General features: G+C 62.1%; 49 protein-coding genes (1 of these 49 running past the window's edge). 20 read left to right on the forward strand and 29 right to left on the reverse strand.

Going from position 1 to position 57671, the window contains the following annotated elements:
* Positions 1-231: 231 nt before the first annotated feature.
* On the reverse strand, positions 232-1131 hold the full coding sequence (locus ORL50_RS24725; protein ID WP_266018883.1) for a LysR family transcriptional regulator: 900 nt from the start codon (positions 1129-1131) through the stop codon (positions 232-234).
* A gap of 202 nt (positions 1132-1333) precedes the next feature.
* On the opposite strand from ORL50_RS24725, the gene ORL50_RS24730 reads away from it, so the two are divergent.
* Together ORL50_RS24730 and ORL50_RS24735 are read left to right on the forward strand one after the other, a co-directional pair.
* Positions 1334-2353, forward strand: coding sequence for an alpha/beta hydrolase (locus ORL50_RS24730; RefSeq protein ID WP_266018884.1), 1020 nt, complete (start codon positions 1334-1336; stop codon positions 2351-2353).
* Positions 2354-2591: 238 nt separating this feature from the next.
* A complete protein-coding gene (locus ORL50_RS24735; RefSeq protein ID WP_266018885.1) occupies positions 2592-4025 on the forward strand; it encodes a mechanosensitive ion channel family protein in 1434 nt (477 codons plus the stop codon).
* A 124-nt stretch (positions 4026-4149) separates the two neighbouring features.
* On the opposite strand, the gene ycaC is transcribed toward ORL50_RS24735, so the two are convergent.
* From ycaC to ORL50_RS24755, 4 genes are all read right to left on the reverse strand, one after another.
* A complete protein-coding gene (gene ycaC / locus ORL50_RS24740) occupies positions 4150-4776 on the reverse strand; it encodes an isochorismate family cysteine hydrolase YcaC (RefSeq protein WP_266018887.1) in 627 nt (208 codons plus the stop codon).
* 67 nt (positions 4777-4843) lie between these two features.
* Positions 4844-6682 carry an amidohydrolase gene (locus ORL50_RS24745; protein ID WP_266018888.1) on the reverse strand — a complete coding sequence of 613 codons (1839 nt, stop codon included), beginning with the start codon at positions 6680-6682 and terminating at the stop codon, positions 4844-4846.
* Positions 6679-7302 carry an antibiotic biosynthesis monooxygenase gene (locus ORL50_RS24750; RefSeq protein WP_266018889.1) on the reverse strand — a complete coding sequence of 208 codons (624 nt, stop codon included), beginning with the start codon at positions 7300-7302 and terminating at the stop codon, positions 6679-6681. The genes ORL50_RS24745 and ORL50_RS24750 overlap by 4 nt, the downstream gene beginning before the upstream one ends.
* Positions 7303-7567: 265 nt before the next feature.
* Complete coding sequence (locus tag ORL50_RS24755; RefSeq protein WP_266018890.1) at positions 7568-8488, reverse strand: LysR substrate-binding domain-containing protein; 921 nt, start codon at positions 8486-8488, stop codon at positions 7568-7570.
* A 145-nt stretch (positions 8489-8633) separates the two neighbouring features.
* Between ORL50_RS24755 and ORL50_RS24760 the strand changes: the two genes are divergently transcribed.
* Both ORL50_RS24760 and ORL50_RS24765 read left to right on the forward strand, forming a co-directional pair.
* Entirely contained in the window at positions 8634-9065 is a 432-nt protein-coding gene (locus tag ORL50_RS24760; RefSeq protein WP_266018891.1) for a helix-turn-helix domain-containing protein, read from the forward strand.
* A gap of 424 nt (positions 9066-9489) precedes the next feature.
* Positions 9490-12288 carry an ATP-binding protein gene (locus ORL50_RS24765; protein WP_266018892.1) on the forward strand — a complete coding sequence of 933 codons (2799 nt, stop codon included), beginning with the start codon at positions 9490-9492 and terminating at the stop codon, positions 12286-12288.
* Here the strand turns inward: ORL50_RS24765 and ORL50_RS24770 are convergent.
* Together ORL50_RS24770 and ORL50_RS24775 are read right to left on the reverse strand one after the other, a co-directional pair.
* Positions 12262-13737, reverse strand: coding sequence for an ATP-binding protein (locus ORL50_RS24770; RefSeq protein ID WP_266018893.1), 1476 nt, complete (start codon positions 13735-13737; stop codon positions 12262-12264). The two genes, ORL50_RS24765 and ORL50_RS24770, sit on opposite strands and share 27 nt — an antisense overlap.
* Positions 13738-13883: 146 nt before the next feature.
* Positions 13884-14834, reverse strand: a complete 951-nt coding sequence (locus ORL50_RS24775; RefSeq protein WP_266018894.1) for a GlxA family transcriptional regulator — start codon at positions 14832-14834, stop codon at positions 13884-13886.
* Positions 14835-15033: 199 nt separating this feature from the next.
* Between ORL50_RS24775 and ORL50_RS24780 the strand changes: the two genes are divergently transcribed.
* Positions 15034-15756 carry a pirin family protein gene (locus ORL50_RS24780; protein WP_266018895.1) on the forward strand — a complete coding sequence of 241 codons (723 nt, stop codon included), beginning with the start codon at positions 15034-15036 and terminating at the stop codon, positions 15754-15756.
* 186 nt (positions 15757-15942) lie between these two features.
* Here ORL50_RS24780 and ORL50_RS24785 read toward each other — a convergent pair whose 3' ends face one another.
* Positions 15943-16818: a LysR family transcriptional regulator gene (locus ORL50_RS24785; RefSeq protein WP_266018896.1), complete on the reverse strand. Its 876-nt coding sequence runs from the start codon at positions 16816-16818 to the stop codon at positions 15943-15945.
* A gap of 115 nt (positions 16819-16933) precedes the next feature.
* On the opposite strand from ORL50_RS24785, the gene ORL50_RS24790 reads away from it, so the two are divergent.
* From ORL50_RS24790 to ORL50_RS24800, 3 genes are all read left to right on the forward strand, one after another.
* Positions 16934-18316 (forward strand): YbfB/YjiJ family MFS transporter, encoded by a 1383-nt coding sequence (locus ORL50_RS24790; protein ID WP_266018897.1) that lies wholly within the window; start codon positions 16934-16936, stop codon positions 18314-18316.
* Between the two features lie 711 nt (positions 18317-19027).
* Positions 19028-20026 carry an NAD(P)H-quinone oxidoreductase gene (locus ORL50_RS24795; RefSeq protein WP_266018899.1) on the forward strand — a complete coding sequence of 333 codons (999 nt, stop codon included), beginning with the start codon at positions 19028-19030 and terminating at the stop codon, positions 20024-20026.
* Between the two features lie 387 nt (positions 20027-20413).
* On the forward strand, positions 20414-21370 hold the full coding sequence (locus tag ORL50_RS24800) for an alpha/beta hydrolase (RefSeq protein ID WP_266018900.1): 957 nt from the start codon (positions 20414-20416) through the stop codon (positions 21368-21370).
* Positions 21371-21373: 3 nt separating this feature from the next.
* On the opposite strand, the gene ORL50_RS24805 is transcribed toward ORL50_RS24800, so the two are convergent.
* The 3 genes from ORL50_RS24805 to ORL50_RS24815 are packed head-to-tail and all read right to left on the reverse strand — an operon-like array spanning position 21374 to position 25478.
* A complete protein-coding gene (locus tag ORL50_RS24805; RefSeq protein WP_266018902.1) occupies positions 21374-23188 on the reverse strand; it encodes an ABC transporter ATP-binding protein in 1815 nt (604 codons plus the stop codon).
* A 47-nt stretch (positions 23189-23235) separates the two neighbouring features.
* Positions 23236-24381: a hypothetical protein gene (locus tag ORL50_RS24810; RefSeq protein ID WP_266018904.1), complete on the reverse strand. Its 1146-nt coding sequence runs from the start codon at positions 24379-24381 to the stop codon at positions 23236-23238.
* A 56-nt stretch (positions 24382-24437) separates the two neighbouring features.
* The gene (locus ORL50_RS24815; RefSeq protein ID WP_266018905.1) at positions 24438-25478 is read right to left on the reverse strand and encodes an AraC family transcriptional regulator; all 1041 of its coding nucleotides are present in this window, start codon (positions 25476-25478) and stop codon (positions 24438-24440) included.
* 167 nt (positions 25479-25645) lie between these two features.
* On the opposite strand from ORL50_RS24815, the gene ORL50_RS24820 reads away from it, so the two are divergent.
* The 3 genes from ORL50_RS24820 to ORL50_RS24830 are packed head-to-tail and all read left to right on the forward strand — an operon-like array spanning position 25646 to position 27603.
* A complete protein-coding gene (locus tag ORL50_RS24820) occupies positions 25646-26497 on the forward strand; it encodes a 3-hydroxybutyryl-CoA dehydrogenase (RefSeq protein ID WP_266018906.1) in 852 nt (283 codons plus the stop codon).
* Positions 26484-27143, forward strand: a complete 660-nt coding sequence (locus ORL50_RS24825) for a TetR/AcrR family transcriptional regulator (protein WP_266018907.1) — start codon at positions 26484-26486, stop codon at positions 27141-27143. The genes ORL50_RS24820 and ORL50_RS24825 overlap by 14 nt, the downstream gene beginning before the upstream one ends.
* Before the next feature lie 46 nt (positions 27144-27189).
* Positions 27190-27603, forward strand: a complete 414-nt coding sequence (locus tag ORL50_RS24830) for a VOC family protein (protein ID WP_266018908.1) — start codon at positions 27190-27192, stop codon at positions 27601-27603.
* Positions 27604-27819: 216 nt separating this feature from the next.
* Here the strand turns inward: ORL50_RS24830 and ORL50_RS24835 are convergent, their stop codons facing one another.
* The 6 genes from ORL50_RS24835 to ORL50_RS24860 all read right to left on the reverse strand — a co-directional run bounded on the left by ORL50_RS24835 (position 27820) and on the right by ORL50_RS24860 (position 34729).
* Positions 27820-28035, reverse strand: coding sequence for a TOBE domain-containing protein (locus ORL50_RS24835; RefSeq protein WP_045061257.1), 216 nt, complete (start codon positions 28033-28035; stop codon positions 27820-27822).
* Positions 28036-28160: 125 nt separating this feature from the next.
* A complete protein-coding gene (locus tag ORL50_RS24840) occupies positions 28161-28973 on the reverse strand; it encodes an energy transducer TonB (protein WP_266018909.1) in 813 nt (270 codons plus the stop codon).
* Positions 28970-29416 carry a protein TolR gene (gene tolR / locus ORL50_RS24845; protein WP_266018910.1) on the reverse strand — a complete coding sequence of 149 codons (447 nt, stop codon included), beginning with the start codon at positions 29414-29416 and terminating at the stop codon, positions 28970-28972. Before tolR ends, ORL50_RS24840 begins: the two co-directional genes overlap by 4 nt.
* A gap of 13 nt (positions 29417-29429) precedes the next feature.
* Entirely contained in the window at positions 29430-30140 is a 711-nt protein-coding gene (gene tolQ, locus ORL50_RS24850; RefSeq protein ID WP_266018911.1) for a protein TolQ, read from the reverse strand.
* Positions 30141-30231: 91 nt separating this feature from the next.
* Positions 30232-32139, reverse strand: a complete 1908-nt coding sequence (locus tag ORL50_RS24855) for a phytase (RefSeq protein WP_266018912.1) — start codon at positions 32137-32139, stop codon at positions 30232-30234.
* Between the two features lie 61 nt (positions 32140-32200).
* Complete coding sequence (locus tag ORL50_RS24860; RefSeq protein ID WP_266018913.1) at positions 32201-34729, reverse strand: TonB-dependent receptor; 2529 nt, start codon at positions 34727-34729, stop codon at positions 32201-32203.
* Positions 34730-35043: 314 nt separating this feature from the next.
* Here ORL50_RS24860 and ORL50_RS24865 point away from each other — a divergent pair, with 314 nt between their 5' ends.
* Together ORL50_RS24865 and ORL50_RS24870 are read left to right on the forward strand one after the other, a co-directional pair.
* Complete coding sequence (locus ORL50_RS24865) at positions 35044-35958, forward strand: GGDEF domain-containing protein (protein WP_266018915.1); 915 nt, start codon at positions 35044-35046, stop codon at positions 35956-35958.
* A gap of 9 nt (positions 35959-35967) precedes the next feature.
* On the forward strand, positions 35968-37011 hold the full coding sequence (locus tag ORL50_RS24870; protein ID WP_266018916.1) for an AraC family transcriptional regulator: 1044 nt from the start codon (positions 35968-35970) through the stop codon (positions 37009-37011).
* A gap of 192 nt (positions 37012-37203) precedes the next feature.
* Here the strand turns inward: ORL50_RS24870 and ORL50_RS24875 are convergent, their stop codons facing one another.
* Complete coding sequence (locus tag ORL50_RS24875; protein ID WP_266018989.1) at positions 37204-37803, reverse strand: S1 family serine peptidase; 600 nt, start codon at positions 37801-37803, stop codon at positions 37204-37206.
* A gap of 549 nt (positions 37804-38352) precedes the next feature.
* Here ORL50_RS24875 and ORL50_RS24880 point away from each other — a divergent pair.
* Positions 38353-38556 (forward strand): hypothetical protein, encoded by a 204-nt coding sequence (locus ORL50_RS24880; RefSeq protein ID WP_266018917.1) that lies wholly within the window; start codon positions 38353-38355, stop codon positions 38554-38556.
* Positions 38557-38572: 16 nt separating this feature from the next.
* On the opposite strand, the gene ORL50_RS24885 is transcribed toward ORL50_RS24880, so the two are convergent.
* From ORL50_RS24885 to ORL50_RS24910, 6 genes are all read right to left on the reverse strand, one after another.
* A complete protein-coding gene (locus ORL50_RS24885; RefSeq protein WP_266018918.1) occupies positions 38573-39358 on the reverse strand; it encodes a sulfoquinovose 1-dehydrogenase in 786 nt (261 codons plus the stop codon).
* 29 nt (positions 39359-39387) lie between these two features.
* On the reverse strand, positions 39388-40263 hold the full coding sequence (locus tag ORL50_RS24890; protein ID WP_266018919.1) for a 6-deoxy-6-sulfogluconolactonase: 876 nt from the start codon (positions 40261-40263) through the stop codon (positions 39388-39390).
* The gene (locus tag ORL50_RS24895; protein WP_266018920.1) at positions 40260-41228 is read right to left on the reverse strand and encodes an aldose 1-epimerase; all 969 of its coding nucleotides are present in this window, start codon (positions 41226-41228) and stop codon (positions 40260-40262) included. The genes ORL50_RS24890 and ORL50_RS24895 overlap by 4 nt, the downstream gene beginning before the upstream one ends.
* The gene (locus ORL50_RS24900) at positions 41192-42304 is read right to left on the reverse strand and encodes a porin (protein WP_266018921.1); all 1113 of its coding nucleotides are present in this window, start codon (positions 42302-42304) and stop codon (positions 41192-41194) included. The genes ORL50_RS24895 and ORL50_RS24900 overlap by 37 nt, the downstream gene beginning before the upstream one ends.
* Before the next feature lie 105 nt (positions 42305-42409).
* A complete protein-coding gene (locus ORL50_RS24905) occupies positions 42410-44455 on the reverse strand; it encodes an alpha-glucosidase (RefSeq protein ID WP_266018923.1) in 2046 nt (681 codons plus the stop codon).
* Positions 44455-46212 carry a solute:sodium symporter family transporter gene (locus tag ORL50_RS24910; protein ID WP_266018924.1) on the reverse strand — a complete coding sequence of 586 codons (1758 nt, stop codon included), beginning with the start codon at positions 46210-46212 and terminating at the stop codon, positions 44455-44457. The genes ORL50_RS24905 and ORL50_RS24910 overlap by 1 nt, the downstream gene beginning before the upstream one ends.
* Positions 46213-46442: 230 nt before the next feature.
* Between ORL50_RS24910 and ORL50_RS24915 the strand changes: the two genes are divergently transcribed.
* Complete coding sequence (locus ORL50_RS24915) at positions 46443-47507, forward strand: LacI family DNA-binding transcriptional regulator (protein ID WP_266018925.1); 1065 nt, start codon at positions 46443-46445, stop codon at positions 47505-47507.
* 45 nt (positions 47508-47552) lie between these two features.
* On the opposite strand, the gene ORL50_RS24920 is transcribed toward ORL50_RS24915, so the two are convergent.
* From ORL50_RS24920 to ORL50_RS24935, 4 genes are all read right to left on the reverse strand, one after another.
* Positions 47553-49013 (reverse strand): 3-sulfolactaldehyde dehydrogenase, encoded by a 1461-nt coding sequence (locus ORL50_RS24920; protein ID WP_266018927.1) that lies wholly within the window; start codon positions 49011-49013, stop codon positions 47553-47555.
* Positions 49014-49049: 36 nt separating this feature from the next.
* Positions 49050-50789 (reverse strand): 6-deoxy-6-sulfo-D-gluconate dehydratase, encoded by a 1740-nt coding sequence (locus tag ORL50_RS24925; protein WP_266018928.1) that lies wholly within the window; start codon positions 50787-50789, stop codon positions 49050-49052.
* Between the two features lie 27 nt (positions 50790-50816).
* Positions 50817-51578 carry a sulfite exporter TauE/SafE family protein gene (locus tag ORL50_RS24930; protein WP_266018929.1) on the reverse strand — a complete coding sequence of 254 codons (762 nt, stop codon included), beginning with the start codon at positions 51576-51578 and terminating at the stop codon, positions 50817-50819.
* Between the two features lie 91 nt (positions 51579-51669).
* Positions 51670-52473 carry an HpcH/HpaI aldolase family protein gene (locus ORL50_RS24935; RefSeq protein WP_266018931.1) on the reverse strand — a complete coding sequence of 268 codons (804 nt, stop codon included), beginning with the start codon at positions 52471-52473 and terminating at the stop codon, positions 51670-51672.
* 237 nt (positions 52474-52710) lie between these two features.
* On the opposite strand from ORL50_RS24935, the gene ORL50_RS24940 reads away from it, so the two are divergent.
* Positions 52711-52845: a hypothetical protein gene (locus ORL50_RS24940; protein ID WP_266018932.1), complete on the forward strand. Its 135-nt coding sequence runs from the start codon at positions 52711-52713 to the stop codon at positions 52843-52845.
* Between the two features lie 184 nt (positions 52846-53029).
* Here ORL50_RS24940 and ORL50_RS24945 read toward each other — a convergent pair whose 3' ends face one another.
* The gene (locus ORL50_RS24945) at positions 53030-53227 is read right to left on the reverse strand and encodes a hypothetical protein (protein WP_266018933.1); all 198 of its coding nucleotides are present in this window, start codon (positions 53225-53227) and stop codon (positions 53030-53032) included.
* A gap of 1276 nt (positions 53228-54503) precedes the next feature.
* On the opposite strand from ORL50_RS24945, the gene ORL50_RS24950 reads away from it, so the two are divergent.
* The 4 genes in view from ORL50_RS24950 to ORL50_RS24965 are tightly spaced (at most 50 nt apart) and all read left to right on the forward strand, a layout consistent with a single transcriptional unit that may run on beyond the window.
* The gene (locus tag ORL50_RS24950; RefSeq protein WP_266018935.1) at positions 54504-55448 is read left to right on the forward strand and encodes a PDR/VanB family oxidoreductase; all 945 of its coding nucleotides are present in this window, start codon (positions 54504-54506) and stop codon (positions 55446-55448) included.
* 50 nt (positions 55449-55498) lie between these two features.
* Complete coding sequence (locus ORL50_RS24955; protein WP_266018936.1) at positions 55499-56830, forward strand: aromatic ring-hydroxylating dioxygenase subunit alpha; 1332 nt, start codon at positions 55499-55501, stop codon at positions 56828-56830.
* Positions 56820-57353 (forward strand): aromatic-ring-hydroxylating dioxygenase subunit beta, encoded by a 534-nt coding sequence (locus ORL50_RS24960; protein ID WP_266018937.1) that lies wholly within the window; start codon positions 56820-56822, stop codon positions 57351-57353. The genes ORL50_RS24955 and ORL50_RS24960 overlap by 11 nt, the downstream gene beginning before the upstream one ends.
* Positions 57353-57671 carry the 5' portion of a cysteine hydrolase family protein gene (locus ORL50_RS24965; RefSeq protein WP_266018938.1) on the forward strand. The gene runs 275 nt beyond the window's last position, so the window shows 319 of its 594 coding nt (coding positions 1-319); the start codon lies at positions 57353-57355; its stop codon lies beyond the right edge, outside the window. The genes ORL50_RS24960 and ORL50_RS24965 overlap by 1 nt, the downstream gene beginning before the upstream one ends.

Here is a 57671-nt window from a genome sequence, read left to right on the forward strand (position 1 = left end):
GCGTTCATCGCTCAGGCGAAGTCGGTGACGATCACGGCGTGCACGTCGGCGGCGAACCAGGTGATGACAAAAGGTCCTGACTAGCAACTACCCTGTAGGAGCCTGGCTTGCCAGCGATGCCGCCCGCAAGATCGCCATCGCCGGCAAGCCGGGCTCCTACGGATTTGTGGCAAACCCCAATCCCCCATACACCCCGACCATTTTGGGGGCGCTTCCTCAGCATCGTGGATCTCAGGCCGGCGGCCCTTCAGCCCCCTCCAACCGCTCGCGCAAAAACTCGATCAACGCCTGCACCGGCCTCGAACCCTGGCGATGCTGCGGGTACACCGCCGACAACAGCAACGGCTCAGGCCGGAACTCATCCAGCACCGGCACCAGCCTGCCCTCTTTTAATGCCGCTCCCACGATGAAAGTCGGTAGATAGGTGATGCCCATCCCGGCAACCGCCGCATCCCTGAGCAACTCGCCGTTGTTGACCCGCATGCGCCCGGTAACCTGGACGGCCAAAGGCTTGCCCACACCCTCGAAGCGCCATTGCACCTGGCGGCCGTGGCCGTATGGCAGGCAATCATGCACATGCAGGTCTTCCGGTTTGCGCGGCGTGCCGCGCTCGGCCAGGTACTCAGGGCTGGCGCAATACACGCGCTGGATTGCGGCGATGCGCCGGGCGATCAGCGTCGAGTCTTCCAGGATCCCGATGCGCAACGCCAGGTCGTAACCCTCGCTGAGCAAGTCCACCGGCCGGTCGCTCAGGTCCACCTCCACCGTGACGTCCCGGTAGCGCTGCAGGAATAGCGGCAGCAAGCACCCCAGGTGTGCCAGGGCGAAAGACAACGGCGCACTCACGCGGATGGTGCCGCGCGGCTCCGTGGTCTGGCCGGCGATGCCCTGCTCCACCTGTTCGACTTCACCGAGCAGGCGCAGGGCCGACTCGTAGTAACTCTGCCCCAGGGGCGTGACGTCCAGGCGCCGGGTCGAGCGGTTGAGCAGCCGTACGCCCAGGCGCTCTTCCAGTTGCATCAACCGACGGCTGACGAACTGCTTGGACAGCCCCAACTGATCGGCCGCAGCAGTGAAGCTGCCGGAGTCCATGACCTGGCAGAAAATCCGCATATCTTCAAAAGGGTTCATTGTCACTTCCTGGTTGACAGTCAAACACTTTATAGCCGCTTTTTCCCTTCCTGACACCCTATTAATCTATGTTCACACCAGACATGTAGGAGCTGCTGGCGGCTGCGATCTTTTGACTCAAGGTCGTGCAACACCAGATCAAAAGATCGCAGCCTTCGGCAGCTCCTACGGACCGCATCTCCCAACGAAAAGGAATTATTTGATGAACATCGTCACCAAGACCCTGACCGCTTCTCTCCTCGCCCTCGCTGTCGGTAACGCCTTCGCGGCGGGCAGCCCAGGTGTTGAGCACAACACCCAGGCATTTCTCGAAGCCCTCGCGGCAGGTGGTGGCAAACCGCTTGAGCAGTTGAGCCCCAAGGATGCACGGGCGGTCCTGACCGGAGCGCAGAACTCGGTGAAGGTCGACTTGTCGGGCGTCGCGGTCAGCGACCGGGCCATCAAGGTCGATGGGCAGACCATCAACCTGAAGATCGTGCGTCCGGCCAAGGTTAAAGGTGAGTTGCCGGTGTTCATGTTCTTCCACGGTGGCGGTTGGGTCCTGGGGGATTATCCGACTCACCAGCGACTGATCCGTGACCTGGTGGTGGGCTCCGGCGCCGTTGCGGTGTATGTCGACTACACGCCGTCCCCGGAAGCGCACTACCCGACTGCGATCAATCAGGCCTACGCTGCGACCCGTTGGGTCGCCGAGCACGGCAAGGAGATCGGCGTCGATGGCAAGCGCCTCGCCGTGGCGGGCAACAGCGTCGGCGGCAACATGGCGGCGGTCGTCGCCTTGATGGCCAAGGAACAGCAAACCCCGGCCCTGCGCTTCCAGTTGCTGATGTGGCCGGTGACCAACGCCGCCTTCGACAGCGGTTCATACCAGCAATTTGCCGAGGGCCACTTCCTGACCAAGGGCATGATGAACTGGTTCTGGGACAGCTACACCACCAACCCCACCGAGCGCGCGCAGATCCACGCCTCGCCATTGCAGGCCAGCGCCGAACAGCTCAAGGGTTTGCCCGCCGCACTGGTCCAGACCGCCGAGTTCGACGTGCTGCGCGACGAAGGTGAAGCCTACGCCCGTCACCTGGACGCGGCCGGGGTGCCGGTCACGGCGGTGCGCTACAACGGGATGATCCATGACTTCGGGCTGCTGAACCCGCTCAGCCAGATTCCGGAGGTACAGGCGGCAGTACGGCAGGCGGCGCTGGAATTGAAGACTCATTTGAATTGAGGATGCGCCACCTGCGCTTTTCGTAGGAGTCCGGCTTGCCGGCGATAGCGGTCTGGAATACGCCATCGCCGGCAAGCCGGGCTCCTACGGATTTGTGGCAATCCCTATCCCGCATACACCCCAATCCCTGTAGGAGCCTGGCTTGCCAGCGATGACGTCCTAGAAATCGCCATCGCCGGCAAGCCGGGCTCCTACGAAAGCGGTTTTGCGTTATCAGTCCAGCCATCCGGAGTTCTCCATGTCTTTTGTCCTCGCCCACCTGCTGTCGTTGAGCGCCTTGCTGCTGGTGATCGACACCCTGCTCTGGCACCTCGCGCCGTTCCAGCATCGCGTGGTTCGTGTCGCTGTGCGCCTGGGGTTGTTCCTGGGGTTCAGCGCGCTGATCATCAACGCTGGCGTCAGCCCGTTGCAGGCGCCGCAGTTTGCCGACGATCGCGTGACGCAGTTGGGCGCGACGGCGCTGGGGATTCTCTGGTGGCTGTATGCGGCGCGAGTACTCACCGAGGTTATTGGCCTGGTCCTGGTGCGGCGCATCGGGCACAGCGGCCGGTTGCTGCAGGACGTGATTGGCGCCCTGGTGTTCCTGATCGCCATCGTCGCTGCGGCGGGCTACGTGCTGGAGCTGCCGGTCAAAGGTTTGCTGGCGACCTCCGGGGTGGTGGCGATCGTCGTCGGCCTGGCGTTGCAAAGCACGTTGAGCGACGTGTTCTCCGGGATCGTGCTCAACACCACCAAGCCTTATCAGGTGGATGACTGGATCATGATCGACGGAGTCGAAGGCAAGGTCCTCGACATCGACTGGCGCGCCACGCATATGTTGACCAGTGCCGGCAGTACGGCGGTGGTGCCGAACTCGGTGGCGGCCAAGGCAAAAATCGTCAACCTGAGTCGGCCGAGCAACATGCACGGTGTATCGATCAGCATCCAGGTGCCCAATCACATCCGTCCGCGCCGCGTGCTGGATGCCCTGGATCGCACCCTGCAAGGCAGCTGCAGCCTGCTGCTCAATCCGGCGCCGAAAGCCGTGCTCAAGGAAGCCGGGGAAACCATGTCGGAGTACGTGGCCAGCGGCTTCATTGCCGAGCTGGGCAAGAAGAGTGAAGTGCGCAACCAGTTGTTTGACCTGGCGCATCGGCACCTGGAAGCGGCCGGGATTTCCCGCCACCCCGACGGCGTCATCGAACCCACCACCCGCGCCCGTGCATTGCTGGATGAAGTCAAAGTATTCCGCTCCCTGAGTGAAGAGGAACGCGACGCAATGGCTCGCTCGATGGTTGCGCAGCAATACGCTGCAGGCCAGGTGGTGCTGGAATTGGGCGATGTGCCGGATAGCCTGATGGTGATCGCCACCGGAGTGGTCAGCGCCAGCGTGCCTGATGGTGCCGGGCAAACCGAAGCTGGGCGCATGGGCCCGAGCGAGGTGATGGGCGAGCAGAGCATTCTCACGGATACACCGTCCCAGGCCACGTTTACCACGTTGACCTCGTGCATCATTTACCGCATCGACAAGTCCCTGGCCCGCCAGTGCATGGAGGAGCGTGTGGAAGTGGGTCGGGCGTTGAATAAACTGCAGGCGGTGCGGCAGCAGAACAGTCGATTGGCGCTGATGGCCAAGCCGCTGCCGATGAAGAAAGGTGGGTTTTTGGGCTGGCTGCAAAAACGTCAAAGCTGAAGCAAGACATTGTGGGAGCGGGCTTGCTCGCGAAGGCGCCGGCACAGACACTTCATGAGTGACTGATCCAGCGCTTTCGCGAGCAAGCCCGCTCCCACAGGTTATGGGTGTTGGCCGGAAAGGCTTATTTCGAGCTCAGCACCGAGTAGCTGTTCATCAGGTTGCGATAGTTTGGAATACGCGGCGACAGCAGGTTGGCCAGGCCTTCCATGTCGTTGCGCCAGTCGCCCTGCAGCTCGCAGGCCACCGAGAACCAGTTGACCAGCTGCGCGCCAGCCGCAGCCATGCGCGCCCAGGCGGCTTGTTGCACGGTTTCGTTGAAGGTGCCGGATGCATCGGTCACCACAAACACTTCGAAGCCTTCAGCCAGCGCCGAGAGCGTCGGGAAGGTCACGCAGACGTCGGTCACGACGCCGGCGATGATCAGTTGCTTGCGCCCGGTGGCCTTGACCGCCTTGACGAAATCTTCGTTGTCCCAGGCGTTGATCTGGCCAGGGCGAGGAATGTACGGCGCGTCCGGGAACTGCTCCTTGAGCTCCGGAACCATCGGGCCGTTAGGACCGTTTTCGAAGCTGGTGGTGAGGATGGTCGGCAGTTTGAAGAACTTGGCCACGTCGCCCAGGGCCAGCACGTTGTTCTTGAATTCGTTCGGCGAGAAATCCTGGACCAGCGAGATCAGGCCGGTCTGGTGGTCGACCAGCAGCACCACGGCTTCATCTTTGTTCAGGCGCTTGTACGGAACATTGCTCATGTGAAACTCCTCGTTGGATGGGTATTACGTGCCGCGCCGACCTGGGGCCGGCGCGATCGGAAAGTGCTCAGAAAGCGAAACACGAGCAGCCAAAGGCGCCCCAGAAACCGGCAAAATCACTGACCGGCGCGTTCGACAAGCGCGCTCGATCGTGGCTGTGGGCATGCACGCCGCAAGGCCCGCTGCAATGATGGACCTGGGCCTGGACCGTTGAAGTCGGGCGCCAGTGGCCGGGGACTTTCACCACCGGTGACCAGTCCGGCAGTACCGGCACGCTGGCCGGCCCGAGTTTTTCGAAGTCACCGGCGGCATACACCACCTTGCCACCGACCACGGTCAACACCGACTCGATCCACTTGATGGCTTCTTCATCGACGTTGAAAAAATCTGCGCTCAGGGCGGCCAGGTCGGCTTGCTGACCGACCTTGATCATGCCTTTCTTGCCCTGTTCGGAGGAGAACCAGGCGCTGCCGTGGGTGAACAGTTCCAGCGCGGTCTGCCGCGAGAGCCCTTCGCTGTGCAGCTCCAGGCCACCGACGGTGCGACCGCTGACCATCCAGTACAGGGAAGTCCACGGGTTGTAGCTGGACACCCGCGTGGCATCGGTGCCAGCGCCGACCGGCACGCCTTCGGCCAGCATGCGCTTGATCGGCGGCGTGGCCTCGGCCGCCTTGGCGCCGTAACGCTCGACGAAATACTCGCCCTGGAACGCCATGCGATCCTGGATCGCGATACCACCGCCCAGCGCCCTCACCCGCTCGATGTTGTGCGGGGTGATCGTTTCAGCGTGATCGAAGAACCACGGCAAGCCGTTGAACGGGATGTCGCGGTTGACCTTCTCGAACACGTCGAGCATGCGGCTGATGGATTCGTTGTAGGTGGCGTGCAGGCGGAACGGCCAGCGTTGCTCGACGAGGTGGCGCACCACCGGTTCGAGTTCATCTTCCATGGTCTGCGGCAGGTCCGGACGCGGTTCGAGGAAGTCTTCGAAATCCGCCGCCGAGAACACCAGCATCTCCCCGGCGCCGTTGTGCCGCAGGAAGTCGTCGCCCTGGTGCAGGGTCACGCTGCTGGTCCAGTTCTTGAAGTCGCTGAGCTCTTCCTTGGGCTTCTGGGTGAACAGGTTGTAGGCGATGCGAATGGTCAACTGCTGGTCCTTGGCCAGCTGCTCGATCACTTCATAGTCGTCCGGGTAATTCTGGAAACCGCCACCGGCATCGATCGCGCTGGTCAGGCCCAGGCGATTGAGCTCGCGCATGAACTGGCGGGTCGAGTTGACCTGATACTCCAGCGGCAACTTCGGCCCCTTGGCCAGGGTCGAGTACAGAATCATCGCGTTGGGACGTGCCACCAGCATGCCGGTCGGCTCGCCGTTGGCATCCCGGACAATCTCGCCGCCTGGCGGGTTCGGGGTGTTACGGGTGTAGCCCGCCACTCGCAGGGCGGCACGGTTGAGCAAGGCGCGGTCGTACAGGTGCAGCACGAACACCGGGGTATCCGGCGCGGCCTGGTTGAGTTCTTCCAGGGTCGGCATGCGCTTCTCGGCGAACTGGAATTCGTTCCAGCCACCCACCACCCGCACCCATTGCGGGGTCGGCGTACGGTCGGCCTGTTCCTTGAGCATGCGCAGGGCATCGGCCACCGACGGCACGCCCTCCCAGCGCAGCTCGAGGTTGTAGTTCAGGCCGCCACGGATCAGGTGCAGGTGCGAGTCGTTGAGCCCCGGTATGACGCAGCGGCCCTTGAGGTCGATGACCTGGGTATGCGCACCGCGCAGGGCCATGGCCTGGGCATCGGTGCCGACGGCGATGAAACGGCCTTCGCTGACGGCCACCGCACTGGCGCGCGGGTTCTCCCGGTCGACGGTATGAAATTGGCCGTTGAACAGAATCAGATCGGCGTTCATTGGTTTTCCTTGGGCTCAGAAGTGTGAGACAGCCAGGGCGCGAACAGGCGCGTCGCCATCGGCATGAACAGGTACACCACCGAAACCACGATGGTGAGGGTGATCAGGAACGTTGCCACCACGTAATTGGAGAGCAAGGCGTTGAGCTGCAGCAGCGGCCCCCAGAGCAATGGCACCAGCAAGGTGTGCGGCAGAATCACCAGCAACGTCACTACAGCCTGCTTCCAGCGCGGTGGAGGCGCCGCTTCAGCTTGCGGTGCAAACCAGAATTCGTTGACCGGATTGACTTCGGTCTGGTCGCCGTCGGCGAGCATCGGCGTGGCTTCGTTGACCAGCGCCAGCCGTTGCGGCGAATCGAGCCAGCGCTGCATGGCGTCCGTGGAGCAGAACCGCAGCACGCAGGTGTACAGGTCGAGGCCGGCGTTTTTGCCGCGTATCACATCCACGCCCAAGTGCCCATCCTGCTGCCCGGCGATGCTGACGATGTTGCGCAACCAGGCTTCATAGGGCGCTTCGAAACCGGCCTTGACCCGGTGCTTGATCACCAGGGTCACGACCTCTTCGAAGCCGCGCGCGGGAGTGTGGGATGGGGTGGGTTGTGCCTGGCGCGGATCGTTCATGGACTACCTGCAGGTGGGGAAAACTGCCGGCAGCGCAGTGCCGGGACCTGAAGGTAATAGTGCCGGGAGAATTGGCGAGGGAATTGGATGTATGTGCTGTTCTGGTTTCCTGGGCTTGGCTGGAGATTGCTATCGCGAGCAGGCTCACTCCTACAGGGGATTTGTGGCGGGCGCGGGATATCTGCACCACCCAGGTCAACTGTAGGAGTGAGCCTGCTCGCGATAGCGGTGGGTCAGGCTGCCTTCGCTCCCACAGAGAGAGTGTTTATGCCTCGATGGGCAGTGGCCGCCCCATGAAGTCGCTGATCCGCGAGCGCAACCAGCGTTCTGCCGGGTCGTTGTCGTGCACCCCGCTCCAGGCCATGGAAAGCTGCGCCGCCTCGATCGGGAATGGCGGGTCTTCAGCGCGCAGGGCGCAGCCTTCGACCAGTGCGCAGGCCGCGTAATCCGGCACGGTCGCAATCATCTCGGTGCCGGCCAGCAAGGCGCGCAGGCCACTGAACTGGGGCACGCCCAGGACCACCCGACGATTGCGCCCGATCTTCGCCAGGTCGAGGTCGATGTTGCCACTCAGGTCACCGGAAAACGAGACCATGGCATGGGGCCTTTCGCAGTATTCATCCAGGGTCAGCGTGCCTGGGCGCTTGTCGCCGCGCAGCACCTTGCAGGGAATGTCGCGCAGGGTCTTGCGCTTGGCATTGGCGGGCAGGTCCGTGGTGTAGCTGACCCCGACCGAGATTTCGCCGGAGGCCAGCAGCGCCGGCATCAACAGGTAATTCGCCCGCCGTACCACGACGATGATCCCCGGTGCTTCCTCGCGCAGTTGCGTCAGCAGTGGCGGGAACAAGCCGAACTCGGCGTCGTCCGACAGGCCGATGCGAAACACATCGCAGCTGGTCGCCGGGTCGAACTCCTTGGCCCGGCTGACCGCACCGGAGATGGTGTCCATCGCCGGCTGCAGCTCCTTGAGAATCGCCAGTGCCCGGGCGGTGGGTTCCATGCCCCGGCCATTGCGCAACAGCAACGGATCGTCGAACAGGTCGCGCAATCTGCCCAGTGCCGCACTGACTGCCGGTTGGCCCATGAACAGTTTTTCTGCGACGCGAGTCAGGTTCTTTTCGAACATCAAGGCTTCGAAAATCACCAGCAGGTTCATGTCGACTCGGCGCAGATCGTTACGGTTCATTGGGCACGGTTCCCTGGTGAGTGAGCTCGCGATTGTGGCTGATTTTTCTCCGGGACGCCCGGAGTAAACACTCAATTAACAACGTTTAACTCGCCAGCCAGAGCCTCCCGCCGAAGAATGCGCTATACCGACCCGGACATTGCCCATGGCTCAATCTCAGCAAACAATCGCCTGCGCGACCGTCACCGAATCGCGCAAGAAGAACACCGGCGGCCTGACCCCATGGCGTGAAAGCCTGGCCAAGCAGTTGATCCTCGACCGCTTGAGCGAGACGGTCGAAGTCGCCGACCTGGCGCGCGCATGCGCCCTCTCCCGCAGTCATTTCTCCCGCGCGTTCAAGTGCAGCACCGGGCTGTCGCCCCAGGACTGGATTCGCCAGCAACGCCTCGCTCGCGCCAAGCAGCTGATCCAGACTACCGACCTCACACTGACGCAAATCAGCCTGGAGTGCGGCTTCTGCGACCAGGCACATTTTTGCCATATCTTCACCCGCAGCGAAGGCATCAACCCATTCGCGTGGCGCTGCCGCACGGTGCGTTCATTGCCCGCTGTTCCGCAGCTCAGGGCGTCGGCGTAACAGCTGACGCGCTGCAAGGCTGCGTTGCCCTTGTAGCAGCTGTCGAGCCTGCGAGGCTGCGTTCGGCTGCGCAGCAGTCGTCAATCCTGCACACGCGGTATTCCTGAAACACCGCATTCTCAGGTTTTGCGACTGCTGCGCAGCCGAACGCAGCCTCGCAGGCTCGACAGCTGCTACATACATCGGGCAAAGCAGCCTCGCAGGCTCGACAGCTGCTACAACGGAAATCGCCGTGCACCACCGAGGTCGGGATGTCGAACTTTGGCCTCAGAGTGTCCGGCCCGGACCACGATGGCGACGAGTTAAACGTTGTTAATTGTGCGCCTTCCAGCAGACTCGCCCAACGCCCCGTTGCGTTGCCGGGCAAACCTCGGGAATATGCTCGCAAACCGCGTACCAGACGTACGCAAGCAGGAGTGAGCGCGTGACCCTTTCCCCCGAACAGGCCATCCATTTCGGCCCCTATCGGATCTACCCCGAACGTCGCCTGGTGCTGGAGGGCAACCAACCGCTGCGGCTCGGCCGGCGCGCCCTGGATATCCTGCTGATCCTGCTGGAACACGCCGGCAATGTGGTCAGCAAGCAGACGTTGATCGCCGGGGTGTGGCCCGACAGCGTGGTGGAAGACATCAACCTGCGAGTGCATATGGCGGCGCTGCGCAAGGCCCTGGGCGATGGCCAGGCCGGGCAGCGCTACATCGTCACGGTTGCGCAGCGCGGCTACAGTTTTGTCGCGCCCTATTCGATGGCGCCGTTCGAGCAACAGCCGGCGCCTGAAGAAGTCGAACGCAGCCGGCACAACCTGCCCGTGCGACGCACTCGTCTGATCGGGCGCCAGGTGGTGGTCGATCGCCTGGTGACGCAACTCTCGCGCCAGCGCTTTATCACCCTGGTCGGTCCCGGGGGGATCGGCAAGACCACTGTCGCCCTGCGCGTCGCCGAGCAACTGATCGGCCACTACCGCGACGGCATTCGCCTGCTGGACCTGGCGCCGATCAACGATCCGACGATGATCGCCGCGCACCTGGCCACCCTCCTCGACCTTTCCGTGCACAACGGTGAGCCGACGGACAGCCTGGTGGACTTCCTGCGCGAGCGGCAGATGCTCCTGGTCATCGACAACTGCGAGCACCTGGTCGATGCCATTGCCCTGCTCTGCGAGAGCCTCCTGCGCGGTGCCCCGTACGTGCACATCCTGGCCACCAGCCGCGAGGGCCTGCGAGCCGAGGGTGAGTTCGTGCAACGCCTGGAACCGCTGGACTGGCCGCCACCCGACGCGGTGCTGGATCGCAACCAGGCGCTGAGCTTTTCCGCGCTGCAACTGTTCGTCGAACGGGCCATGGCCAGCCAGGACACCTTCGAACTGCACGACACGCAATTGCCCGAACTGGTCGATATCTGCCAGCGCCTCGACGGCATTCCGCTGGCCATTGAACTGGCGGCGGCGCAGGTTGGCCGCTTTGGCTTGAGCACTTTGCTGGCCCAACTGCAGAGCAGCTTTCGCCTGCTGACCCAGGACAGTCATCTGACCCTGGCCCGCCATCAGACTTTGCGCGCCACCCTGGACTGGAGCTTTGCACTGTTAAGCCCCTGCGAGCAGGTGTGCTTGCGCCGACTCGGGGTGTTTCGCGGTGGCTTCACCCTGGAGTCCGCGGCTGCGGTGATCGTCGGCGAACATATCGAGCCCGGTGAGGTGTTTGCCTCGATCACGCAACTGGTCGCCAAGTCGCTGCTCAATGTGGAAGTCGGCGACGAAGAAGTGTTTTACCGCCTGCTCGACCTGACCCGCGGCTATGCCCTGGAAAAACTCGAACAGGCCGGCGATCTGCTGGACACCCGCGCCCGGCACGGCGCACGGTGCCTGGCCCTGATGCAGCAGGCACGGACTGACTGGGAAGTGATTTCGACTGGCCGCTGGATCGAGCGTTATGCCCGCAGCCTGGCGGACATCCGCTGCGCCCTCGATTGGGGTTTGCACGCCGCCGGCCCCCAAGCACTGGCGGTCACCCTGGCCGCGGCTTCCACGCCGCTGTGGCAGGAGCTGTCGCTGCTCAAGGAACACGGCGCCTACGTGCGCAAGGCGCTGGCATTGCTCGACGCAGATCCGCAGCCTTGCCCGCAACTGAGGATAAGCCTCAACCTCGCACTCGGCAGCGCCTGCTACCACACCCAGGGCGGCACCGATGAGACCATCGCCGCGTTCGTCAGCGCCATGTCCCTGGCCAGGGCGCGCAACGATGTCGCCGGCGAACTGCGCGCGGTGTCGGGGTACATGGCGGTCAACCTCAGTTGTGGCAATTATCAGAGCGCGCTGGAACAGAGCCAGCAATTCGAGCGCCTCGGCCGCCACGGTGACCCGCTGCTGGACTTGAGCGCGCACCGCCTGCGGGTGCTCGCCCTGCACTTCGTGGGCAATCAGCGCATGGCGCGGGTGAACGCCGAACAGGTGCTGCAGCGCATGACCCAGAGTGGCCACCTCAACCGCTTCACTCACGGCTTCGGCGTGCAATACGATCAGAGCGTGGCGGCGCTGACCATTCTGGCGCGCATCCTCTGGGTCCAGGGTCAGCCCGAACAAGCCTGGCGCACGGCTCGACAGGCGCTGGACGTCGCGCTGCAGATCAACCATGGCACGTCCATCTGCTACACCCTGGCGCTCGCCGGCTGCCTGATCGCGCACTACAACGGCGATTCCTCCAGCGCCCGCGAACTGTTGCACATGCTGCTGCAGCAAGCGCAGAAGCACTCGGTGCTGCTGTTCTATAACTGGGCGCGCGAGTACGCGCAGGTGATCGACCCCGACTCAGTGCCGACTGGCGCGCCAGCGGGTTCAGGGTTGATCAGGGAGATCATGCTCACGCTGGATGCCGGGCGGGTTGATGAAGCGCTGGTGTTGCGGGCCGAGAGCGGGATGGCCGGTTGGTGTACGGCGGAAATCGTCCGTGCCAGGGCTGTTGCCTTGCTGGCGGGCAATGATTCAGACGAAGCGGCGCGGGATGCCGAGGCGCTGCTGGTCAGGGCGCTGAATGTGGCGAGAAACCAGGGCGCCCTGGCCTGGGAATTGCGCAGTGCTACCGCCCTGGCGCAACTCTGGCAGCGTCAGGGCCGATTCCTGCAAGCGCAGCAATTGCTCGCGCCAGTCTATGCGCACTTCACCGAAGGTTTCGCCACGCCGGACCTGCACCAGGCGCGGCGTCTACTCGACGACCTCCAGCGCCCGTGACATACGCCGGGCGCCACTGATGTGATGGGCATGGCGCACCTCGAACACTCGCAGGCAACCGCTGTGCGCAAGCTTCTCCAGCGCATAGCTGCGAGTGGTGTGCAGGAAGCGATAACGCACGCAGCCGTTGGCCTGTTCCAGCGACAGTAGCGACTTGGCCACCAGCCGTTCCAGCAACGCCAACAGTTGCGCGGGTCGCAGCACCGCGCAACTGATTACGCCGATGGCCGCATCCAGGGTGAATGACATCTTGAACACGGCCAGGCGCTGCAGCACAGTCTGCTCGCGGTTGCTGAGCTTGTCGTAACTCCAGTCCAGCGCCGCCTTGAGGGTTTGATGGCGCGGCACCGCTGTACGCCGGCCCTGGGTCAACAGCTCAAAACAATTGTCGAGCTGGGCCTGCAATCCCACCAACGCCAGGGCGTCGATCTGCGCCGCCGCGAGCTCAATGGCCAGGGGCAAACCATCCAGGCGCCGACAGATTTCACGCACGGCCTTGAGGTCCTGTTCGCGCAGGGTAAAACCTTGTTGGCGGGCCCGTGCCCGGCTGACAAACAACTGCACCGCCGAATAACTCATCACCTGCTCGACGCTGTGCAGCGCCGACGCTGGCGGTACGACCAATGGCGACACGCGCTGGACAGTCTCGCCTGCGGCCTGCAGGGGTTCGCGACTGGTCACCAGAATCGATAGTCGCGGTGCGGCCTGCAGCAGCTGTTCGACCAGGCGAGCACAGCGCTCGAGTACATGCTCGCAATTATCCAGCACCAGCAAGGCATGTTGCGGCGCCAACTCAGCGAGGTTCGTGCCGGCCGCAAGGCCAAGGCTGCACTGAACATGCTCGACCACTCGCGCTGGATCATCGATGGTCGCGAAGTCCACCCGCCACACGCCGTCCCGATAGTGCTGCAACAGCAGTTCGGCAACCCGCAGCGCGACGGTGGTTTTGCCAACGCCACCGGGGCCGACCAGGGTCATCTGGCGCCTGACCGGCAACTGCCGCACCAGGCTGCCGACCACTGAATCCCGACCGGTCACCGGGGTCAGTCGGGCGGGCAAGTTGTGCTGGGGTGGCAGGGAAGTTTCAACGGCGACTAGCGTGCTCGCCGGCACCTGCACCACTGGCGCGACAAAGCTGTAGCCCTGCTGGGGCACATTGATGATGTAGCGCTGGCCGTTCTGCCCATCGCCCAAAGCGCGGCGCAGGGCAGCAATGTGCACCCGCAGGTTGATCTCCTCGACCACCGAAGTTGGCCACACCTGCGCGATCAGTTGGTCCTTGCCGACCACCCTGCCCGCCTGCTCGACCAGCACCTGCAGGATGTCCAGGGCCCGCCCGCCCATGCGCAACGCCCGCTCACCGTCGAGGATCAGGCGTTGTTGCAGGTGAAAGGCGAAGGGGCCGAAGCGCAGCACCGTGTCGCTGTGTAAATCTGTGAGGCTATTCATGCAGTTCACGTGCTGAAAGCCGACATGCGGATTCCAGCGCCTCCATTGCAATTAGTTCTCATCCATCTTGGCAGGCATTGGTGACAGCACAACTGCGGCGGTGGGAGTGTCACGGCCATCTGGGTGCGCAGGACGGACAATCAGCCTCAGCTGAACTGTTCGCGATACTGAGTGGGAGTCAGGCCAAGCTTTTCATTGAACAGAAATCGCATGTGGCGCACGCTGCCGAAGCCGCTTTTGAAGGCGATGGTCTTGAGTGGCAAGTCACTGGTTTCCAACAGATTTCTCGCGTGATCGATGCGCGCGCGCTGGAGGAATTCCATGGGCGTCATGCCGACTTCCCGGGCGAACACCCTGGCGAAATGCCGCGGACTCATGGCCGCCTGGCTGGCCATGCAATCGATGCTGAATGGCTGGTCGAGGTGTTCCAGCACGTGGTTCTGCAGACGGGTGATGGCCGTTTCCTGCGGCGCCACGGCGGCCGTCAGCGGACTGAATTGCGCCTGGCCACCCTGGCGTTTCATGACCACCAGCAGCACCTTGGCCACGTCCTGGGCGACTTTCTTGCCGTGGTCGGCGGCGACCACCGACAGCGCCAGGTCGATACCGGCCGTGACGCCACCGGAGGTGATCAGGTTGCGGTCCTGTACGTAGATCTGATCGGTCTCGACAGTCGCCTTGGGAAAACCCTTGATCAGCCGCTCGGTGTAGTGCCAGTGAGTGGTCACCCGATAGCCGTCGAGCAGGCCCGCATGACCGAGCACAAAAGCACCAGTACAGATCGAGCCATACTGCCCGGCCCTGGCCGTCGCCGCCGGCAACCAGGCGAGCAACGATGGGTGCCGTTCGTTGTAGGCGCCCGGGCCGCCGGGGACCAGCAGCAGGTCATAACTGTCAGCGGCCTGCTCAATGTGCAGATCGGCGCTGAGGCTGACGCCGTTGGAAGCGCGCAGCGGGCCGGGCTCGGTGCCGATAGTGGTGAGTACGTAGGCGTGCTCGGCTGCCAGGTACCGGTTGGCGATGGAAAACACCTCCATGGGGCCGGCCATGTCGAGCAGGAGGAAATCGGGGAACAGCACCATTGCCACGGTTTTCATGGGATCAGTATCAATGAGGTCATGTGGGCATTATGACCAAATACAGGTCGGATGTCGGGCGGGAAAACGTGATCGGCCGCACATTACTGTCAACCTGAACGCGACAGTATTTCAATTTCCATCTACTTATTGCATCAGCCAGTAACCATTAACCTTCTCCTCACTCGGACGAATCACCGTCCCCCCAGGAGAATTCATCATGCTGACCCTTCGCAAAGCCACTGATCGCGGCATGGCCAATCACGGTTGGTTGAAGTCGTTCCATACCTTTTCGTTCGCCAACTACCGCAACCCGAAAGAGCAGGGTTTTTCCGACCTGCTGGTGATCAACGATGACCGCGTGGCGGCCGGCAAAGGCTTTGGCCAGCACCCGCACCGCGACATGGAAATTTTCTCCTATGTGCTCGAAGGCGCACTGGAGCACAAGGACACCCTGGGCACCGGCTCGGTGATCCGTCCTGGGGATGTACAGTTGATGAGTGCGGGCAACGGCGTTGCACACAGCGAATACAACCACTCAAGCACTCGCCCGGTGCACTTCCTGCAAATCTGGATCGTGCCCGATGTGGCCGGCGCAAAGCCGCGTTATCAGCAGGAGCATTTCAGCACCCAGAAAAAACGCGGGCGCCTGCAGTTGATCATTTCGCCGGACGGCAGCCACGGCTCGCTGAAGGTGCGCCAGGATGCGCGGGTGTATGCGGCACTGATCGACGGCAAGGAAAGCGCCACCCTGGAGCTGGCAGCCAACCGCTATGCCTATGTGCATGTGGCGAGCGGCAGCGTCGAGCTCAATGGTGTGCAGTTGCAGGAAGGCGATGGAGTGCGGGTGCGTAACGAGCAGGTGTTGACGTTGACCAATGGCGTGGATGCCGAGGTGCTGGTGTTTGATTTGCGCCCGCAAGAGTTGCCGGAAATGCCGTAAGGGCTTGCGCGACTTCGCTCTCGATAACATTCGATGCCCGTGTAGCAGCTGGCGAAGCCTGCGTTCGAGGGCGAAGCCGTCGCTGGATGCCACGACGCGGAGGTTCAGGCACACCGCATCGGATGGATTTGCGACGGCTTCGCCCTCGAACGCAGGCTTCGCCAGCTGCTACATGGGTAGATTTGGTTAGTGAGTGCTCGTGGAAAACCCTGCGACTATTTCGTCGATCACCGCGCGGACTCGCGCGGTGTGTCGCAGGTCGGCGTGGGTCACCAGCCACACGTCGTACGGCAATGGCCGAGTGCGCTCGGGCCACAGGCGCACAAGCCCGTCCCTCTCCCCCATGTACAGCGGAATTTCCCCCAGGCCGATCCCCGCAGCGATGGATCGGCGCACCAGCAAGCTGGAGCTCAGGCTCGAGACAATGCGCCCGCGACTCAATGGTTCTGAAACCAGGGTCATGTCTTTGTTGCCCTGCAGGTACGGTTGATACACCACCAAGTCATGCCCTTCGAACGCCGAGCCCGGCTCCGGCAGCCCGCGGCGGTCGATATAGCTTTGCGCGGCGAACAGCCCCACCGGCCAGCGGGCGATACGGCGGGCGATCAAGTCGGGGTTATCCGGCCGGGTATTGCGCACCGCGATGTCTGCTTCACGCCGCGACAGGCTGAGGATTTGCGTCGAGGCATCCAGTTGCACCCGCACGTCCGGGTGCTGCTGGTGCAAACGGGCGATGGCGGGAATCAGGAAATCGATGGCCAGGGAATCGGTGGTGCTGACCCGCACGATGCCGGTCAGGCGGTCATCCAGGCCCTGGATCTGCCGCTCGAGCTCCAGTGCCCCTTGCTCCATCTTCCCCACCGCCTTCAGCGCGGCCTCACCGACGGCTGTCAGCGCGTAACCTTCCGAGGTGCGCAGGAACAGCGTCGCACTCAAGGATTTCTCCAGCGCCGTAATGCGCCGCCCAACCGTGGCCTGATCGACCCCCAGAACCCGCGCCGCGCCCCTGAGCGTGGACTCGCGGCACACCGCCAGAAAAACCCGCGCATCATCCCAATTCACGATAACCCATCCTCTAGCGATGCATATATGCATCACAGTAACGCAAAAACGCTGCGTTATTGCATCAATAAATCACGCTAGCCTGAGGGCCTGAAAAACCTCCAGGACATTTCCCATGCACGACGCCTCGACCAACCCACGCAGCGCCATCTGGCTGCCGATCTTCGCCGGACTCTGCGCCAGCCTGGTCAGCATCGGCCTCGCGCGGTTCGCCTACACGCCGTTGATCCCCTCGCTGATTCAGGCCCACTGGTTCTCCGCCAGCGACGTGGTGTACCTGGGCGCTGCCAACCTGGTCGGGTATCTGATCGGCGCCTTGATTGGCCGACCGCTGGCGCAGCGGACGTCGAACACCTGCGCCCTGCGGCTGATGATGGTCGCGGTGACCCTGGCCTTTTTCGCGTGCGGCTTTCCGTTGTCGGTCGCCTGGTTCTTCGGCTGGCGCTTGCTGTCGGGCATTGCCGGCGGCGCAATCATGGTGCTGGTGGCATCGACTGTGTTGCCTCACGTGCCGGCAGCCCGCAGAGGCGTGGCAAGCGGCGCGATCTTCCTGGGTATCGGCCTGGGTATCGCGGGCTCCGGGACTATTGTTCCACCCCTTTTGAGCCTGGGCTTGCAGCAAACCTGGTTCGGCCTTGGTGCGCTGGCCCTGGCGCTGACAGCGGCCAGCTGGTTCGGCTGGCCGCCAGAAGTACAGGCTGATGCAGTGGTTGCGCCAACAGCACAGGCAAAAACTCCGACTGATCCGGGCGTCTACCTGCTGTTCGCGCAATATGCCTTCATGGCGGCCGGGCTGGTCCCAGCCATGGTGTTCCTGGTGGACTACGTGGCCCGCGGGCTGGGCGCCGGCGCGCACGTCGGGGCGCTGATCTGGGTGATGTACGGCGTGGGCGCGATCATCGGGCCGGTGAGCTATGGATTTCTCGCCGACCGATTGGGCGCAAAGTCGAGCATTCGCCTGGTGCTGGTAGTGCAAGCGCTCGCCGTCGGCCTGTTGGCGATCAGCAGTTCCTTCAGCGCGCTGGCGGTGTTGGCGCTGATACTAGGCTCTTTCCCGCCAGGCATTGTGCCGCTGGCTCTGGCGCGAGTGCACGAACTGGTGCCCAATCATCACCAGCAGCAGGTGGCCTGGAGCCGGGCAACGGTGTCGTTTGCGACGTTTCAGGCGATTGCCGGGTTTGCTTATTCGGCGTTGTTCAACCTCAGCGGTGGGCAGCATGCGCTGTTGTTCGAGATTGCTGCGGGGGCCATTGTGGTTGCGTTGGTGCTGGAGGTTTTTAACCTCAAAAGATCGCAGCCTCGTTTCACGAGTCAGCTCCTACAGGCCGGCGCCAGCCCGGAGGATGTACACAACCAGAAAAGCGCAGCGCGCCGGCTTGATGCCTTGGTCGGCCCGAAGGCCGCCACGGCCCGGTTGTTGATCGCGGACGCCCCATTAACCACGCTGGCCGAACGCAGGTATTGCGTAGCGGGTAAACCGGCAAGGATGCCGGTTTAGCCGCGCTGGGCCAGGGACGGCCCATCGCGGCGACCCGCTGCGCAATGCCGGAGTGAGGGCACACCGAGCCTAGGCGAGGTGCCGAGTGGAGGGGCAAGAGCGTTTTGGTTACTTTTGCGCTCTATCAAAAGTGACCCGCCGTAAGGGCGGAACCATAAGCAGCCGTGACCGCAGCAAAGGATATGTACGCAAAGCAAGATCAAAAGATCGCAGCCTCGTTTCACTCGACAGCTCCTACAGGCCGGCGCCAGCCCGGAGGATGTACACAACCAGAAAAGCGCAGCGCGCCGGCTTGATGCCTTGGTCGGCCCGAAGGCCGCCACGGCCCGGTTGTTGATCGCGGACGCCCCATTAACCACGCTGGCCGAACGCAGGTATTGAGCAGCGGGTAAACCGGCAAGGATGCCGGTTTAGCCGCGCTGGGCCAGGGACGGCCCATCGCGGCGACCCGCGGAGCAATGCCGGAGTGAGGGCACACCGAGCCTAGGCGAGGTGCCGAGTGGAGGGGCAAGAGCGTTTTGGTTACTTTTGCGCTCTATCAAAAGTGACCCGCCGTAAGGGCGGAACCATAATCAGCCGTGACCGCAGCAACGGATATGTACACAAGGCAAGATCAAAAGATCGCAGCCTCGTTTCACTCGACAGCTCCTACAGTAAAACGATGAAAATTACGGTCCCATCTCTTACATCCTTTGAATACAGGCCACCGACATGACCCTGCCACAAACCATGACCTTGATCGAAATCACCCAACCTGGCGGCCCCGAGGTCTTGCAGCCGCGCCAGGAACCACTGCCCACCGCAGCCGCCGGCGAAGTGCTGATCCGCGTGCACGCCGCCGGGGTCAACCGCCCCGACGTGATTCAACGCACCGGCAAGTACCCGATGAAGCCTGGCATGAGCCCGATTCCCGGCCTGGAAGTGGCCGGTGAGGTGGTCGCGATCGGCGCGGGTGTCAATGAATTCATCGTTGGTGACCGGGTTTGCGCGCTGACCAATGGCGGCGGCTATGCACAATACTGCGTGGCGCCGGCCAGCCAGACCCTGCCGATTCCCGACGGCATGGACTGGATTCACGCGGCCGCCGTCCCGGAAACGTTCTTCACGGTGTGGGCCAACCTGTTTGACATCGGAGGCGCCAGCAAGGGCCAGCGCGCACTGGTTCATGGCGGTACCAGCGGGATCGGCACCACCGCCCTGATGTTGTGCCGCGAGTTCGGGGTCAAGGCGTTCGCCACCGCGGGCAGCGAGGACAAGTGCGCGGCGATTCGCCAGTTGGGCGCCGAAGCGATCAACTATCGCGACCAGGATTTTGTCCAGGTCATTCAAGACAAGACTGCTGGCAAAGGCGTGAATGTGATTCTCGACATCATGGGCGGCTCGTACCTGAACCAGAACATCGCAGCGCTGGGCATGGACGGTCGCCTGGTCATGCTGGGGTTCCTGGGCGGCGCAAAAGCCAATGAAGTCGACCTGATGGCGATCCTCGGCAAGCGCGCAACCATCACCGGTTCGCTGATGCGCTCGCGTACCCGGGAGGAAAAAGCCTCGATTGCCGAACAGCTGCGCGAGTACGTCTGGCCGGTGCTGGCCGCCGGGCGCTGCGTGCCAATGATCGACAAGGTGTTTGCCCTGGCCGAGGCATCCCAGGCGCATGCGCGGATGGAAGCTGGCGATCACATCGGCAAGATCGTGCTGCAGGTGGATTGAAATAAAGAGCCTGTAGCAGCTGCCGAGGCACGAAGGCTGCGTTGCGTGTCCGCAGGACCGCCCTCGGGGGGCCGCTGCGCAGCCCAACGCAGCCTTCGTGCCTCGGCAGCTGCTACGGGGATTTCGGTGGGGTCAGGATGGAAGCGGGCGATCACATCGGCAGGATCGTGTTGCAGGTGGATTGAAATGAAGAGCCTGCGTTGCGTGTCCGCAGGACCGCCCTCGGGGGCCGCTGCGCAGCCCAACGCAGCCTTCGTGCCTCGGCACCTGCTACGGGGAATTCGGCGGGGTCGGGATTGGTTGGGGTCAGCTGTCGATATTTTTCCCGCCTGCGCCGCGCATCTGTTAAAACCCGAACTTCAGTTTTTCCGATGGTGAATCACCGCTATGCGCTCTTCCCTCCTCCCCCTGCTGCGTCGCCGCTGGCTATCGCTGCTGTGCATGGCTGCGCTGATTGTCGGCCTGCCGGTGAGTTGCGGGGTGCTGGAACACAAGGAGCGCGAGCTGCTGTTTCGCATCGAGCCGGGGACTGCCGGCTGGTATCGGGGCCTGCCCAAGGACGTCCAGGAATTTGACATCAAGCCCTCTGGATTCAAGGCCGGGCAATCCCTGCACGCCTGGTGGTGGCCGGCGGCGCGCCGTGATGCGCCGTCAATCCTGTACCTGCACGGGGTGCGCTGGAACCTGACTGGCCAGGCCTTTCGCATCGAGCAATTGCGCGCAATGGGCTATTCGGTGCTCGCCATCGACTACCGCGGCTTTGGCCAGAGCAAGGGCGACCTGCCGTCCGAGGCCAGCGTCTACGAAGACGCGCGTGCCGCCTGGGAGCGCTTCACGGCGATGCAGCCCGACGCCAGCAAGCGCCTGATCTATGGACATTCCCTGGGCGGCGCGGTGGCGATTGACCTGGCGGCCGACCTCGCGGCCCAGGCGAAAAACAACCACGCCCCGGTGCCGGTGCGCGGCCTGGTGATCGAGTCCACCTTCACCTCGCTGGGCGATGCAGTGGCCCAGGTGGCCAATAACAATCTGCCAGTCAAATGGCTGCCGGTACGCTGGCTGCTGTCGCAGAAATTCGCTTCGATCGACAAGATCGTCGACATCGACATGCCCTTGCTGGTGGTCCATGGCCTGGCCGATCCGTTCATGCCGTCGCGCTTCAGCCAGCAGCTGTTCAACGCCGCCAATGAACCCAAGCGCCTGCTCCTGGTGCCGGGTGGAACGCACAACAACAGCATGAGCCTGGGCGGTGCGCAGTACCGCCAGGCGCTGGAAAACCTGATGCAAGCCAAGCCGCCGCAGATGGCCGGGCCTGCCCTCACCCGGACCGCGCACGACTCCTGAAGGCTAGCGGTAACCCTGGGCCTGCAGGTGGAACAGCTGCGCATAACGCCCATTGGCCGCCACCAGGCTGGCGTGATCGCCCCGTTCGAGAATCCGCCCCTGTTCGAGCACGATGATGTGGTCGGCATTGCGCACGCTGGAAAACCGGTGGGAGATCAGCAGGGTCATGCGCCCTGCGGTGTGTTCGCTGAAGTGTTCGAACACCGCCGCTTCCGCTGCCGGGTCGAGTGCCGAGGTCGGCTCGTCGAGAATCAGGATATCGGCGTCGCGGCGCATGTAGGCACGGGACAAGGCAATCTTCTGCCATTGCCCGCCCGACAGCTCCTGCCCACCGGCAAACCAGCGACCCAGTTGAGTCGCGTAACCGCGGTCCAGCTGCTCGATGAACGGTGCGGCCATGCCTTCACTGGCAGCGGCCTGCCAACGCTGTTCATCGTTGAACGCCCGGGTATCACCCACGCCGATATTTTCCCCGACGGTGAACTGGTAGCGGATGTAGTCCTGGAAAATCACCCCAATGCGCTGCCGCAACGCCGCTTCTTCCCACGCTTGCAGGTCGCTGCCGTCGAGCAGGATACGCCCCTGGTCGGGACGATACAGGCGAGTCAGCAGTTTGATCAGGGTGGTCTTGCCCGAGCCGTTTTCCCCAACCAGCGCGACGCTGTGACCCGGCACCAGGTGCAGGTCGATACCTTCCAGGGCCGCGCGACTCGCCCCGGGATAGCGAAAGCCGACGTTCTCGAAGCGCAGGCCATCGCCCGGCACCGCGCCTACGGTCAGATGACCACTGTCGGCGACTACCGGTTCGCCCAGGTATTCGTACAGGCTCGACAGGTAGAGGCCATCTTCATACAGGCCACTGATGGCGCTGAGGCTGCTGCTCACCGCTGATTGCCCCTGCTTGAACAGCACCAGGTACATGGTCATCTGGCCCAGGGTGATGCTGCCGTGAACGGTATCGACCACCACCCAGGCGTACGCCAGGTAAAACGCGCCCGTGCCCAGCAACCCGAGGACAAAACCCCAGCCGTCGCGGCGCAGGGTCAGGCGTCGGTCCTCGGCGTAGAGACGGGCGAAGGTGTCGCGATAGCGCTGCAACAGCAGCGGCGCGAAGCCGAACAGCTTGACCTCCTTGATGTAGGCCTCGTGGGACAGCAGGGTCTCGATGTAATTTTGCTGCCGGCTTTCCGGCGCGCGCCGGGTGAACAGGCGGAACGCATCGCCGGAAAAATGCGCCTCGGCGAAGAACACCGGCAACGCCCCCACCACCAGCAACGCCAGGGCCCAGGGCGAAAAATGCACCAGCAGCACGCCGAAGCTGATCAGCATGATCAGGTTCTGGATCAGCCCCAGCGACTTCATCACCAGCGCCAGCGGCCGGGTCGACGCCTCGCGCCGCACGCGCACCAGCTTGTCGTAGAACTCGGAGTTTTCGAACTGCACCAGGGACAGGGTCTGGGCTTTCTCCAGGATCATCGTGTTGACCTTCTGTCCCAACTGCACCCGCAGCAGCGACTGCTGGACCGACAGCGCGCGCTGGGCCGCAGACAACAAGGCGAGCACCCCCGCCTCGAACAGCACGTAACGCACCACTGGCCACAACGGTGCACTGCCCTGCTGCGCGTGCAACTGCATGGCGAACACCACCGCATCGACAATGCGCTGGCCCAGCCAGGCGGCCAGTGCCGGCAGCATGCCGGCAATCAGGGTGGCGATCACCAGGCCGATGAACAGCGCGCGGGAAGTGCCCCAGACCAGAAGCAAGGCGCGTCGGGCCTGGTCGAGCAAGGAGGTGACGCGATTCAGGGCGACTGGCATGCGGTACTGGACCCGGCGGAGTAATGGCGTGAGTGCGCCATGGTACTTCAGCCAGCGGTCGGGGCGGTCACTGTGACGGCAGCTGTTTTCACCTTAGCGGTTGGGCAGACATCCACTCCCACCAGACCCGCACGTGGGACGAACTGCACCGCCTTGGTATCGGACTTCCACAATCGTACGAAGTACGTGCCGTCCGCTTCGGCGATGACCCGCAACGGGCGGCTGAAACCGGCTCTGTCGGGATCGGTGATCGATTCGAAGCCTTTGCTCTCGGGGCCGAAGTTGAGGATCGTGCAGTTGCGCGCGCCGGACGCCGACACCTGGAAGGCGAACCCGCCCAGCTTGGCGCCTGTCCCCGGGTACATGCCGAGCACAATGACCAGTACCATGACCGCCGTTGCGACCAGCGCCACCGGGTTGTCATGGCTGCGCATCTTCATCACGAACAGCGCACCCAGCAGCTGGATGATCCACAGCACCAGCAATTGCGCGAGCATCAGCGGTCCCAGCCACCACAGACTGCTCACATAATGCCCCGCGATATCAATCGCCACGATGGTCACGTTGAGTATCACGCCCATCTGCACGAAGGCGGACATCAGGCAGGCAAAGCGAAAGTCCATCGACAGTGGGCCTTCAATGCCCAATGTCAGCAGCCAATAGTAAATGGCGATGGTCAGCACTGTGCCCAGGAACGCCGCCAGGGCCCAGTACCAGGTGCCTGAGACTTGCGAACCGATCACGCTCAGCAACGCGCAGAACGTCCCGAGCACCACCAGGCTGGCCGCCCAACGGCCCAACATGCGGATATGGCGCTTGCGTTGTTCGGGCGTGGAGCGTCCCAGGGTCAGCTCGTCACTCAAGCGCCGCTGCGAATCGTTGAATCGATGAAACAGCACGAAGATCGGCAGCAGTACAAACGCCACCAGGATCGTGATGATGAACACCAGGATCGCCGACATCACCGGCAGTGCCGTGATCACCGCCGACGAGGTGATGCTCAGTGGGATCTTTTCTTCCTGGATGTACTGGTACAGGTACACCCCGGCCATGAGCAGAATGCCCACGGTCAACGGCCAGGCCCGCTCGTTGAGCCACAACAGGCACTGGCTCATCTGTTTGAAACGATCGGGGGTGGCGGTACGCGGCGGGAGGTTTTCGATATCGGTCACGGCGACAGGCTCCAGTTCCATGGGGGCAGGCACCAGGACTGTACAGGCCCGAACGCAGGAAAACATCGGGCCTGTGCTTAATCAGAAACGTCCGTCAGACCTTTCACCGAGCCGCCCTGGAAGCGCGCCCGATATTTGCCCGGACTTTCCCCGGTCCACTTCTTGAACGCCCGATGGAACGCGCTTGGCTCCTGGAAACCCAGGCGCTCGGCAATGTCGCCGATGCTCGCACGGCTCTCGCGGAGCTGCTCGAATGCCACGCCGCGGCGTACTTCGTCCTTGATTTCCTGGTACGAACAGCCTTCACGCTCGAGTTTGCGGCGAAAGGTGCTGGGGCTCAGGTGCTGCTCCAGGGCGAACGCCTGCAATGTTGGCCAGTCGCTGTACGGGCTGTTGCGCAAGCGCTGGTGGACCTGCGAAGCCAAGCCATGCTGGTTGCGAAAGCGGATCACCAGCCACTGCGGCGCAGTGCGCAGGAATACCTTCAGCGATGCCAGGTCCTGGACCACGGGCAGGCGCAGATAATGGCTGGCGAACTCGATCTCGGTACGCTCGGCGCCGAGCGTCAGGTTCGGGCCCCAGAGCAGACGGTCATCGCTCAAGGCCACTCGCGCATGGCGAAAGTCGGCGCGGTCGATCGGGATGCGCCGCCCGCCCAGCCAGCACAGCAGGCTGATCATCAGCACCATGAAGGTCTCTTCGCCGAACCGGCTGACATCGGGGTTTTTCGCCTGGGAGTCCAGGCTGATCACCGCACGTTTGCCGCGCACGGTGAGCGTGCCGCGAAAGTCGCGCAGGAACAGGCCGAAGTTGGCCAGGCACTGGCGCATCGCCTTGTGCAGGTCGGGTTCCTGGATCAACGCCCGGCAGATCAGGGCAAACGCACCCGGCGGCATGCCATGGGAGTCGAGCAGGAAAAACTCGTCGTCGAGCTCACGGATCAGCATCAGCCACAGCGCGGCGAACGCGCTGGCAGGCACTCGCGCCGTGGGCTGGTCAATCAGCACCGGGTCGATGCCGGCCTGTTGCAGCAATGCCGCCCGGCGCAATGGATCGGCGCCCAGCTCCTGAACCATGGCTTGCACAAAGTAGGCGGCGACCGAATCCTTTTCCCGCATGTGAACGCTTAACTCCCCGAAATTCGAATGGCAAAAAACGCCAGTTGCGTTGAACAGTTGCGGCATAGGACAACCGCCCTGCCCGCTCTAGACTCGCGGCCAATAGTACGCTTTTGGCTGCATCGGCGGCCAAGGTATCGCACGGTTTTGAGCGCAAGGACTGGAACATGGATCTGCAAAATATTGGCGTGATCGGCGCGGGCACCATGGGCAATGGCATCGCCCAGGTGTGTGCCCAGGCTGGTTTCAACGTGATCCTGCTGGACATCAGCGAGAGCGCGCTGCAAAAGGCCCTCGCCACGGTGAGCAAGAACCTCGACCGGCAAGTGGCCAAGGACACGCTGAGCGAAACGCAAAAGCAGGCAACCCTCGCCCGGATCAGCACCAGCACCGACTACAGCAGCCTGCAGGCCGTGCAGCTGGTGATCGAGGCGGCCACGGAAAATCTCGATCTGAAATTGCGCGTGCTGCAACAGATCGCCGCGCAAGTGGGCAGCGAATGCGTGATCGCCTCCAACACTTCGTCGCTGTCCATCACCCAACTGGCGGCCAGTGTCAGCCAGCCCGAGCGGTTCATCGGCCTGCACTTCTTCAACCCGGTGCCGGTGATGGGCTTGATCGAAGTGATCCGCGGCCTGCAAACCAGCGACGCGACCCACGCCCTGGCACTGGAGATGGCGACCACCCTGGGCAAGACCGCGATCACCGCCGGCAACCGTCCGGGTTTTGTGGTGAACCGGATTCTGGTGCCAATGATCAACGAAGCCATCCTGGTGTTCCAGGAAGGCCTGGCCAGTGTCGAAGACATCGACGCCGGGATGCGCCTGGGCTGCAACCAACCGATCGGCCCGCTGGCATTGGCTGACCTGATTGGCCTGGACACCGTGCTGGCGATTCTCGAAGCCTTCTACGATGGCTTCAACGACAGCAAATACCGCCCCGCTCCACTGCTCAAGGAAATGGTCGCCGCCGGCTACCTGGGACGTAAATCGGGGCGTGGCTTCCATGCCTATGCCTGAGCGTTGTTCACGTTTTGCCGAATACCGGGACAAGGTGCTGGAGCTGTTCGCCAGCAAGGGTTTCGGCCAGGTCGGCATGCGTGAACTCGCCACCTGCCTGGGGCTCGCCCCAGGCTCGCTGTATCACCACTATCCGAGCAAGCAGCACTTGCTCCTCGACCTGATCGAGGAGTTTTACGAAGAACTGCTGGCAACGTTGGGCCGCATCGAACACAAGGCTCCGGCCAAGCGCGAGCGACTCGCCAGCCTGATTCGCGCCCACCTGAATCTGCACGAAGACATGCCCTGGCATTTCCGCCTGGTGGAGCGCGACAGCGGTTGCCTGAACGAGGAACAGCAGGCGCGAGTGCGGCATTTGCGCGAGCAGTACGAGCGCAAACTGTTGAAGCTGCTCGGGGTGCGCTCGCGCTTCAGCGAGCAGGGGCTGCTCGCCGCCGGGCATGCCATCGCCTCGCTGCTCAACAGCGCGCCCAGCTGGTTGACCCACCACCCGCTGGAAGAAAACGAACGCGAAGAGCTGCTGGAGAACATGGTCAGTGGCGCCATCGAACGACTGCTGACCCCGCGTCGCTCGAACGAGGCAATAAGCCTGGCTTCTTCCATAGAAAAAACATCTAAAAAAACCTCGGCAATCGCCGCGATTTAGCGCTTTGCTACCCGGGTCAATCTCTTCAATGACCGGGAGCTGAACCATGAAAATCAATCCCTATCTCATCTTCAACGGCGACTGCAAAGCCGCTTTCACGTTCTACGCCCAGGCACTGCAAGGCAGCCTCGACGTGATGATGACCTTCGGTGAAAGTCCCGCCCGCGAACACGTCCCAGCGGACCTGCACAACCTGATCATCCACACCCGGCTATCGGTAGGCGACCAGGCCATCATGGGCTCGGACACCACCCCCGATCGCCCCACCGATGACATGGCCGGGTGCTCGATATCGCTGAACGTCGACAGCATTGCCGAGGCCGAGCGGGTGTTCAATGCATTGGCTGAAGATGGCAACGTGCAGATGCCGCTGGAAGCGACATTCTGGGCGGCGCGGTTTGGCATGTTGCAGGACCGGTTTGGGGTCGCGTGGATGGTGAATTGCGAAAAGGAGCAGTGATCGGCTGATCGGCTGATTGGCGGCACCTTGTGGGAGCAAAGCTTGCTCGCGATGACAGACTCCTATTCAACAATGATGTCGACAGGAATAGCGCCATCGCGAGCAAGCTTTGCTCCCACAATTTCACCTCCAACAGGGGGTAGCTTCACCGCCAACAGGTAGGTATTTAACAGGCAGGTATTTAGCAGGTAGATATTTGGGCCGCGGGAGCCCTCATCAAAGCTTGGCAATCGATACCTCGGTGGATTTAACAAAGGCAATCACCTCACTCCCAACCCGCAACTCCAGGTCCCGCACCGAGCGAGTGGTAATCACCGAGGTCACAATCCCGGAGGCGGTCTGCACGTCAATTTCGGAGACCACTTCGCCCTGGACGATTTCCTTGATAACGCCTTTGAATTGGTTGCGCACGTTGATCGCTTTGATGGTCATGTTAAGGCTTCCTGTCTGAGTCTTGTTGGTTGGCACACATGTGCAGGCCCCCAAAGTGCACTGCGCGGACCAACATGAAAAGGAATATATAATTATCTATCTATGCCTTTTTAGAATAACGAGAACTACTTGATTCGATAGTGAAATGTATTGCGCACCGCCGGCACCGACACCGCCCGGCCATCGATCATCCGCGGCTGATAACGAAAGGTCTCGGCCGCAGCCAGCGAAGGCCGCATGAACATCGGGTGACAGCCATCCAGCACTTTCGGGTTCTCGACCTTGCCTTGCGGGTTGACCGTGTACTCCACCGTGCAATCGCCCTGCAGATTCTTGTCCAGCGCACGTTGCGGATAGTCCGGCGCCTCCTTGCTCAACGGCAGGTACTGGCGACTGTCGACAGCCGCCTGGGCCGCTTGTTGACGAGCGCGTTCGGCACTCAGGCGCGCCTGTTCGGCCTGCTGCTGGACGAGGCGCTGCTGTTCGGCTTCGCGAGCACGGTTTTGCGACTCCAGGCGCTCACGCTGTTGCTGCGCTTCGAGGTCGCGCTTGTTCTCTTCAACCCGTTTGCGCGCCAGGGCGGCCTGCTGCAGTTTCTGCGCTTGAACTTGCGGATCAATCGCAGGCTTGACCGGAAGCGGGGCCGGAACCGGGGCCGCGACCACCGGTTCAGGTTGAGCCATTGCAGGCGGCGGCTCCGGCGCCGGAGCCTGGGGCGCTGGTGCTTCGGGCGTCGGCGCGAGGATCACCAGTTGGGTGCGCAAAACCGCAGGCTGCTCCACCGGCGGACTCTCGACCACCCAGCCGCGCACCAGCAGCGCCAGCACGATCACATGCAGCCCCACGGCGAGGCTTGCGGCCAGGCCATTGCGCCAGATACCGCTGCGGTCCACAGGCGCGGCGGCCACGTACGGACTGTGCAAGGTCATCGCCGTCATTGCGGGGCCTCGGTCACCAGCCCCAGGTTACTCACGCCACCCTGTTGCAACGCCGCCATCGCCGCAACCACGCTGCCGTAGCCGGCGTCCTTGTCGGCGCGGATGTAGACCTGGGTGTCGCTGCGCTCGGCGACTACCTGCGCGACCTTGGCCTGCATGTCTTCGAGGGTCACGGCACTGTCGGTCTGGTGGCGGGTGTCGAGCTCGCCGCCAAGGTTCCAGTAGTAACCGCCCTCGGCCTTCACCGACAGCGTGAGGATCTGTTGGCGGCTGTCATTGGCCAGTGCTTCGCTGGCGACCTTGGGCAGCTCGATTTTCACTCCCTGGGTGAGCATGGGCGCGGTGACCATGAAGATCACCAGCAACACCAGCATCACATCGATATACGGCACCACGTTCATCTCGGCCTTGGGTCCGTGTTTGCGTTGCGGTCTGACCAACATTGTCACTCTCCTTTCAGGCGGCAGCGGCCAAGTTGATCGGCGCGCCGTGCAGCTTGCGGTGCAGGCGCACTTGCAGTTCGTTGCCGAAGGCGTAGTAGCGCGTCAGCAAGGTCTGGCTGCGCGAGGAAAAACGGTTGTAGGCGATCACTGCGGGTATCGCCGCAAACAGGCCGATGGCCGTGGCAATCAACGCTTCGGCGATGCCCGGGGCCACGGTGGACAAGGTTGCCTGCTGCACCTGGGACAATCCGAGGAAGGAATTCATGATCCCCCACACGGTACCGAACAGGCCGATATACGGGCTCACCGAGCCGACCGTGGCGAGGAACTGCAGGCCTTTTTCCAGGCGCACTTCCTGTTCGCTGATGGCGACATACAGCGCCCGTTCCACGCCTTCGAGGACCACATCCGCGCCATTGCCCGAGTGCTGGTTGAGGTGATTGAACTCCTGCAGGCCGGCCTGGAAAATCGGCTCGACGCCGCCTTCACTGTCGGTGTTTTTCGCCGTCTCGCGGTAGAGCGCCACCAAGTCCGGCGTGCCGCGAAAGCGTTGCATGAAACCGTTGAGCTGGCGTTCACGCCGCTTCAGCACGCTGCCGCGCAGAATGATCAGGTACCAGCTGAGCAACGAGGCCAGCAGCAGGATAAGCATGACCGCCTTGACCAGCAGACTCGCGTCGCTGATCAGTCCCCAGATCGTCATGTGTTCGAGTGTGGCGTGCATGGTGAAACTCCTTGTCCGGGGCTCGCGGGCCGCCGATGCGCGACGGCCGTTGAGCTATTCGATGAAAGTCAGATGACAGGGTGATGACGGATCAGGGCAACTTGAGGGCCTTGGTCACCTCGGCCCAGGGCACGAACTTGAAATTCTGGGCTTGCTCGGGCATGCGTTTGCGGCCGTCCTGCACCACCAGCATGCCCTCGCTCCAGGCCCCGCCAAGGTTGACGGAAGTGACTTCGAGGCCATCGGTTTCCGAAGCGCCATCGATACCGAGGGCGGCATTCAAGCCAACCCGAAAGGCGCCACGCGCTGCGAATGGCGGCTGGGCATCGAGCACCAGGTAGCTGTCGTTGCCTTGGCTGGAGATCACCAGGTAGTCGTTGCCCGCACTTTGATACAGCGCCAGCCCTTCGACATCGGCGTGCAATTGCGGCCCCACCTTGATCACGCTGCTGAGGGTCGCCGGTTGGTCGGCCCGGGCATCCACCGCCCACACGCCGACATCTTCTTCACCGAGGAACAGCCGCTGGCGCTGATCATCGGCCACGCAGCCTTCGGGCTGGCTGGCGACCTTGAACTGGCGCACCAGCTCGCCCTGGACCGTGCCGTGCGGGGCGCTCAGGCGGTATTGCATGAAGGTGCCGTCCTTGCCGTTGGCGATGGCATACAGTTCACCGCTGGCCGGCTGGAACAAGCAGATGCCGTAGATTTCCTTGAGCGGCGTGGCGATTTCCCCGGCTTCACGCAGCTCGCCGCTTTGGCGATCGATGCTGAAGAGGCTGAGGCTGTTGTGATCGCGATTGCTCGCTACGGCGAGGTCGACGTTCTGCTGGCCCAGCTTGAAGTTGGGCCGCACATCAACGTTATTCAGGCGCCCGACCGGCAGCTCCTGGAGCAATTTTCCCTGCAGGTCGTACGCCAGCAGGCCCTGTTTTTTGTTGGTGCCGAGCACCCGACTCAGCTCGGCTTGCTGCGGATGAATCCAGATCGCCGGATCGTCGGCGGCATCCCCTTGCCGCGCCACTGGAGCAGTCTGGCTGTGGGCCGGCACCGTTGGCAAAACCGCAGGCGTGGCGACCGGCGTCGCTTGCCAATCGAGCTCGCCCTGATACAGACGACCATCGTCATCGTCACGCAGCAGTACCTCTAGCCCCTTGGCGGTGGCGCGCACAGCGAGGTTTTCCGGCTCCTTCAGCCCGGCCAACGGAAGATTGGCCTTGGCCAGCCAGCGCTCGCCCTGCTGCTGATAGAGGTGCAATTGCGCGGCTTTCGAGTCCAAAGCCACTACGCCTCCGGGTATCAGGGCCATGGCGCCAGCGCTGTGCTTGATCTCGCCGAAAGGCTCGCGCAGGGCGATCGGTACGCGGGTCACGTCGGCTTCGGGATGTGCCGGATAAGCCCACCAGCCGACGTTCTCCTCGTTGACCACCAACTGCTGGGCGCCATCGTCGACCCGGCAGTCCGTTGCCGAAGGTGGCAGCGGCAGGCCGCGCACCCGTTGCGGCTGGGCTTCGAGATGAGCGTCGGTGCCGACCAGCCACTGCTCGCCCTTGCCCTCCTCGCCGACCAGGAACAGGAACAGGTTGCTGGCCTCATCGCGGTACAGGCACACACCGTTTACCGGGTAATCGCGCGTCGGCAGATAGACCGGCTGGCCCCAGCTGCGTTTCTCCGCATCAAGGCTGACCAGCATCGCCTGCTGCCGTGCAGTGTCGAGGCTCGCCACCAGCACCTGAGCCCCCAGGGTACGGCTGTCCACGCCACTGAACGAGCCCGGCAGGCGCGCCAGTTCCGCGCCCTTGGGGTCGAGCAACAGCAAGCCATCGCGCTGGCTGGCGGCCAGGCGTCCGGCGCCGGTCGGCAGGTAAGCCACAGCGTCGACCTTGAGGTTCGGCGCCCAGGGCGTGAGTGTCAGGTTGACTGCGGCGGCCATGGCCTGGCTGGCGCTCAGGCTGATCAATGCGGCGAGCAGGCAACGGGTGGGTGAAAACAAAATGCTCATGAACAGGCAAATTCCTTGTCGTGCGTGCAACCGGTCGGCAGCCGCGGCTGCCATGCCGGGCTTAGAAGTGGGTGAAAGTCAGGCCGAGCTTGAAGGTCGGGCCGTACTCTTCGTACTGGCCGTTGTAGGCGCGGTGCCCGGTGTAGACGAAGTACGACTCGTCCGTGAGGTTCTGCGCCTCGAAGCTCACTTGCAGGTCTTTGGTTAGCGAGTAGCGCGCACTGAAGTCGACGAAGGTCTGGGCGTCGACGTGCAGGTCGTGGTCCTTGTCGTTGATCGACGCCAGCTCATAGAGGTAATCGGATTTGTAGTTGGCCGACAGGCGCAGGCTCAGCTTGTCGTCCTCCCAGCCCACCATCAGGTTGCCGACGGTGTCCGACTGGCTGGGCAGATCGATGCTGCGTTTGCTATTGGTGCCGGTGCTGGCGTCGAAGCCCTTGATCTCGGCGTCGGAGCGGCTGAAGGTGGTGTTGGCACCGATCAGCAGGCCGTTCCACGGCGCAGGCAACCAGTCGAATTTCTGCGAGTAGGCCAGCTCCAGGCCGTAAAGCTTGGCGCTGTCGCCATTGGCGAAGGTGTGCGCCTCGGCGAAATCGACCCAGGCACCGGTGCCGGCGAGGTCGGTGTTGTAGACGAAGTTCTGGATGTCCTTGTAGAACACGAAGGCCGAGACGGTGCCGGCGCGGCCCATGAAGTGCTCGATGCCGAGGTCGAGGTTGCTCGACTCCAATGGCTTGAGGTCCGGGTTGCCGAAAGTGGCTTCGTCATCGTCGATGACAAACCCCGGTGCCAGCTGGCCAAAAGTCGGACGTACCACCGACTTGGTCCAGGCCGCGCGAACCTGGGTGTTCTTGTCCAGCTGGTAACGCGCATGCAGGCCTGGCAGCCAGTGGTGATAACGACGCTTGGTGTCGGTGGCCTGGAATTCGCCATCGGTGGCGCCGGTACCCTTGGCCTCAAACTCGGTGCCTTCGTAGCGCATGCCGGCAATGAAACGCCAGTCGTCGATGTCGATGGTGTTCATCAGGTAGCCGGCGTTGATGTCCTCGCTGATCTTGAAGTCGTTGACCCGCGACTCCGTCTCGTCGTAGAAATCGTCGCGATCAAGCCCCCCGATCAGATTCTTGATCGCGCTGCCACTGATGCCCGGCCCGAACCGGCCCAGGCGGTAGTCGACGGAGCCTTTCTGGAACTGCGTCAGGTTGAGCTGCTGGTCGTTGAAGCCCAGGTCATCGAAGTCCTCATAGACCCAGGCGTCGAGGTCGTTGTCCTTGTTGCGGCGGCTGACCTTGCCGCCGAATTTGACCTGTGACGCATAACCCTTGAAGTCGTAATCCCGGGCCAGGTCCAGGCGCAGATTCTTTTCAGTGTCGGTGGTGCGCTGCTTCTCCCAATCGACCTTGTCCAGGCTGAAATTGCCCGGGTCGTAAAAACCCTGGCCGATGATCGGGCGTGGCTTGTCATTGTCGTAGAAGCCGCTGTCGGCAAAGTCATCGATGCCATTGAACGCCGCGTTGGCAATGTGGCCCGGGCTGTCTTCGCTGGAGCGGCTGTAACCGGCCTGCCCGCTGAGGGTCCAGAGGCCGAACAGGCGCTCACCGCCGAGCACGTAGGACTGGATTTCCTGGGTTTCTTCGCGTTGCTTGAGTTTGCGCGCACCTTCGCTATCGCCGGTCTCGCCAGCCGCCAGCGGATCGGCGAATTCAAACGCCGTGGAATTGCGCGTTTCGCTGTCCTTGTAGCGGCTGTAGAGCGTGCGCAGGTAATAGCTGCTGAGGTCGTCAGGCTTGTAATCGAAATTGAGTCCACCGCCGGTGCGCTCGCGACTGATGTCGTAGTCCCGTTGCTCGAATTCCTGCAGCCTGGCGCCTTGCTCGAAATCCCAGGCACCGCCGGTTTCGACGTTGTCCGAACCGAAATCGCGCTTCTGCCAGCTCAATGCCGCAGCGACGCCGAAGTTGTCGATGCCGTCGCCAAGACTGAAGCGGTTACTGGCGGCGCCGGAGAATTTCGGGCTGGTCTGGTGGGTGTTCTTGTCGTAGCTCGCTTCAGTGCTGCCGGTATAGAACAGCCCCTGGTGATCGAAGGCCGAGAGGCTTTGCACATCGACCGTGCCGCCCAGGGAGTTAGCGTCCATGTCCGGGGTCAGGGTCTTGATCACCGACAACGACTGCACCAGTTCAGAGGGCAACACGTCGAGGGCCACGGCACGGCGCTCGCTTTCCGGCGAGGGCACCAGCGTGCCGTTGATGGTCACGCTGTTGAGGTCCGGCCCCAGGCCGCGCACGCTGACAAACCGGCCTTCGCCCTGGTCCCGCTCGACGCTGACCCCAGGCAGGCGCTGCACCGCTTCGGCGACGTTTTCGTCAGGGAGTTGAGCCATGCCGTCGGCGTGCACCACGCTCTTGATGCTATCGGCGCTGCGCTGCTCCTTGAGCGCCTGATCGATGCTCGCCGCCTGCCCTACCACCTGCACGTGTTCAGTGGCGGTCGCTGATTCGGCGGCACTCAACCGTTCGCTGGCGATCGCCATGGCCAGGGCGGTGAGCGTGAAACCGAGCAAGCCTGTGGTGCTGCGGCGCTTGTACATGAATGTCCTCCCCCAAGAGTCCGTTGACGCCGGGCAAGAGGCCCGGCAACTGGGAGGGCAAGCTAGGGTTGGGGGATGACGGTTCTGTGACAGGCTTGGCGCGAAACGCTCTAAAACGTGGATTTGCCCAGGTTGGCGGGGGCAAATGAGCTGAAATGACCCGTGGGAACGTTCGATGCAGCGTCCCGCAACGGATTTTTAGTAGAAAAGCAGTGCATTACCCTGAGCTGATTCGACCCCTGCCCTGCGTCACTCGCCTGTCACAAACATCTGCTCTGCTGACGCGCATTGCCATTCGCCAAAGGATCGCGGCCATGTTCTCTGTGCTCAAACCCCATCGCTGGAAACTCGCCCTGCTCCTGGTTGCGGCCAACCTCGGACTGATCCTGCACCTGGCTTGCGGCGAGCTGAAAAGCCTCAGCGAGTGGGTGTGGCTGGACATCATCGGCGAGGGCGGCTCGGCGTTACTGGCGTTGGTATGGTTGGGGCTGGTGCTCAAGAGTCGCCCCGCTGGCCGCGTGACCAACTACCTGGCCCTGGGCCTTAGCTGCATCTTTTTCTCCTGGTGGATCGACAGCCTCGACGAATTCATCCGCCTGCCCGACAGCATCACCTGGGATCACTGGCTGGAATCCGGGCCGATGCCGGTCGGCATGATCCTGTTGACCATCGGCATCTATCATTGGCATCGCGAGCAACTGGCGATCAGCGCGCAAATGGAGAAGCGCGAGAAACTGTTCCGCGAGCACCGCCTGTTCGACAAGCTCACGCCCCTGGGCGGCGCCGATTATCTCAAGCGCCAGCTGACTGCCAGCCTGGCGCAAAGTCTCACCCAGGAGCAGCCGCTGTCATTGATGGCCGTGGACCTGGATAATTTCGCCGCAATCAACCAGGCGTTCGGGCATGCCGAAGGCGATGCGGTGTTGCAAGCCATCAGCCACTTACTGCTGCTCAACCTGCGCCGCCAGGACCTGCTGTGCCGGTTGGCCGGCGACCGTTTTGTCGTGCTGTTGCCCAATACCGGGGAAAGCCAGGCACGGCTGTTGGCCCTGGAGCTGCAACAGGCGGTGCATGGCCTGGCGCACAAAACCCGGCAGCATGGCGAGCGCTTGCAACTGTCCGCCAGCACCGCCGTGGTGATGGCCATGGGCGAGGCGCCGGACGTCTTACTTAAACGTCTCAACCTGGCCCTGGCGCGCGCCAAGCAGCCCCTGGCAAAGACTGCCTGAGGCACGGCGATGACCCTGAAAAACACCTGGTACGAAAACGACTCCCGGTTCATTCCCGGGCATTACCAACCGGCCACCCTGATTGATCTGGCGCTGTCCCGGGACATCGACAGCCACCGCCTGCTGCGCGGCACCGGGCTGTTCCACGAAGACATCCTGGCCGGGCAGACGCGCCTCAGCCCGCAGCAATTCCTGGCCCTGATCGACAACAGCCGGCGCCTGCTCGATGCCGACGACAGCAGCTTCCTGTTCGGCCAGCGCCTGCTGCCCGGTCACTACGGCCCCGCCAGCCACGCCCTGCGGCATGCGCAAAACCTGCACCAGGCACTCGATACGCTGGTACAACAACAGGCGTTGCTCAGCCCGCTCGCCGCGCCGCGCCTGGTGCTCGACGAGCAGCACGCCTACTTCTACTGGCTGGACAGCTGCGGTGCTGGCGAGCAATGGCGCTTCCTGCTGGAGGCGAGCATGACGTCGATCGTCGCCATGAGCCGTGCCCAGAGCGGCCAGCGCCTGCCCTGGGAGTGCAGTTTCAGCCACGCCGAGCCGCGTTACGTCGAGCAATACTGGGTGCACCTGGGCGAAGACACGCAATTCAACCGCCCCCTGGACCTGATGCGCATCCGCCGCGAATACCTCGCCCAGGCGTGGCCCGCCAGTTCGGCGACGGTTGGCCAGGTCGCACGCCAGGAAGCCCAGGGGCAAATCGATCATCTGGGTTTCAGCGCAAGCTTCGTCGACTGCCTCTACCGCTACCTGCAGGCCCACGTGCGCGCCGCGCCCAGCCTGGAACAGGCCGCGCAAGCCTTCGGCATGAGCCCCGCGACACTCAAGCGCAAATTGCAAAAGCACCACACCGGGTTTCAGCAGCAGGTGGATCTGGTGCGCAAGCATGTAGCGCTGTACCTGTACCAAATCAAGGGCTTGAGCAACGAGGAAGTGGCCGATTACCTGAGCTTCAACGATGCGGCAAATTTCCGGCGCTCCTTCAAGCGCTGGACCGGCAGCACGCCTAACCTGTTTCGCCAGCTGTTCGGTTCCGGTACGGGGTAAGCGGAATCTGAAGGGCGACATCCACGATGCCGACCAAATAGATAAAGCCGATAAACACCCGGACGAAGAAATAGATTACGAAGCCACTCACCTGGATAAAGAGCGGCACCAGGAGACAGGCATCTGGACAAGGAATACAAAAAAGATCTTTAGACTGGCACAGGCCCGGTCAATAGACCGGGCCTTGGATTATTACTTGGCGGCGAACCGAGTTGCCGGCTGCGTATCAAGTTTAGCCTGTAATAACAGCCATTCGCGTTGAATGATCGAGTACGGAATAAACACACTGATGCGCTCGGCGCCTTTTACTCCGGGATGGCCACTGACATCGTGCAAGGTCGTGGAATAAAAGCCCATGTTGATCCCGACAATATGGCCGTCGTTGCCAATCACCGGCCCGCCGGACATGCCCTTGACCAAGGGTGCATCATGGATGGCGTAGAGGTCGCCGCTCTTCTCGTCAGTGTTGAGAAAAGGCGCCGGATAGACCTTGCCCTTGCCGCTTGCGGTCGCCATGTAGGGGCTTGAGCCCACGGCAGTGATGGCTTCGCCGACCCGCGGCGCACGCCAGGCGGGATAGCGGCCATTGGCCTTGTGGCGGATGAAGACCAGGTCGCAGCCGGTGCTGCAACTGTATTGCACATTGGCTATCAGCGGGGTATGGCGGGTAGTCACGGCGTACTCCTCATTCCACTGCACAGCCGAGGCCATATACACATAGGGAAGAGGAAAGCCTGAAAAAACTGTGAAGTAAGAGTCATTGGCAGCCCCCGAAAATTCGGGTTTCACCATGCCGTTGCATCCTGCGAGTACAGCTCCTATTAAAAAGCAGGCCATGATCTTGATCATGATAGTTCACCGACTTAATAGGGAGGACGAGTCTGTTTTTTGTCGTCAATTTTTATTTTTTTTGGTTGTAGTCATCCTTGCCGAGGGCTCTGCATCGGTACTTTGTTATTTATGGCCGAGGTTGTGAAAACGTGAGTGAATGAATTGTGCTAATTCCAATTGCTTTTAGTTACATGAACAAAGACTTATTATTGGCGCCTAAATAACGACATATAAGAGGCAGTTTTAACTGCATCGTCTATGGATCCGTTTTTACGAAATTCATCCGGGGATTTCTCAATTTGGCCTAAGCTCAAATTGTCTTGGAGACGCGAGTGGGAGTACCGGTCATCCGGTCGATGATCACCTCCGAAATTCCCGGCCCTGACTGGCTCAAGGATTGCAAAGGACGCCGATAGCTGCCCCAGAACAACGTAATTCTGACGCGACGGCAATTTAATCAACACACAAGGACGCCAGCGCAACGCTTGGTCAGTCACCGGGAGACTTATCGTGTCAACTCTCAATGAAATCGCAGCGAACCACGCGAGAATGGCTAAGGCAAAGGAAGCGGAGATCATCGCCCTGGGGGAGCGAGAGGTGCAGGTGGTGGGTGGGTTTGAAGTGACCACCCTGGAGGTGCAGCACATGCCGCTGCACCTGATAGCGGGAGCGCAGGATAACCAGGCGGTGCAGGCTGGCGGTTATGCGTTGTGACGGATAACCGTCGCCTTTACTGAATCGACAGCCCGGCGTCCACCACGAAGTTTTGCCCCGTGCAGCCGCGGCTGTCATCAGACGCAAGAAACAGCGCCATGCGTGCGCAGTCGCTGGCGTCGAGGCGGAACTTGAGCATTTGCTGGTCGATGAAATTCTGGCTGGCCAATTCCAGCCCTACAGGGTCGCTGGCCCACATGGCGTCCTGACGGGCCGTGCGTATTGCACCTGGCACCAGGCTGTTGACCCGAATCCCGCTGTCGCCGAGTTCCCGTGCCAGGGTGCGGGTCAAGCCATTGATCGCAGCCTTGGCCGTGGTGTAGCAGACCATGCCGGGACGCCCTCTCATCCACGAAATCGAGCCCATGTTGATGATCACCCCGCTGCCGCGTCGGGTCATCCCGGGAGCTACCGCCTGGGCGGCAAAAAAGGCGTGGCGCAGGTTGGTTTGCATGCGTTCATCCCAGTACTCGACATCGACTTCCTGCATGGGATGGCGATCGTCACGGGCGGCGTTGTTGATCAATACGTCGACCGCGCCCCATTGCGCTTCGACTGCCCTGACAGCCGCCTGCAATGCCGGGATATCGCGCACGTTGCACGGCAGGAACACCACCCGCTCATGGCCAAGCGCGGCAGCAAGTGCCTCGCCACCGACCTGATCCAGATCCAGGAAAGCAACGCGCGCGCCCTGCTCGTGAAACGCTTCGACGAACGCGGCGCCAATGCCGGAGGCGCCGCCGCTGATCAAGATGACTTTACCGGTCAAGGACGGATAACGCGTGTGGGTGTGCTGGCTCATGACTGATTCCTTGCAAAAAAATGGAAAGCTCAACCGGCAAACAATGGCTCGGGGCAACCGGCCACGTCGACCTCTACCGAGAACAGGCACCCGGACAGCGGCCAGGTGGCCAGCTCCTCGGCGCTGCGGTTTTCCCGGCTACTGGTGATGTACAGAGTGCGCAAGTCCGGGCCACCAAATGCGAGCATGGTCGGCCATCGGGTAGGGACAATGATCTCGTCCAACTGGGTGCCGTCCGGCGCCAATCGCAGGATGCGCCCGCCGTCAAACTGGGCACTCCAGTAGCAACCTTCGCTATCGAATGCGGCACCATCCGGACGCCCACCGGAGCCACGCTCGAAGGTGCGCAAGGTCTGACGTGCACCTGGCCGGCCCTGAGCATCCAGGGGGTAGCGATACAGCACATGATTGGGGGTATCGCTGTGGTACATCCAGGCCCGATCCGGGCTGAAGGCCAGGCCATTGGAGACCATGACGTCGCCCGCCATGACCTGGCCATTCAAGTGTTCGTCGACGCGCATCAGCACGCCACCATTGCGGTCCCGTGGTTGCCAGAGAGTCCCGGCCCAGAAACGCCCCCACGGATCGACTCGACCATCGTTGAAACGACTGTCGGCGGGACCACAAGGGTTGTCCGCAAGCTTGCGGCCCAGCGTCCCGTCTTCGCCCAGCAGGTAGATGCCGGTGCGCAGGGCAACGATAAAACCGCCTTCGCGACGCAGGCCGAAACAGCCCAGTTCCTCTGGCAGAGTCAGGCTCGAAACGACCGCCGTTTGCGGATCCAGGCGATGCAATTGGCCTGCGAGGATATCGGCCCAGTACAGCGCCTGTTCCCGCACCGACCACACCGGGCATTCACCCAGTTCACTGACTTGGTCGATGACGCATTTGACGTTATAGCTCATACAATTGCTCCTGATGCATCCCGCCTGATGCTCATGCGCATGCTGCGCGTCATGTGCTGCCCTGGGCTCAACAATACGATTCCGTGGGCCTGCGGCACAGGCTGGTTGATGGCGTTGTTCAAGTGACTGACCGGTTCGACCGCGATGAAATCCTGGGGTGCCGGTGGCGTAAACACCACCAGGTGGTCGAGCCCTTCCTGTGCGCTGATCTCAAGGCCGATATCAGCCTGGGGCCAATACACCTGCGCATGCCTGGGCCAACCTTCAAAGCAGTTGTCCAGGCCGACATGAGCCAGCGCCCGACGCTCGGCAAAATCCCACTGAGCCGGTACCTGCTGGTGGTCACAGGGCAACGAGTCGCGATCGTTTAGCCACACTGCCGTTGCGGCAAATGACAACTCGATCCCCTGGTGCCGAGGAAAATACGGATGCCAACCCAACCCGGCCGGCATCGGCTGCAGGCTGGCGTTAAGCAGGGTCATCGACAGATCAACCCCGTGATCGTCCAGGCGCACATGTTGCTCGACGTCGAACGCATACGGCCAGTGCGCGCCGCCCTCCCCAGCTGGGTCGTGTGTCAGGCGCAGAAGACACTCACGACTCGAGGACTCGACGAGCTGCCACTCGCGCTGCCATCCCACGCCATGCAGCGGATGGGCATGCTCGCCGAAGTTGCGTGGCAATGCATACTCGTGCGCGCCGCACTGGAAACGGCCTGCGGCGATGCGGTTCGAATACGGCACCAGCGGATAGCACGCGGTGCGGCGAACGTTCAGGGTCGAATCCCACGGCCGCAGCAGCGCAAAATCGCGATAGCGCATTCCACCGATGGACCCGCCCAGGTGCGGTAGCACTTCGAGCTGCAGATCTGCGCTGCGCAGGTAAACAATGTTCATGAGTGGCGCCTTTTCCAGCTGTTCATTGATGCTCAGAATCCCCAACGAATACCCGCTGTCATGGCCCATGGATCGTATCCCTTGGGCACACTCGGATAACTTTCGCTCAACAGCGCAAAACCCTGCCCGGAATCCGCATTATTCTCGATGTGAGAAACGTAGGTGTAGAGCTGGGTATTACTATTAAGCGAATACAGATAGCCCGCGTGGGTCGCCCAGGCGCGTGCGCCCTCGGCTTCGATACGGTGCGAGACACCGAGAGTGATGTCGCCCGGGCCAAAGGTTATGCGTGCGTTGACCATCTGAGCCGAGGCGAACCAGCGCACGTCGGTATCGCGTTCGGAGTACACATAGTTGGCGCCCCACAATACGCCGCCGAGCCGGACGGTGCCGGACAGTACATGGGTGTTCTGCCGGTACAACTCGCCGGTCGTCAGCGAGGGAGCTGAATCGTGCTGGTTGAAGCCATACCCCAGCTTGGTGTCGCCATCGCGATAGCGCAGGTTGAAGCCGCTGGTGCGGTTCTGATCCGGGCCATTTTCAATGCTGGAGTTGCCGTAGGAGTACCCCAATTCACTGGAGAAGCCATGGACCTCCGGAGTCCGGTAGCGCACGGTGGTGTCGTAGAACCCTCCGGTGCCGCTTTTGCCCAGGGTGGTGGTGTGTTCCAGGCTCATGATCGACGCCATGTTGGAAAGGCCATACATCGCCACGTCCGAATCGAGAAAGACCCAATAGATCGGCATGTACAGGCTGCCCATGTCGACCGAACCGAAGGGGCCGGTCACCCCGGCGCCATAACCGCGGTTGGTGGAGATCCTGCCCTCGTTGTCGCCGGTACGCCAGATATTGCGCAACACCAGGCCGCGCTCACCGAATGCCCGCACGCCATAGCCGCTATTGCCCAGTGCATAGTCGATTTTCAGGCCGATTCGCGATGCTTGCAGGTTGCCGTCCGAGACCATCGTATGGCCGGGATGATCGTCGGTGAACTTGCCGCCCTGCAACGACAGATCAAGAATTCCGTATGGGTTGATGCTCAGGTTCCCCGCTTTGAAGACCACGGGTGAGGCGGCATTGGCAGGGTTGTCCAGCAGTGCGCAAGTCATGGCAAAAGCAGCAAAAACGTAATTTTTATTATTCAAGTTCGCTTACTCGGTACAGGTATGGGCGATATCAAGGCGCAGGGAGGCCCAACGCCTCCCGTGAGAGAGGCGCACCGGGCGCTGCGTGCCGAGAAGGGATTCAGCTCACTGAGCGAGGTCCACCAGGGTTTCGAAAGTCGCCTGCCAGCGACTGCCGATGCGGATGAACACCGGTGGTTCACCGAGCGGCGCGGCGACCGTCACGCGCTGACCGCCGGCGTAGCGCTCGCCACTCCACAGGTGCTGCCATTGATCGCCATGAGGCAGATACGCCGTCCACTCGCGGTGGTTTTCGGCGTGCACGGGGGCCACCAGCAGGTCCTGTCCGTAGAGGTACTGATCCTGGATCGAGTAGGTCTGGCGATCATTCTCGTAGTGCAGAAACAGCGGACGCTGCAACGGCAACCCGCTAGCCTCGGCCTCGTCCACCAGGCTTTGCAGGTACGGTCGCAGGCCAACGTACAGCCGGGTCATACGGGCAAAATGCGCGTAAGTGTCAGCGTCTTGCCAGAACTGCAGGTTCTGGTCCGGACGATTACCTTCATGGGTACGCATCACCGGGGTGAACGCGGCCATTTCCGCCCAGCGCTGGAACAGTTCGGCGGTGCGGCAGTTGTCGTAGAGGCTGGTGTAGCCACCGATGTCGCTGTGGTGATAAGCGTTGCCGAGCAGGCCCGATGACAGAGCGCCACAGATAACCGTCTGCAATCCGTCGTGCCGACTGAAGTCCACGGACTGGTCACCCGCCCACAACAATGGGCAATGACGTTGCACGCCGCTGTAACCGGCCCGCATGAAAAACAGTGCCTCGCCGGTCTTGCCGGCATTGGCGATCGCACGCGCATTGACCTCGGCCCAGCGCACCGGCCAGGCGTTGTGCTCAAGCATCGGGTCGGCGTCGCCCGCCAGTTTCAGGTCAATCGGCAGGTACTCGCCGAAGTCGGCCATCCAGCCCGACAAACCCTTGTCGAGCATCTCGCGGCGCAGGATTCGCTCCTCGAACCACTGCGCGGGCGCCGGCAAGGTGAAGTCGACCACACCACACAGGAACTCGCCGAAATCCACCAGGTAGGTGCCGCCTTCGATTCGCGTCGCCAGGTAACCGGCTTGCTGCGCTTCCCGGAATAACGGGCCATCGTTGCACAGGTAAGGATTCACATAGCCCATGAAACGGATGTCCTGCGCTTCAAGGCTTGCAACCCAGGCCGCGTGATCGGGGTAGCGCGTACTGTTCCATTGCCAGTCCCAGAACAGGCGTTTGCCAAAGGAAGTAATGCGCAAACCTTCCCAGTCCTCGCACCACAATGCACTGACCGCGACGCCTTGGGCGAGCGCATCGTCGAGTCGCGCCTGGGCGTGTTCGAGGCCGTTCTTCAAGCCGAGAATCGCCCCTTGCATGACCCACTCCGGCAGGCGCGGCTGCCGACCGAAGTGGCTCGAAACCTGGCTGACCAACTGCACAAAATCGTCGCCCAGGAGGAATTCGAACGCCTGCGGAACCGCCCAGAATTGCAGTTCATGGAATTCGTCGTGGCGGAAATCGTAATCCGCGTAGGCGGTGGTCACCGCATGCAGGCAATAACGCTGTGAGGAGATGTAGGTCGGCTGCGGATAATTGGTGTGATAGTAATCTCCGCCGGCATTGGCTTCGTTGTCCGCCTGCAGAGTCAGCCAGGTCGATTTATCCCGACCGACGCCCGGCTCTGAGGTCCACAACGGAAAGTTGCGCCCGCGCAGGTCGAAATACGACATCTGCTCGCCGCATCCCCAAACGTGTTCATCGGCTGCTGCCGGTACCCGCAGCCACAGGCGGTTGATACCCGCATCGACATTCGACGGCACCAGGCGCAACACCTCGTCCTGCACTTGCAGGTTCAGGCTGAGCAGCACCGGACCGTCGGCCCAGGCACGAAAATCCAGGCGTGCCGCGGCTTGGTCGAGCCACACGTGACGCAGCGCAAGCCGCTCCTGAACGTAGTCGCGGATCGAGAAGTTGCCGCGCTGCATGCTGATGTCGGCCTCACCCTGACCAACGAAGATAGCCGGGTGGCGCTCGCTGTGACAGAACAACTCGCGGCCATCGACGACCAGGCGGATTGCACCTTCGGCCTGGATGAAAGCGGCAGTGGAGAGTGAAGTTGAAGACGTCATCAGGATTGCACCTCGCAGGTAGGCAGGGAAGATTTGTCAGCAGGTTCGCGCTGCCGCCAGCGACGGCGAACCACGCTGATGGCGACCAGCGCCACGACCCACACTGTCGCCAACAGCGGCACAAACCAACTGCTCGGCCCGGCGGCACTGGCCACTCCCAGCGGCGAAAAAGTCAGGTAGATCGACACCAGTGCCCCTAGCAGCACGATGCTGAAGCTGCCCGCGTGACGCCAAGGCGTCAGGTCCATGATCCGGCTCGAGGTCTGCACCACATAGGGTTCAGCCCGGGCGTAGCGTTTACGCAAGGCGATCAGGATCAGCATTTCGATGGCGAACATGATGCCCATCACATGGATGAAACTGATGCCCAGGCGCACGTCGATTTTCAGACCCAGCACGAACACCGCGTAGCACAGGGCATGCAGCCCCAGCACCAGTTTGGCCGGGAACGCTCCGCCGCGGGCATTGAAGAACCCGAACAGCATGATGGCGATGATCGGCATATTGAAGAAGCCGGTGAAGCGTCGCAGTACCGCGTAGATCCCTTCCGGCGCGTACATCAGCATCGGCGCGACCACCAGCGACACGAGCGCGGCGAGGATGCTCACGCGTTTGCCGAAGCGCACCAGCGCCTGATCATCGGCCAGTGGCCGCAGCGGCTTGTAGAAGTCGTAGGTGAGCAGCGTCGCGGTGCCGTTGATGATCGCGTTGAAGTGACTCATCACAGTGCCGAAGATCACCGCCACGAAGAAGCCCTTCATCCACCACGGCATCAGCACCGACACCAGCGCCGGATAGGCCATGTCGGAGTTCGACAGCGGCTGATCGCGGAACAGATGCCAGGCGATGACGCCGGGCATCAGCATGGCCAGAGGCACCAGCAGTTTCAGGCAGCCGGACAACAGCACGCCCTTCTGGCCTTCGGCGAGGTTTTTCGCCGCCATGCTTTTCTGCACGATCGCCTGGTTGGTGCACCAGTAGAAGAGGTTGGCCACAATCATCCCGGTGAAGATGGCGCCGAATGGAACCTTGTCCTGCGGGCCGCCGATGGCATTCAGCTTCTCGGGGGAATCCTGCATGATCGTTTGCGCGCCGGACAGTACATCGCCCTGGCCGAGGGTCCACAGGCCAATGATCGGGATCAGGATGACCACCACCAGCAGGCCGATGCCGTTAATGGTGTCCGACACCGCCACTGCGCGCAGACCGCCCAGTACCGCATACGCCGCGCCAATCACCCCGGTGCTGACGATCAGCAACGAAATGGTGGCCGGGTAGGACCAGCCGAGAATACCTTGCAGGTCGAATATCTGGTTGAAGGTGATCGCCCCCAGGTATAGCGACGCGGGGTTCAGGACCAGCGTGTAGGTGGCAACCATCAGGGCGCTGACTACGCGACGGGTGGTGACGTCATAGCGCTTCTCGATGAACTCCGGCAGCGTGGAGAAACCGCCACGCATGTAGCGCGGCAGAAAGAACAACGCCAGGGCGATGGTCGAGACTGCGGCAGTGGCTTCCCATGCCATGGAGCTGAGGTTGTGGGCATAGGAGTCACCGTTGAGGCCAATCAACTGGTCGATGGATAAGTTGGTGAGCATCATCGAGCCGGCGATGAACCAGCCGTTGAGACCACCGCTGGCCATGAAGTAGCCATGGGCGCCAACGTCCTTGGCCTTGCGCGTGAAGGACCAGGAAATGGCGGCCACCAGGCCGGTAAAGAACAGCATGCTAAGGAAGGTGAACAGGGACGTATTCATTTTTTATAGTTGTTCTCCAACACGGGTTGGGTAGACGCTCGGATAAAAATCGCAGCGCTGCTAAATGGTACGTGGCGAGCATAAACCAAGCAAAATCGTAGCGCTACGATTTTTCCTTCGTTTTGCGCGCATTTTTGTTCGCATTCGAATTTTGGCGAGCTGGCGTGCTCGTGATTGACTTGAAAGCGCCCTGCTTTCATTCTCTTGGACTTTTGCACCCGAGGAAACCAATGAGCGACTTACCGGCAACCATCGCCAACGGCAATGCGGGCCGTCGCAAAGGCAACCGCGTGACCATGGACGAAGTCGCCGAGCGGGCAAATGTCTCGCCCAGTACCGTTTCATTGTTCCTGCGCGACCCTGACGCCGTCTCCAGCAAGCGCGCCGAACGCATCCGCGAGGCCATCGCCGAGACCGGCTACACCATCAATCGCCTGGCCGGCGCCCTGGCCGCGTCCCACAGCCGCACGGTGGCGGTGATCGTGCCGTCGATGATCAACGCGTTTTTTTCGGAGACCCTGCAGGCCATGCAGGACGTATTCGAAGCCCGTGGTTATCAGTTGCTGATCAGCAACAGCAACTACGATCCCGACCGCGAACTGGAACTGCTGCGCGCGCATTTATCCTGGTCGCCTGCAGCACTGGTGCTCACCGGCAACCAGCATGAAGCCGCCCGTTCGCTGCTCGAAGCCACCGGCATTCCGGTGGCGCAAATGTGGGAGCTGGGTGACGATCCGTTCCATCTGCAGGTCGGTTTTTTTCACGAAGATGTCGGCGCTGCGCTGGCCGAGCATTTGTACGAATCAGGCCTGCGCCGCTTCACCTATGTCGGTTCGCGGATGCACCTCGACCATCGCGCGCAAAAACGTGCCGAGGGCTTCCGTGTCTGGCTGGAGAAAAAGGGTTGCACCGCGACGATTATCGCCCTGGAAGAAAGCACTTCCGAGGTGGTATTGACCCAGGTGTTTGACCAGTTGGCCAAGACGGCAGACCAGCCTCAGGGCCTGTGCTGCTCCAACGATGTACTGGCGATTGGCGCGCTGTTCGAAGCCCGGCGCCGCGGCATTGATGTACCCGGCCAATTGGCGATTGCCGGTTTTGGCGACTTGCCCCTGAGCAAGCTCAGCGCGCCGCGCCTGACCACCGTGCGCCCATATCCGCTGGAGATCGGCCGCACGGTCGCCACTCGCCTGCTGCAGTGGATCGAAACCGGCACCCTGCCCGCCGAGCCGGAAACCGTGGACCTGGGTTTCGAGCTGATTGTGCGCGAGAGCACCCGCACCACGGCGCAGTGATGCGGGAGGCGCAGAGCCTCCCGCGGTAGTTCAAGTCACACGTGCTCAGCGGTTGACACCGCCCAGGCACACGTACTTGATCTCCAGATAGTCCTCGATGCCGTAGCGCGATCCTTCACGACCCAGGCCGGACTGTTTGACGCCACCAAACGGCGCCATCTCATTGGCGATGGCAGCCGTGTTGACGCCAACCATGCCGTACTCCAGCTCTTCGCTGACGCGCATCACCCGCCCGATATCCCGGGTATAGAAGTAGCTGGCCAGGCCAAACTCTGTGGCATTGGCATGCTCGATGACCTCCTCTTCCGAGCTGAAGCGAAACAGCGGTGCCAATGGGCCGAATGTCTCTTCCTGCGCGACTTTCATGGCGGCGGTGACACCGCTCAGCACGGTGGGCTCGAAGAAGCTGCCACCCAAGGCTGAGCGTTGCCCGCCGGTGACCAGCCGCGCGCCTTTCTTCAGTGCATCACCGATATGCTCTTCGACCTTGCGCACGGCGGCCTCGTCGATCATCGGCCCCTGGGTCACGCCCTGTTCCAGGCCATTGCCCAGCACCAGTTTCTGCGCCGCTGCGGCGAGCTTGGCAGCGAACTGCTCATAGACGCTGTCCTGCACGTAGATGCGGTTGGCGCAGACGCAGGTCTGCCCGGCATTGCGGAACTTGGACAGTATGGCGCCCTCGACCGCCTCGTCCAGGTCGGCGTCATCGAACACTATGAACGGCGCATTGCCGCCCAACTCCATCGAGACCTTCTTCACCGTGTCAGCACATTGCCCGATCAGCAGGCGCCCCACCGGAGTGGAACCGGTGAAGCTGAATTTGCGCACCAGGGGGTGGCGCGTCAGCACGGCGCCTATCTGCGTCGCGCTGCCGGTAACGACGCTGAACACTCCTGCTGGAATCCCCGCACGTTGCGCCAGCGCTGCCAGCGCCAGGGCCGATAGCGGAGTCTGGCTGGCCGGACGCAGGACCATGGCGCAGCCTGCTGCCAATGCCGGCGCGACTTTGCGGGTGATCATTGCGTGGGGGAAATTCCAGGGCGTGATCGCCGCCGCCACCCCGATAGGTTCCTTGGTTACCAGGATGCGCTTGTCCGCCGACGGCTGTGCAATGGTGTCGCCGTAGACCCGCTTGGCTTCCTCGGCGAACCACTGCACAAACGAGGTGCCGTTGGCCAGTTCGCCACGGGCCTCGGCCAATGGCTTGCCCTGTTCAGCGGTGAGGATCAATGCGAGGTCATCGAGGTTGTCCTGCATCAGCCGGTACCAGGCCTGCAGCAACTCCGAGCGCTCCTTGGCGGTCTTGCGCTTCCACTGTTTGAACGCCTTGTGCGCGGCAATCACAGCCCGCTCGGCCTCGGCTTCGCCCATCTGCGGCACCCTTGCGAGCAACTCGCCGGTGGCCGGGTTGGTGACATCGAACGTCGCCCCGCTGTCGGCACCGACCCATTGCCCGTCGATATAAGCCAGCTGTTTGAACAGCGAAGAATCCTTGAGATTGAGCATGAGGTTCGAACTCCTGTGCAGGTCAAAAAAAACGGATCAATGAATCGGAGGCTCGGGCACGACTTCCCCAGCTTGCAGGAAATCGAAATCGCAGCCTTCGTTGGCCTGGGTCACGTGCTGTTGATAGAGCGCCGCAAAGGAGCGGCCGTATTGCCGATGAACCGGCACGTGCGCGGCGCGCCGGCGAGCCAGTTCTTCATCGCTGACGCGCATGTTCAGGGTGCCGGCCGCGATGTCCAGATCGATGATGTCGCCAGTGCGCACCAGGCACAGCGGGCCGCCCACCGCCGCTTCCGGGGCCACGTGCAGCACACAGCTGCCGTAGTGAGTGCCGCTCATGCGCGAATCGGAAATCCGCAGCATGTCGCGTACCCCGGCTTCCAAGAGCTTTTTCGGGATAGGCAAATTGCCCCACTCGGGCATGCCTGGGGCGCCTACCGGCCCGGCATTGCGCAGCACCAGCACGGTGTCGGCGGTAATTTCCAGCGCCGGATCGTCAATCATCCGGCTCAGGGTTTCATGATCGTCGAACACCAGCGCCGGCCCCGAATGCTTGCGCAAAGCCGGGCTTGCAGCAGAGGATTTCATTACTGCGCCATCGGGACACAGGTTGCCGCGCACCAGCGCCAGGGTGGCACCCTGGTCAAGACCGACTACGGGGTTATCGAGGCTGCGGATAATGTCGGTGTCGTAGCACTTGGCATCGGCAAGCAACGAATCCCAGGTCTGCCCGGTGGCCCCGGCGCAATCGAGCGCCAGGAACGGCGTAATCTCGCGCATCAGTGCCCGCAGACCGCCCGCAAAGTGGTAGTCCTCCATCAGCCCATTGCCGGAAGGAAACAGGTTCAGCAGCACCGGAATCTCTGCCGCTGTCGCCGCCAGTTGCTCCAGGGTCAGGTCGATCCCGGCACGTCGGGCGATGGCAATCAGGTGAATGGCCGCGTTGGTCGAACCGCCCATGGCCATGTACACCGCCACGCCATTGGCAAAGTGCGCCGGGGTCAGCCAGGTGGATGGCCGACGGTCGCGCCAGATCAGATCAACAATGGTCTCGCCGCACTGCGAAGCCATGCGCGGGTGGGCCGCATCAGCCGCCGGAATGCTCGATGCCCCCGGCAAGGTGAAGCCGATGGCGTCGGCGATGCTGGTCATGGTCGACGCCGTGCCCACGGTGTTGCAGGTGCCGATGGAACGGGTCATAGCCCCTTCCAGTTCTTCCCAGGCCACCGTATCGATCAGCCCCAGGCGCCGCTCGTCCCAGAACTTCTTGGTGTGGGTGCCGGCGCCGGTTTTAACTCCGCGCCACTGGCCGTTGGACATCGGCCCAGCCGGGCAATACAGAATCGGCAGGTCCATGCTCAGGGCGCCCATCAGCAGGCCCGGGGTGGACTTGTCACAGCCACCGAGCAACACCGCGCCGTCGATGGGCAGGGAGCGCAGCAGTTCTTCGGTTTCCATGGCCAACAGGTTGCGATAGAGCATGGTGGTCGGCTTGACCATCACCTCACCCACCGACTGCACCGGCAGTTCTACCGGAAACCCGCCCGCTGCCCACACCCCGCGCTTGACCGCTTCTGCTCGTTCGCGCAGGTGCGAATGACAGGGAGACAGCTCGCTCCAGGTGTTCAGTATGGCGACCACTGGCTTGCCCATGAACTCCTCGCGCCGCAGCCCGATCTGCTGCATGCGCTGACGATGGGCAAAAGCCCGGATCGTGTCCGGAGCGAACCAGCGCTGGCTGCGTAGCTCTTCCAGTTTTTTGTGATTATCTGACATGAAATGGCTTCCGCTTGACTCGAGAATTTATTGATGGAGGGACAGCAATGGCCGCACGACCAGACTCGCCCCGGCCAGCAGCAACAGGACGAAGACGCCCATACGCAGCGTGTGCGCCTTGATCGCTGGTGGCCGGCGACGCATGTACCAGGTCAAAGCGAACACCACGGGCGCTGCTTCAAGGGCGAGATAACCGGCCTGCGGCTCGAAGCGCCCGGTGTAGCCCTGCAGGCCCAGGCGCAACAGAGCGTTGAGCGCGAACACCACGATCAGCGTGTCGCGCACCACCTGCGCCGCCAGTGGCTGGCGATACAGCTGATAAACCAGAGGCGGACCGGCACTGGAAAACAGCCCACCCATGACCCCTGACAACCCGGCAAACCCGCTGAAACTGAGCCAGCCGGAAAGCTGTTGCAGATGTCGCGACTGCACTACCAGGAGGAAGCTGCACAGCACGATGGTCGACCCCAGCACCAACTGCAGCAGATCGCGTTCATGGGCGCCCAAGGCGCCCAGCAACTCAACGCCCACAACCACGCCGAGCAGGCTGCACCCGAGGATCACTGCCAGCAGCTTCGGTGCCAGCGCCGGTCGACGTCGCAGCAACACGAAGGCGTTGATCAGGGTCAGGATCGAGCTGACATTGGCCACGGTTTCCACCGGCGCCAACTGCAACAATCCAGTAAGCCCCAACAGCAACAGGCCAAAGGCAAAACCCGTGGTGTTCTGCGCAAAGGTCGCAAGCGCCACACAGAGTAAAAAACCCACATGGGACCAGACACTCAGCATTTCCGGTGGGTCCCGAATAGGTGCGCCGCATGACTGGACGGGAGGGTTGCAACTTGCATGAGTACTCCAGGCTTTTTACAGGGCGTGGCGATCAGTAAGGCGTGGCTACCGCAGCCGGGGCCTGATGTGCCTTGAGTACCGTGAGGAACTCGTTGGCCTTTTTCATCATCATTGCCAGGTCCGAGGCCACGGCAGCGAAGGCATATCCCTGCTCGAGATAGCTCTGAACCAGCTCGGGCGTGCCGCCGACAATCCCCATCGGCATACCGATGCGCCTGGCGCGCACGATGGCGTCGCTGATCATCGCCTGAACCTGCGGATGCCCAGGATTGCCGATGTGCCCGCAAGCCGCGGACAGGTCGCCCGGGCCTAGAAACAGGGCATCGACGCCGGGAATCGCGGCAATTTCTTCAAGATTTTCCAGCGCGGTCGGTGTTTCGATCTGCAGGATGCAAGTCACCGCGTCATTGGCTTCGTTGCCGTAGTTGGCCCAGGTGCCATAGCGACTGGCACGGTGCACAGCGGCAAAACCGCGGGTGCCTAGCGGCGGATACTTCACTGCGTTAACTGCCGCCTGCGCCTGCTCGGCGTTTTCCACGAATGGCACCATGACGTTGAACGAGCCCAAGTCCAGAGCTCGCTTGAGCAGCACCGGGTCATTGGCGGCAACCCGCACAATCGGCTGGGCACCTCCGCAGTGAATGGCCTGGAGGATTTGCCACAGGTCCCGAAACTCGATGGGCACGTGTTCCATGTCCACCAGGAGCCAGTCGAAACCGGCATAACCCAGGGCTTCTGCGGTGCTCGCAGCACCGGACATCAACCAGGTTCCTATGGGCGCACTGGTGCCTTTCAAGCAACTGGCAAAGGTCTGGGAAGTGGGTGCGTCGGACATGCGTGCCTCCGGTTTCTGAGGGGGGATAGCGCTGAATTGGGGTTTGACCATGAAAATCGCAGCGCTGCAATTTATGCAGGAGAGCATATTCCAGAAATAATCGCAGCGCTACGATTTTTGTTTCTGGTGTGTGATCGCGGACCTAGGTCTTGTTGCGGATGGGAAAAAAAATGAATTCTCTAATTGTCCCTTCGGTCAAGAATTACGTAACGCAGTAATTCTGACCAGGAGCCAGCGATGACTATCGAAGCAGAGACACTCGTACAACTGACCGCCGCGCTGCAGCAGCGCGGGATTGTTCTGGTTTCGGATGTGAGGTTTACCCGGGCGCCTTATCGGCTGAATCATTTGTGGACCTGTACCGTCGAGTAGGCGGGCCTGGCTGAGCGGTTTGAGGCAAGCAGGTCGCCAGCGAGGGCGTCCATGAGGTGAGATGTCGAAGACTTTCGTGTTTACGAATGGGTAGCTCAGTGAATCTTCAAAGTGTGCTCACGCGCTTTTTTCGCAACGTTAAAAAAACCCGGCGCATTGGCCGGGCTATTCGACAGGGCTTTCATTAAGGGTCTGGATGCTCGCTCGACACCGAATTGTTGGCGTCGACATCGATCATCTCTTCGTCCACAGGCGATTCGTCATCAACTGGGAGCGGAACCTCGGTTCCACTCTTCTTCGGATCATGGCCGGCCTCATTATCGGTGCCGCCGGTGACGCCCTGCTGGGATATGTTGCCAGGGGCATTCTCGTCGATGTCCATGTTGGTTCTCCGTTTTGATGCGCGGGAATTCCGCGCTTGTACATGAGAGATGGCGCGGTGCGGCGAGTGCCCGGTTGTGGACGAACGGGGCTTGAATGCATCTCCTGTAGGAGTCCGGCTTGCCGGCGATGGCGATCTCGCGAGTGCCATCGCCGGCAAGCTGGGCTCCTACAGGAGATTTTCGTTATGCCAAACATGTGCCCTCACGTAACACCGCCAATGCAAAGCCGAACTACCCGTCAGGTCGGCTTTCAGGCCGCCTCGGCCCGGTTTTTGATCGCGGACGCCCGTTAACCACGATGGCCGAACGCAGGTATTGCGTAGCGGGGAAACCGGCAAGGATGCCGGTTTAGCCGCGCTGGGCCAGGGACGGCCCATCGCGGCGACCCGCGGAGCAATGCCTGCGTTCGGGCACACCGAGCCTAGGCGAGGTGCCGAGTGGTGGGGCACAAAGCGCTTGGTTACTTGGCGCTGTTCCAAGTAACCCGCTGTAAGAGCGGAACCGTTAGAAGCCAATACCCCAGAAACGGATATGTACACCTGAAGCCGCCATCGCGAGCAAGCTTTGCTCCCACAGGCGCTCATTCCAGATTCTATGTTTGGACCGAACAGGCTCTATCAAAAGTAACCCGCTGTAAGAGCGGAACCGTTAGAAGCAAATACCCCAGAAACGGATATGTACACCTGAAGCCGCCATCGCGAGCAAGCTTTGCTCCCACAGGCGCTCGTTTCAGATTCTATGTTTGGACCCGACACGCTCTATCAAAAGTAACCCGCTGTAAGAGCGGAACCGTTAGAAGCCAATACCCCAGAAACGGATATGTACACCTTGAGCCGCCATCGCGAGCAAGCTTTGCTCCCACAGGCGCTCATTCCAGATTCTATGTTTGGACCGAACAGGCTCTATCAAAAGTAACCCGCTGTAAGAGCGGAACCGTTAGAAGCCAATGCCCCAGCAACGGATATGTACACCTGAAGCCGCCATCGCGAGCAAGCTTTGCTCCCACAGGCGCTCGTTTCAGATTCTATGTTTGGACCCGACACGCTCTATCAAAAGTAACCCGCTGTAAGAGCGGAACCGTTAGAAGCCAATACCCCAGCAACGGATATGTACACCTGAAGCCGCCATCGCGAGCAAGCTTTGCTCCCACAGGCGCTCACTTTCGCAAAATGCGGCTATCAACTTGCCGTTATCGGCTTTTTCGCCCCGACCTCCCTCCCTACAGTAAGTACGACTTCAACGGCGACCCACCCCGCCCCCGTTCAGGAATCGTACATGTCCAGCCTGTCTTTGCGTATCGAACGGATCGACCCGCTCACGCCCCAAATCCGGCGCCTGATCCTGGTCGCCGATGCTGACCACCCCTTGCCCGAATTCACCCCCGGCGCGCACATCGAAGTGCAAATACCGGGCAGCAAAATCCAGTGGCGCGCCTACTCGCTAGTCAACCTGCCGGGCAACCCGCACTACGAAATCGCCGTGCAGCTGGAAGACCAGAGCAGCGGTGGCTCACGCTGGATGCACGGGGTGCAGGTTGGGCAGCAAGTGCTCGTACGGCCGCCGAACAATCACTTCCCTTTGGCTACCGACGCCAGTGAATACCTGTTGATCGCAGGCGGCATCGGCATCACGCCGATGCTCGGCATGGCCCGCTCGCTCGTCGCCAGTCAGCAGCCGTTCACTCTGCACTACGCCGGACGGGATGCCAGCCGCATGGCGTATCTGCAGGAAGTCCAGGCGCTCGAGTCCGCCCAATGCTGGATCAGCGGCGGTGACCCGACCCGACGCCTGCCCCTCACCCGCCTGCTGCAATCGCACTCCGCCGAGTGCCACCTGTACGTCTGCGGACCCAAGTCGCTGATCAGCGCCGTGCTGCAAACGGCTCGCGAGCTGGGCTGGGATGAGTCGCGGCTGCACAGCGAATTGTTCATCGGCAGCCTCGACTCCGAGAGCCCCGGCGCCTTCGAAGTAGAGCTGCGCAGCAGTGGCGTGACGCTGCAGGTGCCTGCCGGCAAAAGCGTGCTGGAGGCGATGATCGAGGCCGACCTCGACCCGCTGTTCGACTGCCGTCGTGGTGACTGCGGGGTCTGCGTGGCCCAGGTCCTCGAAGGCGCTGCCGAGCACCGCGACATCTGCCTGTCGGAGCGCGAACGGGCCGGGGGCAGCTTCTGCACCTGTGTATCGCGCGCATCCAGCGCCCGACTGGTTCTCGATTTGTAAGTGCGCCGCGGTACCGCGCATCCCTTCAATACGGCTAGAAAGGAGACACCATGATCCCCTCCAACGAACATATCGCGGCCTTGGTGCGCGACGACAGCGTGCACAAAAGCGTCTACACCGACCCGCAATTGTTTGACCTGGAAATGCAGCGCATCTATGGCCAGGCGTGGATCTACGTGGGCCACGAGAGCCAGGTAAAAAACGTCGGTGACTACCACACCACGCGCGTGGGTGATCAGGACGTGATCCTGGTGCGCGGCGCCGACAAAACCGTCAACGTGCTGTACAACCGCTGCCCGCATAAAGGCGCCAAGCTGGTGGCCGAGGGCGACGGTAACGTCGGCAAGTTCTTCCGCTGCCCTTACCACGCCTGGACGTTCAAACTCGACGGCCAACACCTGTCGGCGCCGTTGAAAAATGCCTTCGAAGGCACCTGTTTCAATCCGCAGCACGCCGATTTTTCCATGGTCAGCCTGGCGCGCGTCGACAGTTATCGCGGCTTTGTGTTCGCCAGCCAGATCGATCACGGCCCGGACCTGAAAGGTTTTCTCGGCGGCGTGATTACCTCCATCGACAACCTGTGCGATCGCTCGCCCGTGGGTGAAGTCGAAGTCGCCGGCGGTATCTTCCGGGTCATGCAGCGCTCGAACTGGAAAGTGTTCTACGAAAATCTCCACGACACCATGCACGCCCGCGTCACCCACGAATCGTCGGTGGATGCAGCTCGCAGCGAAGCCGAAACCCTGGGGGAAATGCCCTTCGAACTGCTGATCATGGACGGCAACGGCGAACCCTACGACTTCTGGGAAAAACTCGAATTGCGCGCCTACCACAATGGCCACGGTTACATGGAAGCGATCTTCGATCCGGCTGCCGCCGAGCGCGATGAAGTGTCCAGGGCGCACTTCGAATGCCTGAGCGACGCATACGGTGAGGAACGCGCCCGGAGCATCCTGGGGATGAACCGGCACAACACCGTGATCTACGGCAGCGGCTCGCCCCATACCGTGTTCATGCAGTTCCGGGTGATCCGGCCGATGGCCGTCGACCGCACCCTGGTGGAGATCCAAACGTTCCGCTGCAAAGGCGCGCCGGATGCAGTATTCGACCGGGCGCTGACCTACGCCAACGTGATCAACTCGCCCTCCTCCAACGTCATGCCCGACGACGTCGAAGTCTATGCCCGCTGCCAGGAAGGCAACATGACCCGCGGCGGTGAATGGATCAGCATGCATCGTTATGTCGGCACCGATCAGCTGCTGCCGGACGGTGCGGTCTCGACCAATGGCACCAGCGAATTGCCCATGCGTAACCAGTTCGCCGCCTGGAAGCACTACATGACCGCCACCCTGATTGCCAAGGAGAGTACCCATGCTGCTTGATCGCACCTTCGATGTCTCGACCCAAGGCCTGACGGCGGCGCAGGTACCCAACGAAACCTTGCGCGAAATCGAGCAGTTTGTGTATCGCGAAGCACGCCTGCTGGATGAGCGCCAGTTCTGGGAATGGGACCAGTTGTTTACCAATTCGGGCATGTATTGGGTGCCGCAACAGCACGGCCAAGTCGATCCTTTCGAGCACATCTCGCTGTTCTGGGAAAACCGCATGCTGCGCGAGGTGCGCATCCGCCGGGTGGAGAACGTGCGCAACTGGTCACAACAGCCGCCGACCCGCACGGCGCATCTGGTCGGCAACGTGATGATCGAAGGGCTCGACAGTCAGGGCCTGCTGGTGGTCAGCGCGACGTTCCAGGTCAGCGAGTGGCGCCTGGACCAGCGTCAGTTGGCCGGTCGCTACACCTACAAATTGGCCAGCGAGGACAACGGCGACTGGAAGATCCAGCTCAAACGGGTCGACCTGATCAACTGCAACGACGTGTTCGCCAACCTGGAGGTGTTCGTCTGATGACTCGTCCAACCGTCATTGCCCTGCACTACCAGAACGACGTCCTGCACCCCGATGGACGCATTCGGGTCGGGCTTGCGGCGCACGATCCGGCCCGCGATGCGCTGCTGCAAGCCGCCATCAGGTTGCAGCAAGGCGCCCGTTTACGCGGCTGGCCGATCATTCATGTGCGCGTGGCTTATCGCCCGGACTATGCAGATCTGGTGCAGAACGCGCCGATCCTGCGCGCCGTGGCCGCCAGTGGTGCCGTACAGGAAGGCAGTTGGGGCGCGCAGTTTCATGACGCCCTGCAACCACTGCCAGGCGCGGACGAATTTG

Source organism: Pseudomonas sp. RIT-562 (assembly GCF_026241895.1).
Classification (GTDB): Bacteria; Pseudomonadota; Gammaproteobacteria; order Pseudomonadales; family Pseudomonadaceae; genus Aquipseudomonas; species Aquipseudomonas mandelii_F.

Excerpts from the sequence above, each read along its gene's own strand:
- ORL50_RS24915 (WP_266018925.1), top strand. The coding sequence starts at position 46,443 with ATGAGCGACTTACCGGCAACCATCGCCAACGGCAATGCGGGCCGTCGC.
- ORL50_RS24775 (WP_266018894.1), bottom strand. The coding sequence starts at position 14,834 with ATGAAAACCGTGGCAATGGTGCTGTTCCCCGATTTCCTCCTGCTCGAC.
- ORL50_RS24760 (WP_266018891.1), top strand. The coding sequence starts at position 8,634 with ATGGCTCAATCTCAGCAAACAATCGCCTGCGCGACCGTCACCGAATCG.
- ORL50_RS24890 (WP_266018919.1), bottom strand. The coding sequence starts at position 40,263 with ATGAGCTATAACGTCAAATGCGTCATCGACCAAGTCAGTGAACTGGGT.
- ORL50_RS24930 (WP_266018929.1), bottom strand. The coding sequence starts at position 51,578 with ATGCTGAGTGTCTGGTCCCATGTGGGTTTTTTACTCTGTGTGGCGCTT.
- ORL50_RS24870 (WP_266018916.1), top strand. The coding sequence starts at position 35,968 with ATGACCCTGAAAAACACCTGGTACGAAAACGACTCCCGGTTCATTCCC.
- ycaC (WP_266018887.1), bottom strand. The coding sequence starts at position 4,776 with ATGAGCAATGTTCCGTACAAGCGCCTGAACAAAGATGAAGCCGTGGTG.
- ORL50_RS24800 (WP_266018900.1), top strand. The coding sequence starts at position 20,414 with ATGCGCTCTTCCCTCCTCCCCCTGCTGCGTCGCCGCTGGCTATCGCTG.
- ORL50_RS24815 (WP_266018905.1), bottom strand. The coding sequence starts at position 25,478 with ATGCGGGAAAAGGATTCGGTCGCCGCCTACTTTGTGCAAGCCATGGTT.
- ORL50_RS24755 (WP_266018890.1), bottom strand. The coding sequence starts at position 8,488 with ATGAACCGTAACGATCTGCGCCGAGTCGACATGAACCTGCTGGTGATT.
- ORL50_RS24730 (WP_266018884.1), top strand. The coding sequence starts at position 1,334 with ATGAACATCGTCACCAAGACCCTGACCGCTTCTCTCCTCGCCCTCGCT.
- ORL50_RS24905 (WP_266018923.1), bottom strand. The coding sequence starts at position 44,455 with ATGACGTCTTCAACTTCACTCTCCACTGCCGCTTTCATCCAGGCCGAA.
- ORL50_RS24770 (WP_266018893.1), bottom strand. The coding sequence starts at position 13,737 with ATGAATAGCCTCACAGATTTACACAGCGACACGGTGCTGCGCTTCGGC.
- ORL50_RS24855 (WP_266018912.1), bottom strand. The coding sequence starts at position 32,139 with ATGAGCATTTTGTTTTCACCCACCCGTTGCCTGCTCGCCGCATTGATC.
- ORL50_RS24825 (WP_266018907.1), top strand. The coding sequence starts at position 26,484 with ATGCCTATGCCTGAGCGTTGTTCACGTTTTGCCGAATACCGGGACAAG.
- ORL50_RS24725 (WP_266018883.1), bottom strand. The coding sequence starts at position 1,131 with ATGAACCCTTTTGAAGATATGCGGATTTTCTGCCAGGTCATGGACTCC.
- ORL50_RS24840 (WP_266018909.1), bottom strand. The coding sequence starts at position 28,973 with ATGACGGCGATGACCTTGCACAGTCCGTACGTGGCCGCCGCGCCTGTG.
- ORL50_RS24790 (WP_266018897.1), top strand. The coding sequence starts at position 16,934 with ATGCACGACGCCTCGACCAACCCACGCAGCGCCATCTGGCTGCCGATC.
- ORL50_RS24745 (WP_266018888.1), bottom strand. The coding sequence starts at position 6,682 with ATGAACGCCGATCTGATTCTGTTCAACGGCCAATTTCATACCGTCGAC.
- ORL50_RS24945 (WP_266018933.1), bottom strand. The coding sequence starts at position 53,227 with ATGGACATCGACGAGAATGCCCCTGGCAACATATCCCAGCAGGGCGTC.
- ORL50_RS24750 (WP_266018889.1), bottom strand. The coding sequence starts at position 7,302 with ATGAACGATCCGCGCCAGGCACAACCCACCCCATCCCACACTCCCGCG.
- ORL50_RS24935 (WP_266018931.1), bottom strand. The coding sequence starts at position 52,473 with ATGTCCGACGCACCCACTTCCCAGACCTTTGCCAGTTGCTTGAAAGGC.
- ORL50_RS24830 (WP_266018908.1), top strand. The coding sequence starts at position 27,190 with ATGAAAATCAATCCCTATCTCATCTTCAACGGCGACTGCAAAGCCGCT.
- tolR (WP_266018910.1), bottom strand. The coding sequence starts at position 29,416 with ATGTTGGTCAGACCGCAACGCAAACACGGACCCAAGGCCGAGATGAAC.
- ORL50_RS24865 (WP_266018915.1), top strand. The coding sequence starts at position 35,044 with ATGTTCTCTGTGCTCAAACCCCATCGCTGGAAACTCGCCCTGCTCCTG.
- ORL50_RS24860 (WP_266018913.1), bottom strand. The coding sequence starts at position 34,729 with ATGTACAAGCGCCGCAGCACCACAGGCTTGCTCGGTTTCACGCTCACC.
- ORL50_RS24780 (WP_266018895.1), top strand. The coding sequence starts at position 15,034 with ATGCTGACCCTTCGCAAAGCCACTGATCGCGGCATGGCCAATCACGGT.
- ORL50_RS24810 (WP_266018904.1), bottom strand. The coding sequence starts at position 24,381 with ATGGAACTGGAGCCTGTCGCCGTGACCGATATCGAAAACCTCCCGCCG.
- tolQ (WP_266018911.1), bottom strand. The coding sequence starts at position 30,140 with ATGCACGCCACACTCGAACACATGACGATCTGGGGACTGATCAGCGAC.
- ORL50_RS24910 (WP_266018924.1), bottom strand. The coding sequence starts at position 46,212 with ATGAATACGTCCCTGTTCACCTTCCTTAGCATGCTGTTCTTTACCGGC.
- ORL50_RS24735 (WP_266018885.1), top strand. The coding sequence starts at position 2,592 with ATGTCTTTTGTCCTCGCCCACCTGCTGTCGTTGAGCGCCTTGCTGCTG.
- ORL50_RS24835 (WP_045061257.1), bottom strand. The coding sequence starts at position 28,035 with ATGACCATCAAAGCGATCAACGTGCGCAACCAATTCAAAGGCGTTATC.
- ORL50_RS24875 (WP_266018989.1), bottom strand. The coding sequence starts at position 37,803 with ATGGTGAAACCCGAATTTTCGGGGGCTGCCAATGACTCTTACTTCACA.
- ORL50_RS24820 (WP_266018906.1), top strand. The coding sequence starts at position 25,646 with ATGGATCTGCAAAATATTGGCGTGATCGGCGCGGGCACCATGGGCAAT.
- ORL50_RS24805 (WP_266018902.1), bottom strand. The coding sequence starts at position 23,188 with ATGCCAGTCGCCCTGAATCGCGTCACCTCCTTGCTCGACCAGGCCCGA.
- ORL50_RS24960 (WP_266018937.1), top strand. The coding sequence starts at position 56,820 with ATGCTGCTTGATCGCACCTTCGATGTCTCGACCCAAGGCCTGACGGCG.
- ORL50_RS24950 (WP_266018935.1), top strand. The coding sequence starts at position 54,504 with ATGTCCAGCCTGTCTTTGCGTATCGAACGGATCGACCCGCTCACGCCC.
- ORL50_RS24885 (WP_266018918.1), bottom strand. The coding sequence starts at position 39,358 with ATGAGCCAGCACACCCACACGCGTTATCCGTCCTTGACCGGTAAAGTC.
- ORL50_RS24920 (WP_266018927.1), bottom strand. The coding sequence starts at position 49,013 with ATGCTCAATCTCAAGGATTCTTCGCTGTTCAAACAGCTGGCTTATATC.
- ORL50_RS24895 (WP_266018920.1), bottom strand. The coding sequence starts at position 41,228 with ATGGGCCATGACAGCGGGTATTCGTTGGGGATTCTGAGCATCAATGAA.
- ORL50_RS24955 (WP_266018936.1), top strand. The coding sequence starts at position 55,499 with ATGATCCCCTCCAACGAACATATCGCGGCCTTGGTGCGCGACGACAGC.
- ORL50_RS24795 (WP_266018899.1), top strand. The coding sequence starts at position 19,028 with ATGACCCTGCCACAAACCATGACCTTGATCGAAATCACCCAACCTGGC.
- ORL50_RS24925 (WP_266018928.1), bottom strand. The coding sequence starts at position 50,789 with ATGTCAGATAATCACAAAAAACTGGAAGAGCTACGCAGCCAGCGCTGG.
- ORL50_RS24940 (WP_266018932.1), top strand. The coding sequence starts at position 52,711 with ATGACTATCGAAGCAGAGACACTCGTACAACTGACCGCCGCGCTGCAG.